The sequence below is a fragment of the Streptococcus porci DSM 23759 genome (assembly GCF_000423765.1).
Taxonomy (GTDB): Bacteria; Bacillota; Bacilli; order Lactobacillales; family Streptococcaceae; genus Streptococcus; species Streptococcus porci.
In genome coordinates this window covers 57,672-115,342 of sequence record NZ_AUIP01000007.1, presented here as the reverse complement: position 1 = coordinate 115,342, position 57,671 = coordinate 57,672, and the positions used below count along the sequence as shown (strand labels likewise).

Annotated in this window: 55 protein-coding genes (2 of these 55 cut by a window edge); 11 read left to right on the top strand and 44 right to left on the bottom strand. The window is 41.2% G+C overall.

Annotation, left to right across the window (positions count from 1 at the left end):
• The 11 genes from G576_RS0102940 to pynA all read right to left on the bottom strand — a co-directional run.
• Positions 1–703 carry the 5' portion of a 5-oxoprolinase subunit C family protein gene (locus tag G576_RS0102940; protein ID WP_027973313.1) on the bottom strand. 302 nt of this gene lie to the left of the window's left edge, so the window shows 703 of its 1,005 coding nt (coding positions 1–703); its start codon is at positions 701–703; its stop codon lies off the left edge, out of view.
• Positions 693–1,433 (bottom strand): 5-oxoprolinase subunit PxpB, encoded by a 741-nt coding sequence (gene pxpB, locus G576_RS0102935; protein ID WP_027973312.1) that lies wholly within the window; start codon positions 1,431–1,433, stop codon positions 693–695. Before pxpB ends, G576_RS0102940 begins: the two co-directional genes overlap by 11 nt.
• A gap of 21 nt (positions 1,434–1,454) precedes the next feature.
• Positions 1,455–2,651: an NRAMP family divalent metal transporter gene (locus tag G576_RS0102930; protein ID WP_027973311.1), complete on the bottom strand. Its 1,197-nt coding sequence runs from the start codon at positions 2,649–2,651 to the stop codon at positions 1,455–1,457.
• A gap of 261 nt (positions 2,652–2,912) precedes the next feature.
• Entirely contained in the window at positions 2,913–3,500 is a 588-nt protein-coding gene (locus tag G576_RS0102925) for a uracil-DNA glycosylase family protein (RefSeq protein ID WP_027973310.1), read from the bottom strand.
• Between the two features lie 35 nt (positions 3,501–3,535).
• Positions 3,536–4,942, bottom strand: a complete 1,407-nt coding sequence (pepV, locus tag G576_RS0102920) for a dipeptidase PepV (protein WP_027973309.1) — start codon at positions 4,940–4,942, stop codon at positions 3,536–3,538.
• Positions 4,926–5,360: an ACT domain-containing protein gene (locus G576_RS0102915; protein ID WP_027973308.1), complete on the bottom strand. Its 435-nt coding sequence runs from the start codon at positions 5,358–5,360 to the stop codon at positions 4,926–4,928. Before G576_RS0102915 ends, pepV begins: the two co-directional genes overlap by 17 nt.
• Entirely contained in the window at positions 5,360–5,962 is a 603-nt protein-coding gene (locus G576_RS0102910; protein WP_027973307.1) for a nitroreductase family protein, read from the bottom strand. The genes G576_RS0102915 and G576_RS0102910 overlap by 1 nt, the downstream gene beginning before the upstream one ends.
• 327 nt (positions 5,963–6,289) lie before the next feature.
• Positions 6,290–8,068: an excinuclease ABC subunit UvrC gene (gene uvrC, locus G576_RS0102905; RefSeq protein WP_027973306.1), complete on the bottom strand. Its 1,779-nt coding sequence runs from the start codon at positions 8,066–8,068 to the stop codon at positions 6,290–6,292.
• 39 nt (positions 8,069–8,107) lie between these two features.
• On the bottom strand, positions 8,108–8,848 hold the full coding sequence (locus tag G576_RS12955) for an alpha/beta fold hydrolase (RefSeq protein ID WP_051177966.1): 741 nt from the start codon (positions 8,846–8,848) through the stop codon (positions 8,108–8,110).
• Positions 8,849–8,909: 61 nt separating this feature from the next.
• Positions 8,910–9,935 (bottom strand): YeiH family protein, encoded by a 1,026-nt coding sequence (locus tag G576_RS0102895; RefSeq protein WP_027973305.1) that lies wholly within the window; start codon positions 9,933–9,935, stop codon positions 8,910–8,912.
• 45 nt (positions 9,936–9,980) lie between these two features.
• Positions 9,981–10,676 carry a pyrimidine 5'-nucleotidase PynA gene (gene pynA, locus G576_RS0102890; protein WP_027973304.1) on the bottom strand — a complete coding sequence of 232 codons (696 nt, stop codon included), beginning with the start codon at positions 10,674–10,676 and terminating at the stop codon, positions 9,981–9,983.
• A 217-nt stretch (positions 10,677–10,893) separates the two neighbouring features.
• On the opposite strand from pynA, the gene G576_RS0102885 reads away from it, so the two are divergent.
• From G576_RS0102885 to G576_RS0102875, 3 genes are all read left to right on the top strand, one after another.
• Positions 10,894–13,056 (top strand): ABC transporter substrate-binding protein/permease, encoded by a 2,163-nt coding sequence (locus tag G576_RS0102885; RefSeq protein ID WP_027973303.1) that lies wholly within the window; start codon positions 10,894–10,896, stop codon positions 13,054–13,056.
• Positions 13,056–13,796, top strand: a complete 741-nt coding sequence (locus G576_RS0102880; protein ID WP_027973302.1) for an amino acid ABC transporter ATP-binding protein — start codon at positions 13,056–13,058, stop codon at positions 13,794–13,796. The genes G576_RS0102885 and G576_RS0102880 overlap by 1 nt, the downstream gene beginning before the upstream one ends.
• Positions 13,797–13,949: 153 nt before the next feature.
• Positions 13,950–14,141, top strand: coding sequence for a hypothetical protein (locus G576_RS0102875; RefSeq protein ID WP_027973301.1), 192 nt, complete (start codon positions 13,950–13,952; stop codon positions 14,139–14,141).
• On the opposite strand, the gene recR is transcribed toward G576_RS0102875, so the two are convergent.
• The 4 genes from recR to G576_RS0102850 form a co-directional block, all read right to left on the bottom strand.
• Positions 14,136–14,732 carry a recombination mediator RecR gene (recR, locus tag G576_RS0102870; protein WP_027973300.1) on the bottom strand — a complete coding sequence of 199 codons (597 nt, stop codon included), beginning with the start codon at positions 14,730–14,732 and terminating at the stop codon, positions 14,136–14,138. The genes G576_RS0102875 and recR overlap by 6 nt on opposite strands.
• Positions 14,733–14,745: 13 nt before the next feature.
• Complete coding sequence (pbp2b, locus tag G576_RS0102865; protein ID WP_027973299.1) at positions 14,746–16,821, bottom strand: penicillin-binding protein PBP2B; 2,076 nt, start codon at positions 16,819–16,821, stop codon at positions 14,746–14,748.
• A gap of 79 nt (positions 16,822–16,900) precedes the next feature.
• Positions 16,901–17,674, bottom strand: a complete 774-nt coding sequence (locus tag G576_RS0102860) for a formate/nitrite transporter family protein (RefSeq protein ID WP_027973298.1) — start codon at positions 17,672–17,674, stop codon at positions 16,901–16,903.
• Between the two features lie 582 nt (positions 17,675–18,256).
• Entirely contained in the window at positions 18,257–18,949 is a 693-nt protein-coding gene (locus G576_RS0102850; protein ID WP_027973297.1) for a phosphoglycerate mutase, read from the bottom strand.
• A gap of 250 nt (positions 18,950–19,199) precedes the next feature.
• Here G576_RS0102850 and G576_RS0102845 point away from each other — a divergent pair, with 250 nt between their 5' ends.
• Positions 19,200–20,135 (top strand): dihydroorotate oxidase, encoded by a 936-nt coding sequence (locus G576_RS0102845; RefSeq protein ID WP_027973296.1) that lies wholly within the window; start codon positions 19,200–19,202, stop codon positions 20,133–20,135.
• A 192-nt stretch (positions 20,136–20,327) separates the two neighbouring features.
• Here the strand turns inward: G576_RS0102845 and G576_RS0102840 are convergent, their stop codons facing one another.
• The 25 genes from G576_RS0102840 to G576_RS0102710 form a co-directional block, all read right to left on the bottom strand.
• Positions 20,328–21,173, bottom strand: a complete 846-nt coding sequence (locus G576_RS0102840; protein WP_027973295.1) for a DNA/RNA non-specific endonuclease — start codon at positions 21,171–21,173, stop codon at positions 20,328–20,330.
• A gap of 39 nt (positions 21,174–21,212) precedes the next feature.
• Positions 21,213–21,401 carry a DNA-directed RNA polymerase subunit beta gene (locus G576_RS0102835; RefSeq protein ID WP_027973294.1) on the bottom strand — a complete coding sequence of 63 codons (189 nt, stop codon included), beginning with the start codon at positions 21,399–21,401 and terminating at the stop codon, positions 21,213–21,215.
• A gap of 1 nt (position 21,402) precedes the next feature.
• Positions 21,403–22,674, bottom strand: coding sequence for a UDP-N-acetylglucosamine 1-carboxyvinyltransferase (gene murA / locus G576_RS0102830; RefSeq protein ID WP_027973293.1), 1,272 nt, complete (start codon positions 22,672–22,674; stop codon positions 21,403–21,405).
• 197 nt (positions 22,675–22,871) lie between these two features.
• The gene (locus tag G576_RS0102825) at positions 22,872–24,410 is read right to left on the bottom strand and encodes an ABC-F family ATP-binding cassette domain-containing protein (protein WP_027973292.1); all 1,539 of its coding nucleotides are present in this window, start codon (positions 24,408–24,410) and stop codon (positions 22,872–22,874) included.
• Positions 24,411–24,579: 169 nt separating this feature from the next.
• Positions 24,580–25,836 (bottom strand): DUF2130 domain-containing protein, encoded by a 1,257-nt coding sequence (locus G576_RS0102820; protein ID WP_027973291.1) that lies wholly within the window; start codon positions 25,834–25,836, stop codon positions 24,580–24,582.
• Between the two features lie 62 nt (positions 25,837–25,898).
• A complete protein-coding gene (locus tag G576_RS0102815) occupies positions 25,899–26,855 on the bottom strand; it encodes an aromatic acid exporter family protein (RefSeq protein ID WP_027973290.1) in 957 nt (318 codons plus the stop codon).
• Positions 26,856–27,578: 723 nt separating this feature from the next.
• Positions 27,579–28,262 carry a DnaD domain-containing protein gene (locus tag G576_RS0102800; protein WP_027973289.1) on the bottom strand — a complete coding sequence of 228 codons (684 nt, stop codon included), beginning with the start codon at positions 28,260–28,262 and terminating at the stop codon, positions 27,579–27,581.
• Complete coding sequence (gene metA, locus G576_RS0102795; protein WP_027973288.1) at positions 28,259–29,206, bottom strand: homoserine O-acetyltransferase MetA; 948 nt, start codon at positions 29,204–29,206, stop codon at positions 28,259–28,261. Before metA ends, G576_RS0102800 begins: the two co-directional genes overlap by 4 nt.
• A 245-nt stretch (positions 29,207–29,451) precedes the next feature.
• Complete coding sequence (locus tag G576_RS0102790; RefSeq protein WP_027973287.1) at positions 29,452–29,970, bottom strand: adenine phosphoribosyltransferase; 519 nt, start codon at positions 29,968–29,970, stop codon at positions 29,452–29,454.
• A gap of 165 nt (positions 29,971–30,135) precedes the next feature.
• Complete coding sequence (ileS, locus tag G576_RS0102785; protein WP_027973286.1) at positions 30,136–32,934, bottom strand: isoleucine--tRNA ligase; 2,799 nt, start codon at positions 32,932–32,934, stop codon at positions 30,136–30,138.
• Positions 32,935–33,280: 346 nt separating this feature from the next.
• Complete coding sequence (locus G576_RS0102780; RefSeq protein WP_027973285.1) at positions 33,281–34,057, bottom strand: DivIVA domain-containing protein; 777 nt, start codon at positions 34,055–34,057, stop codon at positions 33,281–33,283.
• Positions 34,058–34,067: 10 nt separating this feature from the next.
• Positions 34,068–34,862: a YlmH family RNA-binding protein gene (locus G576_RS0102775; protein ID WP_027973284.1), complete on the bottom strand. Its 795-nt coding sequence runs from the start codon at positions 34,860–34,862 to the stop codon at positions 34,068–34,070.
• On the bottom strand, positions 34,856–35,134 hold the full coding sequence (locus tag G576_RS0102770; protein WP_027973283.1) for a YggT family protein: 279 nt from the start codon (positions 35,132–35,134) through the stop codon (positions 34,856–34,858). Before G576_RS0102770 ends, G576_RS0102775 begins: the two co-directional genes overlap by 7 nt.
• A 1-nt stretch (position 35,135) precedes the next feature.
• Complete coding sequence (locus tag G576_RS0102765) at positions 35,136–35,696, bottom strand: cell division protein SepF (protein WP_027973282.1); 561 nt, start codon at positions 35,694–35,696, stop codon at positions 35,136–35,138.
• A gap of 11 nt (positions 35,697–35,707) precedes the next feature.
• Positions 35,708–36,379: a YggS family pyridoxal phosphate-dependent enzyme gene (locus G576_RS0102760; protein ID WP_027973281.1), complete on the bottom strand. Its 672-nt coding sequence runs from the start codon at positions 36,377–36,379 to the stop codon at positions 35,708–35,710.
• A gap of 2 nt (positions 36,380–36,381) precedes the next feature.
• Complete coding sequence (gene ftsZ, locus G576_RS0102755) at positions 36,382–37,656, bottom strand: cell division protein FtsZ (RefSeq protein WP_027973280.1); 1,275 nt, start codon at positions 37,654–37,656, stop codon at positions 36,382–36,384.
• A gap of 20 nt (positions 37,657–37,676) precedes the next feature.
• Positions 37,677–39,038 (bottom strand): cell division protein FtsA, encoded by a 1,362-nt coding sequence (ftsA, locus tag G576_RS0102750; protein ID WP_027973279.1) that lies wholly within the window; start codon positions 39,036–39,038, stop codon positions 37,677–37,679.
• Between the two features lie 157 nt (positions 39,039–39,195).
• Positions 39,196–39,885 (bottom strand): 5'-methylthioadenosine/adenosylhomocysteine nucleosidase, encoded by a 690-nt coding sequence (locus G576_RS0102745; RefSeq protein ID WP_027973278.1) that lies wholly within the window; start codon positions 39,883–39,885, stop codon positions 39,196–39,198.
• Between the two features lie 22 nt (positions 39,886–39,907).
• Positions 39,908–40,162: a cell wall synthase accessory phosphoprotein MacP gene (macP, locus tag G576_RS0102740; RefSeq protein WP_027973277.1), complete on the bottom strand. Its 255-nt coding sequence runs from the start codon at positions 40,160–40,162 to the stop codon at positions 39,908–39,910.
• Positions 40,159–40,716 carry an NUDIX hydrolase gene (locus tag G576_RS0102735; RefSeq protein ID WP_027973276.1) on the bottom strand — a complete coding sequence of 186 codons (558 nt, stop codon included), beginning with the start codon at positions 40,714–40,716 and terminating at the stop codon, positions 40,159–40,161. Before G576_RS0102735 ends, macP begins: the two co-directional genes overlap by 4 nt.
• A 109-nt stretch (positions 40,717–40,825) precedes the next feature.
• Positions 40,826–42,205, bottom strand: a complete 1,380-nt coding sequence (gene glmU, locus G576_RS0102730) for a bifunctional UDP-N-acetylglucosamine diphosphorylase/glucosamine-1-phosphate N-acetyltransferase GlmU (RefSeq protein ID WP_027973275.1) — start codon at positions 42,203–42,205, stop codon at positions 40,826–40,828.
• Between the two features lie 503 nt (positions 42,206–42,708).
• Positions 42,709–43,677 carry a Gfo/Idh/MocA family protein gene (locus tag G576_RS0102725; protein ID WP_027973274.1) on the bottom strand — a complete coding sequence of 323 codons (969 nt, stop codon included), beginning with the start codon at positions 43,675–43,677 and terminating at the stop codon, positions 42,709–42,711.
• 16 nt (positions 43,678–43,693) lie between these two features.
• A complete protein-coding gene (locus G576_RS14025; RefSeq protein WP_083959915.1) occupies positions 43,694–44,263 on the bottom strand; it encodes an acyltransferase family protein in 570 nt (189 codons plus the stop codon).
• Complete coding sequence (locus G576_RS14020; protein ID WP_027973272.1) at positions 44,257–44,808, bottom strand: acyltransferase family protein; 552 nt, start codon at positions 44,806–44,808, stop codon at positions 44,257–44,259. The genes G576_RS14025 and G576_RS14020 overlap by 7 nt, the downstream gene beginning before the upstream one ends.
• 7 nt (positions 44,809–44,815) lie before the next feature.
• Positions 44,816–45,259 carry an ASCH domain-containing protein gene (locus G576_RS0102710; protein ID WP_027973271.1) on the bottom strand — a complete coding sequence of 148 codons (444 nt, stop codon included), beginning with the start codon at positions 45,257–45,259 and terminating at the stop codon, positions 44,816–44,818.
• Positions 45,260–45,574: 315 nt separating this feature from the next.
• Here G576_RS0102710 and G576_RS14015 point away from each other — a divergent pair, with 315 nt between their 5' ends.
• From G576_RS14015 to G576_RS0102690, 4 genes are read left to right on the top strand one after another with little or no spacing between them, the layout of a single operon-like run.
• Positions 45,575–45,703, top strand: coding sequence for an SPJ_0845 family protein (locus tag G576_RS14015; RefSeq protein ID WP_281168616.1), 129 nt, complete (start codon positions 45,575–45,577; stop codon positions 45,701–45,703).
• An 18-nt stretch (positions 45,704–45,721) separates the two neighbouring features.
• Positions 45,722–45,925, top strand: coding sequence for a glycine zipper domain-containing protein (locus tag G576_RS12175; RefSeq protein WP_037618326.1), 204 nt, complete (start codon positions 45,722–45,724; stop codon positions 45,923–45,925).
• A complete protein-coding gene (locus G576_RS0102695; protein WP_027973270.1) occupies positions 45,922–46,824 on the top strand; it encodes a permease in 903 nt (300 codons plus the stop codon). The genes G576_RS12175 and G576_RS0102695 overlap by 4 nt, the downstream gene beginning before the upstream one ends.
• The gene (locus G576_RS0102690) at positions 46,821–47,636 is read left to right on the top strand and encodes a TIGR03943 family putative permease subunit (protein WP_027973269.1); all 816 of its coding nucleotides are present in this window, start codon (positions 46,821–46,823) and stop codon (positions 47,634–47,636) included. The genes G576_RS0102695 and G576_RS0102690 overlap by 4 nt, the downstream gene beginning before the upstream one ends.
• Before the next feature lie 315 nt (positions 47,637–47,951).
• Here the strand turns inward: G576_RS0102690 and G576_RS12170 are convergent, their stop codons facing one another.
• The 3 genes from G576_RS12170 to G576_RS0102675 all read right to left on the bottom strand — a co-directional run bounded on the left by G576_RS12170 (position 47,952) and on the right by G576_RS0102675 (position 52,001).
• A complete protein-coding gene (locus G576_RS12170; protein WP_211218867.1) occupies positions 47,952–48,266 on the bottom strand; it encodes a GNAT family N-acetyltransferase in 315 nt (104 codons plus the stop codon).
• Between the two features lie 215 nt (positions 48,267–48,481).
• Positions 48,482–50,545, bottom strand: coding sequence for a methionine--tRNA ligase (gene metG, locus G576_RS0102680; RefSeq protein WP_027973268.1), 2,064 nt, complete (start codon positions 50,543–50,545; stop codon positions 48,482–48,484).
• Between the two features lie 118 nt (positions 50,546–50,663).
• Positions 50,664–52,001 carry a M20 family metallopeptidase gene (locus G576_RS0102675; protein ID WP_037618340.1) on the bottom strand — a complete coding sequence of 446 codons (1,338 nt, stop codon included), beginning with the start codon at positions 51,999–52,001 and terminating at the stop codon, positions 50,664–50,666.
• A gap of 116 nt (positions 52,002–52,117) precedes the next feature.
• On the opposite strand from G576_RS0102675, the gene tehB reads away from it, so the two are divergent.
• Complete coding sequence (tehB, locus tag G576_RS0102670) at positions 52,118–52,996, top strand: SAM-dependent methyltransferase TehB (RefSeq protein WP_037618324.1); 879 nt, start codon at positions 52,118–52,120, stop codon at positions 52,994–52,996.
• Positions 52,997–53,128: 132 nt separating this feature from the next.
• On the opposite strand, the gene G576_RS0102665 is transcribed toward tehB, so the two are convergent.
• The gene (locus tag G576_RS0102665; protein WP_027973265.1) at positions 53,129–54,793 is read right to left on the bottom strand and encodes a hypothetical protein; all 1,665 of its coding nucleotides are present in this window, start codon (positions 54,791–54,793) and stop codon (positions 53,129–53,131) included.
• Between the two features lie 198 nt (positions 54,794–54,991).
• On the opposite strand from G576_RS0102665, the gene G576_RS0102655 reads away from it, so the two are divergent.
• Entirely contained in the window at positions 54,992–55,819 is an 828-nt protein-coding gene (locus G576_RS0102655) for an exodeoxyribonuclease III (RefSeq protein ID WP_027973263.1), read from the top strand.
• 450 nt (positions 55,820–56,269) lie between these two features.
• Positions 56,270–57,671, top strand: partial view of a glycerol kinase GlpK gene (glpK, locus tag G576_RS0102650; protein ID WP_027973262.1) — the 5' portion only. It continues 95 nt past the right edge of the window; the window shows 1,402 of its 1,497 coding nt (coding positions 1–1,402); its start codon is at positions 56,270–56,272; its stop codon lies beyond the right edge, outside the window.

Genomic DNA, 57,671 nt, shown 5'->3' with positions numbered 1-57,671 from the left:
TTCCATCCGAAATAATATCTGCCTTATCCTTGTGGGCAATAAATGGTCCATCCAATCGACAACCCATACGATCAAAATCACTCGAAATTGTATAGGTTTCATTTAAAAATGTTTGAATCCCTTTTTTGCTAAAACGATGATCCTGAGGCCCTAGCACAACACGCAAAGTCACTTCTTCCTCGTCAAATTCATCAATATCCAAGGTACGTGACAGGAAGTAAGGAAGGTAGAGACGATTGATTCGAAAACCAATGAAATCACCTGCTTGTAGCTTCCTTCCTTTAAAACCACCCATACCGATTTTAATATTGGTCGAACGACTTCCCATAACAGAGGGCACCTGTAGGTAGCTTGAAAAGCTGATATAACCACGTGAACCCGTTCGCGCACCACCAAATGCTAAGACATCTCCCTTATGCATGTAAATTGCGGTGTACATAGGTGCAGGCTGACCATTAATTGTCGGCTGAAAGTCACCGCCAGTTATTGCAATAATCGTGGCACGAGTAAATTCTAGAGTTGGTCCGACTAGAGAAAATTCAAGCACAGCTTCGTTTTCAGGATTGTCAATTAGGAGATTTGCAATACGAAAAGATCTTACATCCATAACACCTGAAACCCCAAAGCCTTGACTTTGATAGCCATTACGCCCCATATCTTGAACCGTTGTCAAAATCCCTGGTTTTAAAATTCTAATTCCCATGCCTTACCTCCTCGCCCCTAATAACAGAAACTTCATAAGTTCCCTCTAGAACAGCCCTGTGAATTTCGGCATAACTTTCTTCATCGATTGCCTTAAAGCGAATATAATCTCCTGCTTCAAAAAGGATGGGTTGCTTGCGATTGGGGTCATATGTTTTAACGGGAGTTCGACCGATTAATTGCCACCCCCCCGGAGACGCTAGCGGGTAAATGCCTGTTTGGTTGCCACCGATACCAACACTACCTGCTTCAATTGACAATCTCGGTTCATCCAAACGTGGTGTATGAATGGCTTGATCAAGGCCACCTAGATAGGTAAACCCTGGTAAGAACCCTAACATGTAAATCAGATAATCACGTCCCGTATGTCGCTTGATAACCTCTTCCTCGCTAAGCCCAGCATTTTGAGCAACAAATGCTAAGTCTGGGCCATATGCTCCACCATAACAAACAGGTATTTCTAAAATACGTCGAAGTTCATCTTTGATAGAAACATCAATTGTTGCCAAAGCTTTTAGCCGCTTCCGCAATTTTTCATAAGTGATTACTCTAGGATCATAGGAAACCAAAAGCGAAGCAAAAGCTGGAATGACATCTAACACACCTTGTATCGGTTGCTCTTTTAAAAGTTGAAAAATGCCCTTAATCTGACGATTGATATCCTCACGAATGTCTTGCTCAAACTCAATCACAAGTGCCGAGTCACCCGCAATTCTAATCTCATAAGTCATATCAGACCTCCTTAGGTGTTATCAAGCAAATAATTGCCCAAGATTTTGCAACGATGAAATACCTAGGTAAGCTGTAATAAGAACAACTACGATACCCAAGATCAATAACCACTTAGGGTGCTTGTAATCAACTCCCATAATGCTTGTTTTTTGACTGGCGATGAGACAAATACCTAAAGTAAGTGGCAAAATCAACCCATTCAAGGCACCTGCAATTACCAAGAGATTTGCTGGCTGACCAACAAAGGCCATAATAACTGTCGAAATTAGGATAAATAGAATGGTTACTAACTTCTCATTTTTGGCTACTGTTGTACTTAAGGTTTTCAAAAATGTGACTGAAGTGTAAGCCGCTCCAACAATAGATGTTAATGCAGCTGATAAAAGCACTAATCCAAAGAAACGGTAGCCGATTTCACCCGCTCCTTGCTTGAAAGCATCAGCAGCTGGATTTGCAGCATCAAGAACAAGACCCGTTGATACTACACCTAAAACAGCTAAGAAAAGAAAGACACGAACAATTGTAGCGATAGAAATTCCCATAACAGAACTTTTTGTTACATGATCCAAATTCTCGCGACCAGTATATCCCGCATCAATAAGGCGATGCGCTCCGGCAAAAGTAATGTAACCACCCACGGTACCGCCGAGTAGAGTAAGAATGGCATTGAAGAGATTAGAAATTCCTGCAGACGGTATGATTGTTTCTTTTAGTGCTTCTCCATAAGGGGGATTGACTATTAAGATAACAATAAAGATGACAGCAATCATCAAACCACCTAATAGTTTAGTAAAGCGATCCATTGCCTGCATGGCATTTTTAAAAAGAAAAATCAAAATAGCTAGTCCGCCAGCAAGAAAATATCCAAGCCAAGTAGGAATTCCTAGAAGCGTATTAAAACCAAGTGCACCTCCTCCAACATTTCCAATGTTAAAGACCAAGCCTCCAAGGACAATCAAAATAGCCAGTACATAACCCAATCCAGGCAGAATTTTATTGGCGATGTCCTGTCCTCTAAGACCACTGACCGTTAATATGCGCCAAACATTTAATTGAACAATCAAAGCCAAAACGATGGAAGAAATAATGACAAAGCCAAAACTTCCACCAAAATCACCCGTAAACCGTGCCGTCTGGGTCAAAAAACCAGGTCCGATAGCAGATGTTGCCATGATAAACGCAGCTCCCAAAAGAGCACTTTTTTTGTTAGATGCCATAATATAATCCCCCTTTAAATTTGAGTGCTCTTATTATAGCGTAAAAAAATACATAAAGCAAGCGTTTTTATGTTTTAATGTTAGATTTTATGACATTATCATAGACTTTTATTTAGGCGTTTTATCAAAATTGAGATTTTTAGAGGACTTTTTATGATGTATGATTAGTCAATTTTCTAAATAATTTTTATGTTTTGCGAAGAATTGTATCATAACAAGAAAAGAAGGTCGCTAAGCTTGTATTAGGTCTGCTTCTTTCCGTCATATTTGACTTAAAATCTCACTAACCCTCTTTCGTAACTCTGGCAAAATTTCCTCCTTAAACCAAGGATTTTTAGCTTGCCAGATATTATTGCGGGGTGAGGGGTGCACAAGTGGAAAGTAGTCTGGTAAAAAATCTCGAAAATGCTTGACGTTGTCAGTCACTTTAACGGAAGATTTTTGCTTTAGGTAAAAATGCTGCGCATATGCTCCAATCAGGATAAAAAGCTCCGTTTTGGGCATCAGTCGTAAAATATCAGGGTGCCACTTTTGAGCAAAACCTGCCCGAGGTGGCAAGTCTCCATTCCTAGCTTTTCCCGGATAGTAAAAATCCATAGGAACAACTGCAATCAAGCCAGAATGATAAAAAGTCTCCCGATTTATGCCCAACCACTCCCTGAGATTGTCCCCTGATGGGTCATTGAAATAAATCCCTGTCTCCTGCGCGCGTACCCCCGGCGCCTGACCAATGATGACAATTCTTGCGGTCTCTGGTGCTGCAACGAGTGGCTTAATACCAACTTGGGTAAAGCCAACATTTTCGGAATCAGCCATTATGGCTGAGATAATCTCATCTAATGTTTTCATTTTTCTCAAAAAGACAGGTTGCCCTGCCTTAATTTTTATTTAATAAGTTCATAAATAGCTTCAGCATAGATTGCTGCTGCGCGGTAGAGGTCTTCCACATCTGCAAACTCATTGGCTTGGTGCATGGTGTCTGTATAACCTGGGAACATAGCGCCAAAGGCAACACCACGTTTGAGGAGACGACCAAAGGTTCCACCGCCGATGATTTGTTCAAAACCTTTAAGACCAGTTTGTTTTTCGTAAACAGATAAGAGGGTTGACACCAATTCATCTTCCATCGGTGTGTAATGTGGCACATGTCCATGAGCCGCAAGAGTCACTTCCTTAACTCCTTCAATAGTTTCAAGAACTGATTTGATGTTTTCTTTGTCAGTACCTTGTGGATAACGGAAGTTTAATGCAATGGTGTTATCGTCTGATTTTTCATCAAACTTGAAGACACCAGCATTCATAGTCAGTTGCCCCATCTTTTCATCCGTATAAGCTACACCAGTTTTTTCAGCATAATGGTCTGTATGAATGATGTTACCTGCGACGTGAAGATAATCCTTGGCAGCACCTTCAAAAGCAAATTGGCTCAAGAAATTTGCCAAGTAAGTCACACCATTGATACCAGCTTCTGGATGAGCACCGTGAGCAGATTTACCGATAAGAACAAGGGTGAAACGGCCTGCTTCTTCTGTAAGAGTAGCTGTCAGACCATTTTCTTTCGTAAAAGTGGTAACCTTTTCTTGCAATTCTTGTGAAGAAAGCGGTGCTGAAAAGACAGCCGTTCCAGATTCTGGAACCATGTTTTCACGAAGACCACCCGTCAGACTATGAAGAACATAGTCGCCTTGGTTTTGACCTGCAAAATGTAAGTACTCTGTGATATTACCCTTTTCGCCATTGATGATTGGAAATTCTGCATCTGGAGAAAATCCGAAGTCAGGATCTTTGAGACCATTGTGCTCAAAATAGTAATCCATGTCAGCCCAACCTGATTCTTCATCAGTACCAACAATAAAACGAACTTTTTTAGACACTGGCAAACCAAGTTCCTTGATAATCTTAAGACCATAGTAACAAGCCATAGTTGGACCTTTGTCATCCGATGACCCGCGCGCATAGAGTTTGCCATCTTTGATGACTGGCTCGTAAGGATTGGTATCCCAGCCACTACCTGCTGGCACAACGTCCAAGTGTGCAAAAATGCCCAGAACTTCATCTCCCTCACCGTATTCAAAATCACCAGCGTAGTTATCGATATTACGCGTCTTGTAGCCATCGCGCTCTGCTATTTCCAAAAACTTCTCAAGGGCTTTGACAGGACCAGGACCAAATGGATGCTCCTTATCAGCTTTTGAATCATCACGCTCTGAATTGATTTTCAAAAGGCTGAAAAGGTCAGCCATCATATCATCGCGACGTTTTTCCACTTCTGCTTTAAAATCTATAGTCATTTTTCTCTAAACTCTCTTTCTGTGCTACTTCTTGTAATCCTTTTAATGTTCTCATCGCCAAGTCCGCTTTATCATATGGCACTAAGATATGATCATGGTAATTTCCAGCTACCACATTGCAACTTAAACCAACTTCTCCTAATGCGCTTGCAAAAGCGGCTGTTAAACCCACCGCAGCCAAATCAGAGTGAACATTTAGCGTAATCCAAGCTGATCTAAACTGAGCCTCTAAGCCATAGGTGTGTGCAATTTTTTCCGTGACAAGAACTGACAAACCTTCCTCTTCCTTAATACTTGCCTCAATCAAGTCAAAAGGAAGTTGTGACGAGGTAGTCAAGGTCGCAAACACAAAAACCTCTTCTTTTAAAACAGGCTCCATGCTCGCCAAAAGCTGATTTAAATCTTTGATGGCTGCCATTACCTTACCTCCATAATGTCATCTACAGGTAAACGATAGCTTGGCTCTGGTTTTTCATCAGTATAACCAACCGTAATCAATAACTCTGGACGAAAACGGTCATCAATCCCAAGTACGGCATTAGCTTTGCTTTTATCAAACCCAAGAATAATATTGGCTCCAATTTTTTGATCGGTCAAAGCCATAACCAAATTGTGAGCCACAATTCCAGCATTGAGAGCTAGGTAGTCGGACTTCTGCTGGTCTGTAAATTGCGCAAATTGTGATGGCAGATTTTCTATATAGTAGCTGATCAGGTCATCCGATAGACTTTTTACACCAATACGGGCTATCTTTCGAGCTCGCTTAATCAAATCTGTATCCGTAAAAAGGGCAATGGTAAATTGTGATGATAAAACCTGATCTCTATTTCCACCGCGTGCAATCTCAGCCAGCTCAGCTTTTTTCTCCTTAACCACAACAAATTTCCAAGGCTGGATATTATGGGCAGATGGGGCTAAAGTCGCGATTTCAATAGCTGTGCGAACATCTTTCACATCAACCGGCTGAGTGTTGAAAGACTTAATCGCATGACGCTTTTTGTTCAATTCTAGAAATTTCATAAACTTTCTCTTTTCTATTGTTCTACCTGATATTTTACCACATTTCAGGCTATTGGGAAATGGCGGAGCGACAACTTTTCTCTGTTTACATCACAATAAAGAATAGCAAACCAGATAGGATGAGTGAGCAAATCACATATGTCCACCAACCTAAGCTATTCTCTAGATTAACTGTTAGACCCACGCCAACTTTTCGAGGAATAAATAGCGGCTCGGTCCAGCTTATCTTTGAAAGAGGGGTGAGTAAGATATTGCTAATCATAAAAATCACTAAAACAAGTAAAATAACAATCATGGCAAATTTATTCACAATAAAGCCTCGACTTTCTAATCTTTCTTATTTAACTTCTCAAGTACAGCCTCAGCCACTTTTTCCGGTATGCCCAGTTCACGTAAATCTTCCACCGTCGCCTTTTGGATAGCCGAAATAGACTTGAAGTGTTTGAGCAGAGCCTGCTTACGCTTTGGTCCAAGCCCTTCGATGCCGTCCAATTTTGATGAAAAACTATTTTTACTTCTGACTTGGCGGTGAAAGGTGATGGCAAAGCGGTGCACCTCATCTTGGATGCGGTGGAGGAGGAAAAATTCTTGAGAATTTCTTGGTAGGTCAATCACTTGCAAAGGCTCACCAAAAAGTAACTCATGGGTTTGGTGTCTGTCATTTTTTTGAAGCCCAGCTACTGGAACATCCAGATTAAGCTCATTTTTAAGAACATCCTTAGCAACATTGACCTGACCCTGCCCACCGTCAATAATGATAAGGTCAGGCAGTACAAGACCATCTCGTTTGACCCTGCCATAACGACGTCTAATGACCTCCCGCATGCTGGCATAGTCGTCAGGACCCTGAACAGTCTTAATCTTGTACTTACGGTATTCTTTTTTTGCAGGTTTCCCATTTTCAAAAACAACCATAGCAGAGACCGGACTGGTTCCCATGATATTGGAGTTGTCAAAAGCCTCGATGCGAACTGGACTTGAAATTCCCATAAGCTGCCCCAGATTTTCAACGGCTACTTTGGTTTTAATCAAATCCTTTTCCACTAGACTAAATTTTTGTTCAAGGCTGACGCGGGCATTCTTAGTCGCCAAATTAACCAACTGCTTCTTCTCACCTTTTTGCGGTTTTGTCACCTTAGCTGTCACGAGAGCTTCCACAGACTCTTGATCAATATCAGATGGGATAAAAATCTCACGTGGCATGAGGTGACTGCTGTCGCGATAAAATTGACCTAGGTAAGTTAAAAAATCTTCCTCAGGTTCGTTATAATATGGGAAAAGATTGACATCACGCTGAATCAGCTTACCTTGACGAACAAAGAAAACCTGAACACACATCCAGCCTTTATCCACATGGTATCCGAAAATATCCCTGTCCTGCATGTCCTGATTCATGACGCGCTGTTTGGTGCGGAGCGTCCCTACTGCTTCAATCAGGTCTCGGTATTCGGCTGCGCGTTCAAATTCCATCTGCTCTGCCATTGCCATCATTTTCGCCCTTAGATCATTGACTATCTTGTCATCTTGACCATTGAGAAAATTTTTGACATCATCAACTAAACCATCCCAGTATGCTTTATCGGTCTTGCAGATGGTATGGGCATGACATTGGCCGATGTGATAGTAAAAACAAACCTTATTAGCAGGATTTTTACACTTTTTAAAGGGAAAAATACGGTCCAGCAGTTTTTTAATCTCATTGGCAGCACCACTGTCAGGATAGGGGCCAAAGTAAAGGCCATCATTTTTTTTGACCTGACGCGTGATAAGTAGGCGCGGATACATCTCTTTTGTAATTTTGATAAAAGGATAGGATTTGTCATCCTTAAGTCTGATGTTATACTTGGGAAGATTTTCCTGAATCAGGTTAATCTCCAAAAGCAGAGCCTCAATGTTAGACTCCGTCACAATGAACTCAAAATCCTCAATCTCAGACACCAAGAGTTCGGTCTTGGTGTCGTGGCTTCCACGGAAATAACTGCGGACGCGATTTTTCAGATTTTTGGCCTTACCAACATAAATAATGGTGCCATTTTTATCCTTATGAAGGTAACAACCAGGGCTATCTGGCAACAACTCCAACTTGTATTTAATCGTATCATTCATGTTTTCATTATAACAAAAAAGGAGGGACTTGCCCTCATTCTAGTCACAAAATTGTGCAACTGCTGTCGCAATCTCACTGGCTTTTTCGAGATAAAATTGATGGTCGCTGTCAGAAATGACAATACTTCTGACAACTTTATTTTCAACCTTTTCAAATTGGGATTGTTTGAAGGTCAGAAAATCAGCTGGACTATCAGATAAAAGCACAAGTGTTGGCACAGCAAAATGTGGTTCCCTAATGACAAAAAGACAGTCTCGTCTAATCGCTAAAAGATTAAGAATGGTTTCTTCGGTCAATTTCAGATGGTAGGCGTCAGCCTTTTTCTCATAAGCATAACGAGTCGCTAACGCTAAGTCTTCATCCCAAAAAGATGTCATCTCAGCCTCTTGGCTCAGTTTTTTCTCCAAATCCTTAAGACTCTCAGATCTCAGGTAATTTTGAGCATCAGCCAACTCTTGCTCAAGCGAAAAGTCATCAAAAGTCATAAAACCTCCATCAAGAAGAATGAGACGGGTGACATAGCGAGATTGCTGAGACAAGTAAGCTGCGAAGTCTGCCCCCAGAGAAAAACCCATGAGGAGAAAATCTTCCTTAGGTGTATTGGCTTCGAACCAGATTTTTAAATCATCAAGACTTTCAATCTTCTGCGCCAGATTATCTGGATGACCTGGCAAGGGGAGGTAAATCAAACGGTATCCCTCTACTGCCAAAGCTGATGTTAAACGTTGTGCATAATAGCGATTACTTCCAAGTCCGTCTAAAAAGTAGATTGATTTCATTTTATTCTCCAAAAGATACTAAATGCGTTTACAAAAAAACACCTTCAATACCTTTTTCTCATCACCAAGTTCCCATCAAAGCCTGCATCATCAAGCTCATAACAGTAATAGAAAACCAACATGCCGCTCCAAGTCCTATCGCTTGCCCGCCAGTTTTTAACAATTTAACTGGATTGGTGTTCAGTCCAATAGCGCTCATGGCCATGACGATAAAAAATTTTGATAGCCATTTTAATTGATCAAAAATAATTGTATTATTTCCAAGATTGCTCATCAGAGTTGTCAAAAGCGAAGCAAGTAAAAAATAGAGTAAAAAAGTTGGAAAAGCGCGTTTCAAGCTAAATGCCGTCTGAACTGCTCTGCCATTTTTCGAATCCTTATACCCTTTATAAAGAGATAAACCAAGGGTGATAGGAATAATAGCTAGAGTTCTTGTGAGTTTGACGATTGTGGCGCCATCAAGAGTATTACTTTGATGAACCGCATCCCATGCCGTTGCTGTCGCAGTCACCGAGGAAGTATCATTGACTGCCGTCCCAGCAAAAAGGGCAAATCCTTGATTAGATAGACCAATCATGTCTCCCAATGTCGGAAAAATAAGGGCAGCCAAAATATTGAAAAGAAAAATAACCGAAATCGCCTTTGCTACTTCATCATCTCTGGCATCAATGACTGGTGCTGTAGCTGCAATGGCAGAGCCGCCACAAATGGATGAACCCACACCAACTAAAGTTGCTGTATGGGCATCTAATCGCAAATATTTTTGTAAAAAATAGGCGACTAGGAGAGAGGTGGTAATGGTGCTAAAAATAATAGGGAGAGATTTCAACCCTACCTGCATGACCTGAGAAAGATTGAGCCCAAACCCTAATAGCACCACTGCTATTTGAAGAATATATTTCGATGTGAAAGCAATTCCGTCCGCTGTGCGATCACGTTTCTGATGTACGAGAGCTAACAACATGCCTATAAAAATGGCAAAAACAGGTGCTCCAATCAAGGGCAACTGTTGTCCTAAAAACCAGGCTGGCACTGCAATGAGGAAACATAATGAGAAGCCAGGTATTTTTTTCTGAATAGATAACACGATAAATCCCTCTTTCTATCATAATCATAGATGCAAATAGTCACATTATAGTGCTTCTTCTAAAAGTTTCAAAAGTCCATCATAGCTATTAATTTCATAAGTCGGAATAGCAGAGCTGGTATTTTCTTTGCCAGCTGGATTGTACCAAACAGTGTCAAGCCCTGCATTATTGCCACCTTGTATATCAGCTGTCAAGCTATCTCCAATCATAAGCACCGCTTTTTTCTCAAAACCATCAATTTGGCTAGCCATCCAATCAAAGAAGGCTATATCTGGTTTTTGTGTTCCTGCCTGCTCCGAAATAAAAATTCTTTCAAAAAAATCTGCAAGATTCGAATGTGATAGACGTCCTTGCTGAATATAGGTGATACCATTTGTAGCACCAAAAAGACGATATCCCTGATTTTGTAACTCCTCAAGAAGTTCGCGCGCGCCCTCAAAAGTCTGCCCCTGTTGGCTGAGAAAGTCCTGGTAACGATTGGCAAAGAACTGTCCATCAACTTCTTGACCAAAGTGGGAAAAAAGCAGAGCAAAGCGACTCGAAACCAGCTCTTTCTTCGTCAACTTATTTTGCTCCAAGTCACGCCAAAGCTGGGCATTCATAGGAACATAGTAGTCCTTATAGCTTTGAACATCAGCGACATTAGCTTCCTGCAACAACTCAGTCAAAGCAAGGTCCTCAGCTTTATCAAAATCCAGAAGCGTATGGTCAAGGTCGAATAGTAGAAATTTGTAAGACACAGCAGAAAATTTTCCCTTCTATAACAAGAATTAAGCATCAATTACCGTTTCATTATACCATAAAAAGATGGGCTATATATCAACACTATATTATAAAAACCGGAGTAATCCCCTTTAGTTTATGTTACATTTTCTCACATAGTGCGCTCAAAAAATTTGCATTTCTCATTCCTTTTTGATACAATAGTAGCTAATTTTATAAAAAGGAGTTCTCTGTATGATAAAAAAAATCCAGTTGCTTGTGGCAACTTTTCTATCATCTTTCCTTATCTTAGGTGGCACACAGACTTTAGCTGACACTATCGATGTCGTCTCAGACACTGCTTACGCTCCCTTTGAATTTAAGGATTCTGACCAAATTTATAAAGGTATTGATGTTGATATTATCACTGAAGTTGCTAAACGATCCGGTTGGGATCTTAATATGACTTACCCTGGCTTCGATGCTGCTGTCAATGCCGTTCAAGCGGGACAAGCTGATGCCTTGATGGCAGGAACAACTATCACTGAAGCCCGTAAAAAAGTCTTTACCTTCTCAGACCCTTATTACGACACGAAAATCGTGGTGTACACTCGTTCTGACCAAAAGGTATCTTCTTATGAAGAACTTTCTGGAAAGGAAGTTGGCGTCAAAAATGGTACAGCAGCACAAACTTTTCTTGAAAAAAATAAAGACAAGTATGGCTTCACAATCAAAACTTTCGATACCAGCGACTTAATGAATAATAGCCTCGACACTGGCTCTATCTTTGCTGCCATGGACGACCAACCAGTGGTTGAGTATGCTATCAAGCAAGGCAAGAGCTACGCTATCAATATTGCTGGAGAATCTATTGGTTCTTTCGGTTTCTCGGTCAAAAAAGGCTCAGATTATGAATATCTAGTTGACGATTTCAACAAAACCTTAGCCGACATGAAAAAAGACGGCACTTACGATGCTATTATGGCAAAATGGTTGGGGATTGACTCCTCTAAATTATCCTCAACTGGCGATGCTTCTGCCAAAGCTACTCCTGTCAAAACAACCTACAAAATTGTAGCAGATTCGTCATTCGCCCCATTCGAGTTTCAAGATGATACTGGAAACTACGTCGGTATTGACATGGAGTTAATCAAGACAATCGCTGAGCAGCAAGGATTTTCTATCGATATTTCAAATCCTGGTTTCGATGCCGCTCTCAATGCCGTTCAGGCAGGACAAGCTGACGCTGTTATCGCTGGCATGTCCATAACAGATGCACGTAAAAAAATCTTTGATTTCTCAGACCCTTACTACACTTCTAACATCCTTCTGGCAGTCAAAAAAGGCTCAGCTATTAAAGATTATGCTGACCTAACAGGAAAAACCGTTGGAGCTAAAAATGGAACGGCTTCTTATAGCTTTTTGGAAGAACACGCTAACCAGTACGGTTATAGCCTAAAAGCCTTTGACGAAGCCTCAAGTATGTATGACAGTTTGAACTCAGGTTCTATCGACGCCCTTATGGACGACGAAGCTGTACTCAAATACGCTATCCAACAAGGCCGTAACTTTGAAACTCCAATTCCTGGTGAAAAATCTGGCGAATACGGATTTGCTGTAAAAGCTGGGACAAACCCAGAATTGATTGAAATGTTCAATAATGGACTTGCTGCCTTAAAAGCATCTGGTGACTACGACAAAATCATTGACAAATACCTCGGAACACCGGACTCTGCAAATACCGTTGATGAAACAACCATTTCAGGTCTTCTGTCAAATAACTATAAACAACTCTTATCTGGTCTTTGGACCACGCTTAGCTTGACCCTTATTTCCTTTGCTATCGCAACTCTTATCGGTATCCTCTTTGGTATGATGGCTGTTAGCCCAAGCAAAGCCCTCCGCACCATTGCTAGCATCTTTGTTGACGTGGTTCGTGGAATTCCACTCATGATAGTAGCAGCCTTTATTTTCTGGGGCATTCCAAATCTCATTCAAAATATCACTGGCCAGCAATCACCTATCAATGACTTTGTTGCGGCCACTATTGCGCTTTCGTTAAATGGCGGAGCTTATATTGCTGAAATCGTTCGTGGCGGTATTGAAGCTGTTGATATCGGACAAATGGAAGCCAGCCGAAGCCTTGGTGTTCCATACAAAACAACCATGCGCAAAGTTATCCTGCCTCAAGCAGTCAAACTCATGCTCCCTAACTTTATCAATCAGTTTGTTATCTCACTTAAAGATACAACCATCGTTTCAGCAATCGGGCTTATCGAACTCTTCCAAACAGGGAAGATTATCATTGCACGTAACTACCAATCTTTCCGTATGTATGCGATTTTAGCTGTGATGTATCTGGTGATTATCACCCTACTCACTCGCTTAGCAAAACGTCTAGAAAAGAGGACTAACTAATGGCTGAATTAAAAATTGATGTACAAGATTTGCACAAATACTATGGCAAAAATGAAGTTCTTAAAGGTATTGATGCCAAATTCTACGAAGGGGACGTGGTCTGCATCATCGGACCTTCTGGTTCAGGTAAATCAACCTTCCTTCGCACCCTCAATCTGCTTGAGACCATCACTTCAGGTAAGGTAGTAGTTGACGGCTTTGAACTTTCTGATCCAAAAACGAACCTAGACCGTGCCCGCGAAAACATCGGTATGGTATTCCAGCACTTCAACCTCTTCCCACACATGACTGTGCTTGAAAACATTACCTTTGCTCCTGTTGAGCTAGGCAAACAAACTAAGTCAGAAGCTGAAAAATTGGGAATGGAACTCTTGGAAAAAGTAGGGTTGGCCGATAAGGCTCATGCTATGCCAACTAGCTTATCTGGTGGACAAAAGCAACGTGTAGCAATCGCCCGCTCTCTAGCTATGAACCCAGACATCATGCTCTTTGACGAACCTACTTCTGCCCTTGACCCAGAGATGGTTGGAGATGTTCTAAACGTTATGAAAGATTTGGCAGAGCAAGGTATGACCATGCTGATTGTCACCCACGAGATGGGCTTTGCTCGCAAAGTAGCCAACCGTGTCATCTTTACTGATGGAGGGCAATTTCTTGAAGATGGCACACCCGAAGAAATTTTTGACCATCCCAAACACCCTCGTTTGATTGAGTTTTTGGACAAGGTTTTGAATGTTTAAAATACACAAAAAGGCTAGGACTTTTGTCTTAGCCTTTTAACATGATTGCAGATAGGCGCTTGGCACCGTAGCTGTTTTGATGTTCTCATTCCTTGCTAGGCAATGGATTGGTTCCTTCCTAATCAGCTGTGTGGAGGTGGGAGTTCAGAAGATATGGGAGAGCTTTTAAAGCAGTGGATGTATGCTGGCTACCGTCAACTCACATCATTCGACTTCTCTGGGGATAGACTGCTTCAAGTTGAACACCTGAAAATGGGAAAGTGGTACAAAATCGGCATTCGTGCCGATTTTGTACCACTTTCTTTTTATATCGCAAAAGCAAGAATTGTCCTGATTTCATTATAATTCAGTACGATTTTCAATTGCTCGTAAAAGAGTAACTTCGTCAGCATACTCAATGTCTGAGCCAACTGCTAAACCACGAGCCAAACGCGTAACTTTGATACCCGCTGGCTTGAGGACACGGGAAATATACATAGAAGTCGCCTCGCCATCAGCCGTAGCACTGGTCGCGATAATCACCTCTGTCACCTCGCCGTCCATCAATCGTGTAATCAAACTTTTCAGATTAATATCATCTGGACTAACTCCATTCATTGGAGAAATAAGACCATGTAAAACATGGTATTTCCCACGATACTCTTGAATTTTTTCCATCGCCGACACATCCTTTGATTCTTCAACAACAAGTAGTAGAGAAGAATCCCTAGTCTCATCACGGCAAATGCTACAAGGATTATCATCCGTCAAATTACCACAAATGCTACAATAAGTTAAATCACGCTTAGCAGATAATAAATTTTTTGCAAAGTCATTGACGTCTTCATCGCTCATGCCAATGGTGTAAAACGCAAGCCTTGTCGCTGTCTTAATACCGATACCAGGTAACTTTGAAAAACTATCAATCAGCTTTGCTATTGGTGTTGGATAAAGCACTAAAAAACCTCTCTTAATTCATAGGATATAAACTATGGTACAAATTGATGATATCTCGCGTCATCAAGTGGCTTGCCTTGCTATTGAAATTGGTTTCATGCGGTAACACAACTGCCACTGCAATTTGCGGGTTGTCGCTTGGCGCATAGGCAACAACATTCATATTAGTCGTATAGATAGACTGACCTGATTTATTGGTCACAAAAGACTCAGCAGTACCTGTCTTGGCAGAAATAGAAACAGCTGCGCCTTCACCAATCGTTCGTCCCGTTGCGTAACCTGAATCACTATTGACTACATCGTAAAAGCCTTGCTGGATAATACCCATCTCCTCAGATGAAATATTAACAGTGTTTAAGGTCTTAGTTGCCTTTTCATCAATCATTTGGCCTAGATTGCCAGACTCATCTGTATTATAGACACCTTGGACTAAATGTGGTGCGACACGTTTGCCACCGTTTGCCACCGTTGCAGCATACTGAGCTAGTTGCATAGTGGTGTAGTTATCAAACTGTCCAAAAGATTCCGTCAAAAGCGATGCAGAATCGAATTTTTTTGGGATAAAACCAGTTGATTCACCAGGAATATCAAGACCTGTGGCAGCCCCCAGACCAAATTCAGCATAGGTGGCACGCAATTTGGCCATAGCTGATTCCATACCATCTACCGCTAAAAACATTCCTGGACTGTATTCCTGCCCCATCAACTTCATAGCAATCTGAACCATGTAAGTATTTGAGGAATATTCTAAGGCTTGAGTTGCAGTGATTGGCAAACTTCCTTGTGTAAACCAAGATTTAATTGGGTTTGAACCTGCAAGCTGAATAGCTTGGTCATTCAGTACTTGGTTTCCCCAAATGACACCATTCTCATATCCAGAAGCAATCGTTGCCCCCTTAACTACAGATCCAGGAGTAAATACCATAGTCATGGTTCCTAAGGCATTTTTCTCAATCTCCCCAGTTTCTGTATCATGGGATAGCCCTGCCATAGCTAGAACAGCACCAGTATTTGGATTAAGAGCTACAGCATAAGCTCCTTCAGAAAGTTCTACATTACCCTCAGCCTTTTCAGCACTAAAATACTGATTGAGAATCTTCTCTACACCTTCTTGGAATCCCAAGTCAATCGTCAATTTGAGATTCTTTCCCTTGCTACCAGCTTGTGTTTCGTCATCAGCAATGACAGCGCCTTTTTTGTCAACAGTTATCTGACGAACCTGCGATTGCCCCCTCAGCACATCTTCATAGGCCTTTTCTAGGTAGCTGGTACCAACACGGTCGTTCAAAGAGTAACCTTTTGCAAGGTAGTCTTTGACTTCTTCAGCTGGAAGCCCTGCTTTTTCACTTGAAACTTTTCCGATAATTGGAGAAAGCGAGCTTGCAATAGTCTGCCGTTCCCAATCCGAACGGACTGAGATACCCGTTAAGTCCTTATTGGAGGAAATAAGAGCAATTTGCTCTGCGGTCAAATCTGCTGTCTTCAAAGAAGTTGTTCCAAAAGTTGGCGTAGCATTCATCTGACTGAAAATATAAGCTACTTTCAATTCCTCATCTGAGAAATCTATTTGTTTATCCGTTACTGCTGCGATGGCATTGGCATAAATATCGCTCTCTGCTAGACGATTGCCAAACTTGTCATATTTTTTGTCATCATCCAAGGCTTCGACGACCGCTTGATAATTAGTGCTGTCAGCTAGATAATAATCTTTTTTCTCTCTAGTCGTCACACTCGTTTCTGTATAAGAGACAATGGCCGACAACTCCCAAGCAATCTGCTTCATTTCCTCTGCTGTGGCAAAATTGCTACGTGTAAAGGAAACAACCTCCTTGATATTATTATCAACTAAAAGGGTCCCCTTGGCATCATAAATCTTACCACGGGGACTTGAATTTTTAACCGTGTAACTGGTTGTTGCCGTCAGTTTTTCCATGTAAAAATCCTTATCCAGCAACTGCATCTGTGCTAATCGTAGCAACAAGAGGACAAAGAGTAAGACAATAATAGCAAAAATTAAATTGATACGGCTAGACATTTGATACCCTAGCCGTTTTTGTCGCTGCAAATTCTTTCTATTTCTACTTGCCATTTGACCCTCTCTTTGAAAAACTATGTCTCTTATTTTATCATAAATAAATCAAAAAAACTTGCCAAAATAACAGCAAGTTTTAACTTTTTCTAATGTTTTTTTCATAGACCAAAAAATAGAAGAGAGAGACAAAAACTGCTCCACCAACAATATTTCCAGCATAAACAAAGACAAAGTTTTGAAGAAATTCAAGCCAAGTGGCTCCGCCCTCAAAGATTGCTGCTGGAATAACAAAGGCGTTTGCTACACTGTGCTGGAAACCAATGGCTACAAAGGTCATCACAGGAAACCAAGTTCCCATAATTTTTCCTGCTCCGTCCTTAGCACCATAGCAGAGCCATAATGACAAACCAACAAACCAGTTACAACCAATACCAGAGACAAAAGCTTGTGCAGGTGTGGCTACTAATTTAGCTTGCGCAACTGTCAAAGTTTCTTCAAGATAGTGACCTGAGCTAGTTAAACCGACAAAATGACCAAAGAAATAAGCTACAAAAATCGCACCGATGACATTAAAAAGAGTAACCACAGCCCAATTTTTAAGTAAATCAGTCAAAGTAATTTTCTTAGCAAAAAAACTAGCTGCTACTGCCATCATATTTCCCGTAATCAGCTCACCACCAGCCAGCAAAATCACAATCAATCCTATAGGAAAAGCTGCAGCACCAATTACCGAAGCAAAATGCCCTAACGTTTCCATTCCACTCGCAGTAATTCGTATGTATAAAAGATAACCAAGACTAATCATAGCTCCACCGATGAAGGCTAAAATAGCCTTTTGCATAAAGTTTTTTTCAATCTTATGCTCTCCAGTGTGAATAGCAATCTCTAAAATTTCATCTGGCGAATACATCAACTTCTCCTAATAGTAGGCTCAAGGGAATGCTTGGCTTTCCAAATTCTTTTTCAAAAATTTTTAAAAAGCATCCCATACCTGTTTTTATTATTTCTCCTCATTATTATAACAAGATACCTCGAGATTGCAAGCTTTTTCACAAAGAAAAAATGAGAAAAACGCAAAAAGAACCTGAGCAAAGTCTGCTAACATTAGATTAATCATCTAAAGTATCCGAAGGACTATTCACAGTTTAACTATCGGAGCCTAAGCTAAGATTATTTTTCTCTATTAAATAGCTGTTCGCCAATAAGGTTTTCTAATGTGAAAGCAGTGGCAAGTCTCCATAAAACATTTAAGCAAACATCAGAAAAGCAAGATTAAGCATTATAGGGCTCGTTAAAAAGTTTTTTAATCTAAGTGAATCGACAATATTATCAAATAGTAGATTCTTGACATTGTTTACCATCGTCATAATGACCTCTTTTCTCTTTCTTTGGCATAAAAAAGAACCTATTACTCAAATACGAATAGTAGGTCCTTTAGATTAATGATGTTAAAGCAAGGTCAAATGTTTTCACTAATTAACCTTGGTACTTCTTACGCTTCTAAGTAGTACTCTTTAACGATGTTCAATTTTTCATCAAGTTCGAAAACAAGTGGTGGGAAGTTTGGAATTTCCACGTCCATGATTTCATCATCTGACAATTGTTTGATGTGCTTTACAAGGGCACGGATTGAGTTACCATGTGCACCTACGAACACATTTTTACCGTCTTTCAATGCTGGAGCAATTTTATCTTCCCAGAATGGAAGGGCGCGCTCAAGCGTAACTTTTAAGTTTTCAGCATCTGGAATAACTGAATCATCAAGGTGAGCATAACGACGGTCAGTATGTGCTGAATGCTCGTGATCTTTAGCCATCATTGGTGGCAAAACGTCGTATGAACGGCGCCAGATGTGAACTTGATCATCACCAAACTCAGCAGCAGCTTCTGCCTTATTCAAGCCAGTCAAACCACCGTAGTGACGTTCGTTCAAACGCCATGATTTTTCAACTGGAACCCAAAGTTGGTCTGCAGCTTCAAGCGCAAGGTTAGTCGTTTTGATAGCACGTTTCAAAACTGATGTGAAAGCAAGGTCAAATTCGATACCAGCTTCTTTGATCAATTTACCAGCGTCGATTGCTTGTTGTGTTCCTTTATCTGACAAATCAACGTCAGCCCAACCAGTGAAAAGGTTAGCTTTGTTCCATTCTGACTCACCGTGGCGAGCGAAAACCAATTTTACCATTAGTGTTCTCCTTTTTAATTGTGGTTTAAAACCACTTACTCTTATTATTTTACCCAAAAAATATAAAAAAAGCTAGTCTAAGAACGTTTATTTGTGAAAAAATTACCAATAATTGATAAATAGCAATTTTTTAAGATGATCGTCCAGCTTTTTCAACCTAAAAGCGAACATTAACTCTTAATCCTTCTTAAAAACTTGCAAATCCTCTCATCCGATGATAAAATAGAAAAAATTTCTTGAGGAGACAGAGATGGTTTCAACTGCAACAAAAATCGGGAACTTTACTTTTGACAACTGCTTAATGAATGCTGCTGGCGTTTATTGCATGACAAGGGAAGAATTGGCGGAGGTTGAGGCTTCTGAGTCAGGTTCATTTGTCACAAAAACAGGAACTTTAGAAGCTCGACCTGGCAATCCTGAACCCCGCTATGTCGATGTTCCACTAGGCTCTATCAATTCCATGGGGCTACCAAATAATGGTTTGGAGTATTATCTTGATTATGTCATCGAACTGCAAAATCAACCCAATACAAAAAATCATTTTCTTTCCCTGGTCGGTCTATCGCCTGAAGAAACTCATATCATTCTCAAAAAAGTACAGGCATCTGATTACCAGGGCTTGGTTGAACTTAATCTGTCTTGTCCAAATGTTCCTGGAAAACCTCAGATTGCCTATGATTTTGAGACTACCACAGAAATTTTGACAGAAGTCTTCAGCTATTTTACCAAACCACTCGGGGTTAAACTTCCTCCTTACTTTGATATTGTTCACTTTGACCAAGCTGCCGCAGTTTTCAATCAATTTCCTCTGACTTTTGTCAACTGCGTTAATTCTATTGGAAATGGTCTTCTCATTGATGACGAGACCGTTCTCATCAAACCTAAAAATGGTTTTGGAGGCATTGGCGGTGACTACATTAAACCAACTGCTCTTGCCAACGTTCACGCTTTCTACCAGCGCCTTAAGCCAGAAATAAAAATTATCGGCACCGGTGGTGTAAAAAACGGTCGCGATGCCTTTGAACACATCCTCTGTGGTGCTTCTATGGTTCAGATTGGTACAGCACTTCAAAAAGAGGGCGTCAGCATTTTTGCCCGCATCACAAAAGAACTCAAAGATATTATGGCTGAGAAAGGCTATGAGACACTAGAAGATTTTCGTGGAAAATTAAAGTATATTGACTGATTAGAAAAAGCCCTTCTTATGAAAGGCTTTTTATGTTGTAGACAAACTCTATTTTGTCACTTCCTTAGGCATGCCAGAAGTCAGCAACTTATTGAAAGAATCCTATGGCTGAGTTTTGAGCCTAATCCCCCAAACTTCTGAAAGGTTGGGCAGTAACCTAGATTTAAACAAGATTGAGATAGCCACATGATTTTACCCATCCACGGAAATTTTTCCTGAATAATAATCAATGTGTAATCCTTCTTGAACGTTCGGGATAAAGACATTAAATTCCAATTCACCATCAGAAGACTTGGCTTCCAAATGAGTTCCTGAAGCTAGAATATTATTTCCATCATAAATCAAGGTCACACGATAGCGAACACGTTTGTTGTTGTCGAGTGCCTTACGAACCATTTTTTCGTAGTAGTTCTGACCTGTTGAATTCTCCAAATCAGCTTGATTTGACCAAGCTGTTTGAACAGCAATATTTTCAGGATTACTGGTTGAGGCATCAAAACCAGGTAAGCCTCCTACCAAAGCATAACCAATCAAATGTCCTCGGTCGATAGCATGATCATACTCACCAGGCAAATCATGAAGTTGATGCCAACCTGCAGGTCGATAGGAGCCCCCGCCAGAACCTGTCTGTTCACGGTTTTTGTATTGGCGAGTACTCTTAGCTAGTAGAGCATTACCATTGATAGGAACCAACTTTCCCTGCACTCGCTTGGTCTGATTAGTTGCATAAGGGAGACTGGACACATCTGCATTGAGATTTGTTTTATTATCATTGATGATAAAAGCTCCTGCTCCGTTCCATTCCAAAGTGCCTAGTTGCTTCTTCACCTCGCTTGATAAAACGGATTCAGCTAGAGCTTGAGATGGTGTTCCTTCTGCTGGAATAATTTGTCTGCTACTAGTCTGACTAGTCTGTTCTGAAAAGGCAGTTCCGAGCTGCTCGAAAAATCCTGAGGAATTTCCACCTGCGATTCCAATAACTATGGTCACCAACAGAGCTAATAATGAAATTCCCGCTTTTTGTTGTTTTTTATTCATATGTTAAAGAGAGCTTAGTCAGGTTACCCAACTAAGCTGTTAATTCCCCATAAATTTACTGATAATGCTCTGCCATTTTTCAGGAGAGAGAATCGAGAAAGGCTTGGCACCATCTCCAAAGAAACCGTAGCCTAAAACCAATCCCAATCCAAAGAAAATAGCACAAAGCAGAAGAATGATGGCGATGAGCAGAAATTGCTTACCAATGTATTTCCAACCAATATCCATCTTAAGCTCCTTTTACGCGTCTAATCTTTGCACCTAAGGCTGCTAATTTTTCATGGAACTGATAATAGCCTCGATCTAAGTGCGTTAGCTTTCCGACTGTCGTGGTACCTTCTGCTACCATTCCTGTCAAAATTAGTGCCGCGCTGGCACGAAGGTCCGTCGACATAACCTGAGCACCTTGAAGAGCCTCCCCACCATGAATGATGGCAGTGTCACGCATAATTTCAGAGTGAAGTCCCATGCGACGCATCTCCTCCAGATGCTGGAAACGATTTTCAAAGACAGTTTCAATCATCGTTGATTCGCCCTTAACTACTGCCATCAGAGCAGTCATTTGTGCCTGCATATCGGTTGGAAATCCAGGGTGAGGCATGGTTTTAATAGTCACTGGCTTGAGCTTAGTAACATCTGACTGGACACGAACACCGTCTGCTTCATCCGTTACTTGGACACCCATTTCTTTGAGTTTTGAGATGAGAGGTCGATTATGTTCCCAGACAGCATCTTTAATCAAGACATCACCAGAAGTCATGGCTGCTGCTACCATAAAGGTTCCAGCTTCAATACGATCCTGAACCACATCATGTTCAGCCCCATGCATTTTATCAACACCATCGATAGTTAGCGTCTCCGTCCCTGCTCCTTTGACTTTTGCCCCCATTTTATTCAATAGCAGGGCGAGGTCAACAATTTCAGGTTCACGCGCAGCATTTTCAATAACAGTGCGACCTTGGGCCAGGGTAGCGGCCATCATCAAGTTTTGAGTAGCCCCAACACTTGGGAAGTCCAGATAAATGTGAGCGCCTTGAAGTTTTTCGGCAACGGCTGTGATGTCACCGCCTGCTTGACGAATCTGGGCCCCCATTGCTTCCAAGCCTTTGAGATGAAGATCTATAGGACGGCTTCCGATGGTACAGCCGCCTGGCATGGACACCTTAGCATGACCACAGCGCGCCAAAATTGGTCCCAAGACAACGATGGAAGCACGCATTTGGCTGACATATTCATATGGAGCCGCATCCAAAATCCAACCTGTCGCATCAACTGTCACTCGGTTTGCTGCTTCTTCAAAATCAACATCAATGTCTAACCCACGAACGACATTATTCATGGTATAGACGTCTGATAGAATTGGCACATTGTTAAGGACGGTCTTACCCTCCTTAGCCAAAATTGTAGCGGCAAGAAGAGGCAAGACAGCATTCTTAGCTCCTTCAATCCTTACCTCACCTTGCAGGCGTGTCTTTCCGCCTTCGACAATAATTTTATCCATATTTTATGATTTTGAAGACTCCTTTCCTGATAAAAAGAGCCCTCTTACTCAGTTAATAACTTTAACTGAAATTTCCTTTCTTTTATAAAAGCTATCTTTGACTGATAGCTAAGTCAATATCTGCATTATACCATAAAATAGAGGCAGAGAAAACAAATCACTACCTGCCTCATTTCTGTAAAAAGCAAGGCTTTTTCCTAAATCATCTCATTGAAATCCCAAACCTGAGTCCAACCTTCGTAAAATTCTGGTTCATGGCAGACCATAAGAATGGTGCCTTTGTAGGCTTGGAGAGCACGTTTGAGTTCCTTTTTTGCATCAACATCTAAGTGGTTGGTTGGCTCATCAAGAACCAAGACATTGTTTTCACGATTCATCAAAAGGCAGAAGCGAACTTTAGCCTGCTCACCACCAGAAAGCACTTGGATTTGGCTTTCGATATGTTTGGATGTTAGTCCACAACGCGCCAATGCTGCGCGGACTTCAGCTTGGTTGAGAGCTGGAAAGGCATCCCAAACAGCCTCAAGAGGTGTTTGTCGTGACCCTACTACTTCTTGCTCAAAATAACCAATTTCAAGGAAATCACCACGTTCTACTTTACCTTCAAGAGCTTTGATTTCACCAAGCAAGCTTTTCAAAAGCGTGGTTTTACCGATACCATTGGCCCCTACAATAGCAACTTTTTGGTTACGTTCAAGTGTTAAATTTAAGGGAGCTTTAGTCAGTGGACGGTCATACCCGATTACTAAATCTGTCGTTTGGAAAATAAAGCGACCTGGCGTGCGCGACTCCTTAAAGTCAAAGGTTGGTTTTGGTTTTTCAGCCTGAAGCTCAATAATATCCATCTTATCCAGCTTTTTCTGACGAGACATAGCCATATTTCGAGTAGCAACTCGGGCTTTGTTGCGGTTCACAAAGTCTTGAAGATTTGCAATTTCTTTCTGCTGGCGTTCATATGCTGCCTCCAGCTGTGCTTTTTTCATAGCAAAAACAGACTGGAAATTATCGTAATCTCCAGCATAACGCACCAAATCAAGGTTTTCAACATGGTAAACGATGTTAATCACGTCATTAAGGAATGGAATATCATGAGAAATCAAAACAAAGGCATTCTCATATTCTTGTAGGTACCGTTTGAGCCAAGCAATATGCTCGGCATCTAAATGGTTGGTCGGCTCATCTAGCAGAAGAATATCTGGCTTCTCAAGAAGAAGCTTTGCCAGAAGAACCTTGGTACGCTGACCTCCAGAAAGCTCCGTCACATCAGAATCCATACCAAAATCCATAACTCCGAGTGCACGCGCTACTTCATCAATTTTTGCATCTAAAACATAGAAATCACGAGATTCCAGACGGTCTTGGAGTTCTCCCACTTCTTCCATCAAAGCATCAATATCTGCCCCATCTTCAGCCATAGACATATAGATGTCATTGATACGAGCTTCTGTCTTAAAGAGCTCGTCAAAAGCGGTGCGAAGAACATCACGAACCGTCATGCCTTTTTCAAGGACAGCATGCTGATCAAGATAACCTACAGTTACATATTTAGACCATTCTACCTTTCCTTCGTCAGGTTGTAAGGATCCTGTTACAATAGACATAAAAGTTGATTTTCCTTCACCATTGGCACCAACAAGACCAATATGCTCCCCTTTTAAAAGGCGAAAAGAGACATTTTCAAAAATTGCACGGTCACCAAATCCGTGACTGAGATTTTTAACTTCTAAAATTGACATAATTTAAAATATAAAGGGCTAAGTCAAGAAAGTAACTAGTCTGGTCTACGCGAATTTTCCACTTTTTAGACCTAATTCCTAGCCCGTTTTCATTTCCTTTCAAACATAGAGAAAAGCCGTTTTAACGGCTCTTCTATTACTTCTATTATGGCAAAAAGCCGTGCGAAAGTCAATTTTTCTCTTTTTCCAACGCTTCAAACTTTGCTTTCATGGTCGGATTTTTACGTGTCAATTTTTTTACCGAGACATCTTCAAGCTTATTATTAGCTAGACGGAGCTGATTTTCAGATGTTGTCAAGGCTTTTTTGACTGCTTCCATACGGGCAATGGATTTGTCGATTTCCTCAATTGCTTTTTTAAAATTGTTACTAGCTGAATGATAATTTTTTGCAAAGGCCCTTTTAAAGGTTTCCAAATCTTCTTCAAAGTGGGTGATGTCTAGATTCTGTTCCCTGACTAAAGCAAGTTCCTGCTTATACTGCAAGCTATTAAGCGCAGCATTTCTCAAAAGCGTGATAATGGGAATGAAAAACTGGGGACGAACTACATACATTTTAGGATAGTGATAGGAAACGTCCACAATGCCGTTATTGTATAGCTCATTATCTGACTCAAGCAGAGAAACTAAGATGGCGTATTCGCAACTTTTTTCACGACGATCCTTATCCAGCTCCTTGAAAAAATGTTCATTTTTCTTCTTGGTCGCTGTCTCATCACCTTCATTTTTCATTTCAAACATGATGGAGATGATCTCTAACCCATTTTCATCATACTCCCGGTAAATGTAATCGCCTTTGGAACCGCTCTTGGCATCATTGTCCTTGCCAAACTCAGCACGCGGAAAAGCTGTCATACGTAAACGATTAAACTCATATTCACAGTGCTGTTCCAAACTCTCCCCAATCATCTTGGTTGACTGCTTAGCCTTAAAATCCTTATAATAGGCAATCAGTTCATCCTTTTGTGCCAGCTCCTGCTGGAACTGAGCCACCAAAGCCTGCTGAGCCAGAACCTCCTTTTGCTCCTGCAAAGCCAGTTGATGCTGAATAGCATCCTTCTCCTTCTCTAGCTGCAAAAGAGCCTGAGCCTTTTCCTGCTCCTTGCTCATTTCCAACTGCTCCAAACGCGCCTTTAACTGGGCGATTTCTTGGTCTTTTGGAAAAAGAGCAGAGCGAACTTCCAGTTCCTGCTGGCTAGATTGATTGGCCAGTTGGCTTTTTAGCTGTTCTAACTCCAAGTCCTTCTGAGCCAGTGCCGATTGAAGCTGATTTTTTGACTGTTCTGAAAGAAGTGCCGTCTCACGCTCCAAACGCTCATGAATCTCACGTTCAAACTCAGACCCACGAACTTGTTCTAAAAGCTGGGCGTATTCACTCTCATTGATAGTGAAAACTGTCTGGCAATGCGGACATTTAATCTCGTTCATACATCTTCCTCTCATCTAAACTGTAAGAAAATTATAACACAAAACCAGTCAAAATTGACTGGTCAACTATTTTGATATTCTTCATAAAAATCAACTTTCAGTTGGATAAAACGCTCCATATCATTGAGTAACTGAAAAAGAACAGCGCGTGTTTCAAATTCATCACGACTTTGTGGCAGAGGTCGTTGCCTAAAAAGTTCACGGAAGTCAGAAATGTCATCAAGTAAGGTTTTAGCCGGATTTTCTTGGGATAATTGCTGAGCGGTCTCATGAAAAAGGTGAGCTAGGATAACGCTTTCTCGGCTTTCTAGATGACAGGAGTTGACATTGATAGCCATCTGTCTTAAAAGTTTCGACTGATCCATTCGCATGTCAAAATAGTGAACCTGATAGTTGGTCTGGTGGAATAGGTGATTATTATGATCAAGATACACTAGATTCTGCGCTTGACTTAGGACTTCATCCAACTCATCAATTAACACACCTTCGTTTGTGCCATCACCCTTGAGTAAAAATTCATGAAAGCGGAGTAAAATAGCCTTTAACTGTTCTTCAACCTTGGTGTGATAAGCGTCAATCTCTTTTTGCTTTGATGGCATATAAAGATTAAGAACAAGGGCCACTCCCGCTCCAATCAAAAAGAGGGCTAGCTCATTCCACAACCAACTCATCGCTATGCTTTTTTCCAAATAAAGATGAAGAACCAAAACGGTAATGGGCGGAATACCAGACTCTAAACCAAAACGATAGGCTAAGGGAACATAGAGAGCCATGTAGAGGGCAATGACTGGTAGCCCGAAGCCTAAAGTGGCAAAGAGGAAGCTAGCAATCGCCAGCGCCATAAGCGCCGATAAAAAGCGCTGACGAGCAATTTTAAAGGAAGACCTACGAGTATCAAGGACGCTCAAAATGGCAATGATTCCTGCCGAAGTCGTATATGCGAGCCCAGCCCAATCAGCCAATCCAATAGCCAAAACTGTTGCTAGAACCAACTTAACCGTTCGCTGTAAGAGAGACATCTTTACTTCCTTCCATAAACAATAGTATCTCTAATTGTACCATAAAATCGCTTGAGGCAAGGGACTAGCAACTCATTTAAGAGATAAGAAGATGATTCATATTAAAAAATATATTAAGATCACTTATCTTTTGAGCAAGGGCAGAGCTATCAGCAGGAATTTGTTCATCCGCATACCTTGCCAAAGGAGCATAATCTCCCATTTAAACGCTGTAAAGCGAAGCCCCAAACATCATCTTATCATTTTTAACATTACCAAATGCCACAAAGTCACTGACCAAGAATTCCATATTCGCCCTTGCCTTATTCGTCTCGTGTAGATAGATGTAAATACATTTTTTGTGGGCAAACTAACTGATAGCAACGCTACCAAGCAGGGGTAGTTCATGAAGCCTATCCTCAACAAGATTCTCGTGTTGACTCATTTCAATAACCCTTTAACTAGGGCTTTCAATTCTGACAAGTCCATCCTCTGTGCCAATCCCAGAGGGTCAATAGAGGAATAAAATGGCATTTTTCAATTTGTTGATTACCATAATAACAATCATTACTGATAGCTTTCATATTTCCATATGATACTTTCAGATTATTCAAAAAGAGGCTGAGACAAAAGTCCTAGCCTTTATAGATGATTGCAGATAGGTGCCTTGATTAGAAGTTCTCATCCTTTGCGACACAGTGGATAGCGACTTTCCAAACTAATCTGTTCGGAGCTAGGACAACCTTAATCACTCCAGATGCTCATAGCTGATAAAAAGTCGTCTGAAACAGTGATCTTGTCAGGATTAATACGCTCGCGCTCCAAGCGACGTTCTTCAACCTGACGCAATGTCGTCACACCTTCGTTGCGCCAATTTCTCAGGATAGCTTGAATATACTTCCAGTTGGTCTTATTGTTGAAAACAGCTTCTCTCAAAGCCTCTCGAATAAGCTCAGGATCGGTTTTATCTTCATAAACCAACTTTTGTACATCTTCCAAAATCATAGGATTAAGCATCCCCATAGCTTGCTCCAAATCGTCGGTAAGCGCCTTAATTGCTTCTCCCTGTCCGATGTACGGCAAATTTTTGTCATCCGCCTTAACCTTATTGAGCAAGTTGTCCAACTTGGACAAAGCAGGGCTAGCATCAAAAATAACTTCCACTTCCCCAGCCAGCTCAATGGTTTTAACATCCAGTAAACCGGCCTTTTCCAAGCCAGAAATAATGCGATTAATGTCTGTTACCGTTTTCCCCATAGCCTGAGCAATCTGGCTTGAAGCCACCTCATCTAACTTTGTCGTATTTTGCAGATAAAAAAACTGCCAAACCACAAACTCATCTGTATTTGCAAAAAGCTCTTTGATGTGAAAAATAAGAGCCGATGGTAGGACAAGATTGCCCGATTGAAAGTGTTCTAAATAAGTCATTCTTCTCTTTCTTCTTCTACGGTTTGAGATAACTCTTCCAAGCGATAGGGGGTTTCTTGATAAACAGCGTAGTTGATCCAATTACTGAAAAAGGTTGCCGCGGCTAGATTCCAACGCATAGTGGGCACATTATCAGAATTATCTTCTGGAAAATAATTATCAGGTACGGAAATTTCCTTGCCTACCAAAATATCGCGTTCATATTCCTTTGCCAGAGTGTCACGGTCATATTCCAAATGCCCAAAACTATAGACATTCCGCATATCCTTACTTGCTAGCAAGGATAAACCAACACTATCGCCCTTAGCCAAAATGTCCAAGTCACTAATTTTGGCAACATCTTCTTCTAAAACCTCAGTGTAACGCGAATGTGGCGCCATAAAACTATCATCAAAACCTCTCATAAGAGGGCTTGTTCTGGCAATGACATCTTGACTGAAAATGCCAGACAATTTCCCTTCCTTGCGAAGCCATTTTTCAATACCATAGCGGAAATAAAGACCTGCCTGAGCACCCCAACAAAGATGGAGGGTCGAATAGACGTGGCTCTCCTTCCACACAAAAATCTTAGTCAGCTCCTCCCAATAATCAACCTCCTCAAAAGGCAAGGTTTCCACAGGTGCCCCCGTGATAATGAGTCCATCATAACGCTTATCCTTGATATCATCAAATGTCTTGTAAAAAGTCTCAAGATGATTAGCATGAGTATTTTTTGACTTATGGCTTTTCATGTAGATAAAATCAACATTTAGCTGAAGTGGAGTATTAGATAAATGGCGGAGCAGCTGCGTTTCTGTCGCTTCCTTAGTTGGCATGAGGTTAAGAATCAGGACAGATAAAGGACGAATGTCCTGATGATTGGCACGATTGTCATCCATAATAAAAATATTTTCCGCCCGCAAAACATCAACGGCTGGCAATTTCTTATCGAGGGTAATTGGCATAAACAAAATCCTAAGAGCGATAAAATAGACCTAAAATTATTTTATTCTGGACATAGGGAAATCTAAATTTCCACTTTCTACCAAGTGAGTTGAAAAATCAACCTCGCTCTCCCTTTCTAAAATATCATACTTTCATTATAGAGAATGGCGATATAGGTTTCAAATATGATTTTACTAGACTTAGTCATAGTTTGAAACTATACCACGAGACAAAGCCAGCCTGTAAAGTACTGACTCTAATACTTTTATCCTGGAAAGTTCATCAAGACTTTCACATCATAATCCCCAATAGCTTCACGTCCATTCAAACCATCGAGTTCGATGATAAAGGCACAGCCAGCTACCACACCACCAAGTTTTTCAATCAGCTCAATCGTCGCTTTAACCGTTCCGCCTGTTGCTAAAAGGTCATCAACGATAAGTACGCGTTGACCTGGTTTAACCGCATCTGAGTGCATGGTCAAAGTATCAAGTCCGTATTCTTTTTCATAGTCAGCTGAAACGACTTCGCGCGGTAATTTGCCCGGCTTACGAACAGGAGCAAAGCCAATTCCGAGTTCAACAGCTACTGGACATCCAATGATAAATCCACGAGCCTCGGGACCTACAATCATGTCAATATCATGGTCACATGCATACTGTGCAATCTCACGAATAGCATAGCTATAAGCTTTGCCATCAGCCATAAGTGGAGAAATATCACGAAAAGTGATACCCTCTTTAGGATAATTGTCGATAGATGCAATATATTGTGTTAAATCCATTGTATTTACTAGCGGAAAGCATCCGCTATCCTTTCTGAAGGGGAAGACCCAAAATGTTTTACTCTTTATTATAGCAAAAAAAGAGCAACTGGTCTAATTCCAGTTGCTCAAACAAGAGGTTAAACTGCTTTTAAATTTTAGAAGATCCAAGCTAGCTTAGCAAGATTATTTGACGTTAGCTTCAAATCCTTCTGCAACTGCTTCTGCATAGGCTGTTTCAACAATGTAAGCACAATGGTCACAGATGTAAGCATTGTAGCTACGATCTTTTGTCGTCTCATCCACACGACGGCAACGGTCGCAGACCTCGCCTGATGCATGGACAACTGTAAATGCAACATCATCAAATCTAATCGCATCAGCTGGCGCAGCTTCTTCAGTTACTGTCAATTGTGAGACAATAAGAAGTTGGGCAATATCACTGTTAAGTTTTTCAAGCAGGGCTTTGGTTTCACCTGAGGCATAGACAGTCAAGTTAGCCTCCAATGATTTACCGATAACTTTTGCATTACGAGCTTCTTCAAGAGCTTTTTGAGCCTGTGCTCGGAAGGTCATAAAGTCTTCCCAATCAGCAAGCAAAGTATCCGCATTTTCAAAAACTTCTACTTGAGGCATATCTGATAACTGAACAAATTCTTCTGACTCATGCTCAAGATATGACCAGATTTCTTCAGCGGTGTGAGGAAGGATTGGTGTCAAGAGCTTGGTGATTTTAACCAAAATGTTGTAGAAGACGGTTTGCATCTGACGGCGAACTAAGCTGTCAGATGCTTCAATATAAACTACGTCTTTAGCAAAATCAAGATAGAAGGCAGACAAGTCAATGGTGATAAAGTTATTTACCGCCTTGTAGATAGCCATGAACTCGTAATTATTGTAGGCAGAAAGGACAGTATCGACCAATTTGTTAAATTTAACAGTCATGTACTGGTCAACTTGACGAAGATTGTCAAAAGAAACGCTATCAGTATCTGGATTGAAATCGGATGTGTTTGCAATCAAGAAGCGAAGGGTGTTACGGATTTTACGATAGGTTTCAGATACCTGTCCAAGAATCTCCATGGATACCCGCACATCGTTAGAAGTGTCCACAGAAGTCACCCACAAACGCAAGATTTCCGCACCAAACTGTTTCTCCACATCGCTTGGAAGGATGGTATTACCCAATGATTTAGACATCTTCATACCTTTACCGTCTAGGACAAAGCCCTGTGACAAGACAGCCTTATATGGCGCATGACCATTTACAGCAACAGAGGTAATCAAGGATGAGTTAAACCAACCACGGTATTGGTCTGAACCTTCAAGGTAGAGATCAGCTGGGTAGGCAAGGTTTTCACGGGCGTTCATGACACCATTCCAAGAAGAACCTGAGTCAAACCAAACATCCATGATATCCGTTTCTTTAGTAAATTCGCCATTTGGTGAACCTGGATGAGTGAAACCAGCTGGCAAAAGATCTTTTGCTTCAGATTTCCACCAGATGATAGAACCATGCTCTTCAAAAAGGGTAGCAACGTGGTCTGTCACTTCCTTGGTCATAATCGCTGTACCATCTTCTGCATAGAAGATTGGAAGTGGCACACCCCAAGCACGCTGACGAGAGATGACCCAGTCACCACGATCACGGATCATGTTGTAAAGACGTGTTTTACCCCATGATGGATGGAAAGTTGTTTTTTCAATTTCATCAAGAATATCTTGTCGGAAGTCAGAGACAGAAGCAAACCACTGAGGTACTGCACGCCAGATGATTGGCTTCTTAGTACGCCAGTCAAATGGGTATGAGTGGTTGATGACTTCGCTAGCAAGCAAGAGGTCACCCAATTTTTCCTTGACGGTTGGAAGGACTTTATCATAAAATTGCCCTTGGAAATCTGGACCAGCCAATTCATTCATAAGTCCGCGCTCGTCAACTGTCACGTAAACTTCCAAGCCGTATTTCATACCAACATTGTAGTCATCCTCACCAAATGATGGTGCTGTATGAACAACCCCTGTACCAGATTCAGTCGTGACATGGTCCCCAAGGATTACCAATTCATCAACTTCCGTATCCCAAGGATGCTCAGTAACGATGTACTCAAAGTCGCTACCAGGGCGAACCTCAAGAATTTCAAAAGACTCCCACTCAAATTTTTCTGCCAATCTATCAACAAGGGCCTCGGCAAGCACATATTTACGGTCAGTACCTGCAGGCTTCACCACAGCATAGTTAATGTCTGCCCCCATGGTCAAACCACGTGAAGCCGTGATAGTAAATGGTGTTGTAGTCCAAACTACAATGTAAGAATCGGCATCCAGAATACCTTTACCATCCTTAACTTTATTGGCATAGTAAAGAGAGGTTGAATCAATATCGTGATACTCAATCTCGGCTTCTGCAAGGGCAGACTCAGATGACCATGACCAATAAACAGGCTTAGCACCGCGGTAGATATAGCCCTTGTCTGCCATGGCACCAAAGACACGGATTTGAGCTGCTTCATAGTCTTTAGACAAAGTGATGTAAGGATTATCAAAATCGCCAGACATTCCTAAACGTTTAAAATCCTCCCGTTGCTTGTCAACCTGACTAAGCGCATAGTCACGACACATTTCAAGGTATTCGACCAAGTCCATTTCCTTGCGTTTGACACCTTGTTTTGCCAAGACCTGCTCAATCGGAAGACCGTGCGTATCCCAACCAGGTACATAAGGTGCTCGGAAGCCTGACATAGACTTAGAACGAACGATGATGTCTTTTGAAATATGATTCAAAGCATGTCCAACGTGGATATTTCCGTTTGCGTATGGAGGGCCATCGTGGAGGTGGAAGGCTGGCTTGCCTACGTTGAGTTCTTGACGACGGGCATACAAGTTTGCTTCATCCCAGGCCTTTTGCCATTCTGGCTCACGTGTTGGTAAGCCTGCACGCATTGGGAAGGCCGTTTTTCCAAGATTTAGGGTTTCTTTTAATTTCATTGTACTTCAATCTTTCTATATCATTTAATGAAAAAGGTACCACAATATATCATCCAAAGGACGATTGCTCGTGGTACCACCTTAATTCAGCCTGAGGTAGTCTTACTGCCTCAAGCTCTCTTTGGTCGATAAGGCAACCACGCCTCCTAGCTTAATAGCTCAGCTTTCAGCTAGAATACAGGAAGAGGATAATTTTATCGGAGAGATTGCAAGGCTCACACCACCCCTTACTCGCTTAACATATCACGATAAAACTGTGTTCTTCATTAATATTAGGGACAAACTTATCGTTACGTCCACTCATCTTCAATTTTCATATCCGGAGAAAACCGTTCAAAGAATACTATTATTCCTCAAATTTTACAGTAAACGTTTGTGTGTCTGTTGAAACTTCTTCATTTACTTCAGCTGGAACTTCTTCAAAAAGATGATCCTGCTGAGCTTGAGCATTTTCCAACTCCAAGTTTGCTTCCGCAACACGACGATAGATTTCTTCCATCTCTTCTGGAGTAAACTGGCGAGTGGCATCAAATGTCACAGGCTCATCGGTATCTGAAAAGTTCTCTTGAAGAACTTTTTCAACGACATCTTTGAAGGCAGCATCTGAATTTTGAAGGTAAACAGCTGTCGGTTGCAGGAGTTCTTGCCACTCTGGTGAATTTACCAGATTTACTTGGCTCTCCATAGCTGACAAAAGACGTTGATGGAAGTGACGACTTTGACGTTTTAATTCCTCTGTCTCAACAGCAACACGCTTAGCATTATCAGTCGCATCTCGTAGGATCTCATTAGCTTTCATTTTTGCTTCTTCAATTAAATGTTGAGAGTCATATGTAGCCTTATTGATGACATTAGTAGCTTCTGTTTGGGCAGACGCTTTCACTTTATCAGCTGTCTCTTGTGCCAATAAAACTGACTGCATCAATGATTCTTTCATGTCATTAAAATAAGCCAACTTTTCTTCCAAGTCGCGAATACGCAGTTCTTGCTCGCGGTTAGCACGTGTCAAAGCCTCGTAATCATCTGTAACGATATCCAAAAAGTCATTAACTTCATCTTCGCTGTACCCACGGAATTTTACTTTAAACGTTTTATCTTTAATATCAAGTGTCGTTAAAGCCATTAGTTTCTCCTCATAGTTCTGTTATTTTTTCTATTGTAAGTTTAATTTTTCCTGATTTACTATAACCCTTTTGCTGAGCAATCTGATAGCGCCCATAGCCACGAATACTCAGCAAATCCCCAACTTCAAGTTCTTGAGAACTTTTCCCTAAACTAGCATAGTTGAGTTTAACCCATTCCTTATCAAAAAGTTTCGTCACATTGCTGCGAGATAAGCTCAGAGTTTCTGAAACAATGGCATCCGCTCGCCAACTAGCCACCAAAATCTCCTGACTTTGACGATGGACAAGCAAAGGGAGCAAGTGATTAAGCTCTACTTCTTTCAGAGCAACTGTAACCTTACCAATTTTTGTGATATTTTGGACAAAGTAGGACGCCATAGATGATTCGACCAGAATCTGTGCCTTACCCTCTGCTAGCAAAATGTCACCAAAAATACTGCGCTTGACCCCCAGCTGATTTATCAAAGTTCCCATAATCTGACGATGAGTTAGATGGTTGAACTTAGGATTGTAAGATAATTCAAGCAGACTAATTCCAAAATCATTCAAATCCAAGGTATAGTAATCTGGCGCGACTAAGACTTTGGCATACTCTGTATCATAATAGTCTGTCGAAAAATAAGCACTCAGACCAGCCTGATTAATTAGACTTGATAAAATGGAAACCTGTCTTGGATTGAGAAATTCTGTCACCCGAAAAGCATAAGTGGCTTTAACTTGCTCTATTAAGTCAAAACTTTTCTCAATGAAAACCTGCTCATCAGGACGGAAATGCTGATAGATAGCTCTGCCATTATTTACCATAGGGTGAAAATCATAGCATAAAGCTGAAGTAATAAGTAACGGACAAAGTTCAAAGCGGCAAATACCACTAAGACTGTGATATCAACAACTCCAAATCGCAAGTTGAGTTTACGAAATGGTTTCAAGAGAGGCTCAACAAAGTAGCATATCCAGCCTCCAAGTGTCGTTTGATAGGCACCTGGAAACCACGACATGAGGGCATAAACACCCAGCAACAACATGTAGACCTCAATCACTTTGAATAAGATGCCAAAAACATAAGCAACTAGCATATTATCGTCTCTTCATATCGTAATCAAAACTCGAAGACTCGCCACGATGTCCGACTTCAGACAAGCCCAAGTCCTCAATATCAACCACAACATTAGCTGGTGTCAAAAGGTACATTGATGAGCTAACCTTTTGCAAATTTCCAAAAAGTACCGTACTGGCACCGCTTAAGAAATCTAGACACCGTCTCGCTGGGGCATCTAGCATATATTGAAAATCAATCAGGACACTCTCATTTTCAATCAAAAGATTAACGATTTCAGGTGCATCCTCGTATTGACGCGGGTATTTAATTGCAATTTTTGTCTTTTCTATGACTGGAGCATTCTGCATCATTTGTTCACGTTGCTGTGCTAGAGTTGATCCAGCTTCAACCACTGGTCGCAAATGCGATTGGTCTCTGGCTGGCACTCGCTGTGTTTCCTGACGACGAGGTGCAGGTTGAACGGGTGCAACTGGTCGGGCAGGCTCTTGATATTCTGAAGTTTCGAACTCTTCAATCTCAGATACTTCATCAGTATCAAAATATGAGATGAAATTATTTAGACGTTCCTTAAGTCCCATGTGTCCTCCATTTATTTAAAGAATGCCGTTCCAATACGCACGAAAGTGGCACCTTCTCGAATGGCAATTGGATAATCGCCAGACATTCCCATACTAAGTTCTGTCATTGGCATATTCTTTATTTGTTTTTCTTTTAACAGTTCCTGTAAAACTTTTGTTTTTTGAAAAATATCTACCAAGGTTTCTTCGTCTGCCTCAAATGGAGCCATTGTCATGAGACCAACGATTTCAAGGTTGTTTAAGTTTTCTAATTCAGGCAAAACGTCATCTAGTTCTTCAATTGAAAATCCATGTTTAGTATCTTCACCTGAAATATTAACTTGTAAAAAGCATTTTATGGTATGCTGAGCCCTTTTTTGGATTTCCTGAGCCAATTTTACTGAATCAAGCGCATGAAAATAATCAACTAAGTTAATGACTTCCTTAACTTTTCGTCTCTGCAGACTACCAATTAGATGCCATTTAAGATTTTCGCTTTTCAAAGCCTCATACTTTTCAAGAAACTTATCCACACGATTTTCACCGATATGGCGAACGCCAGCTTTTACAAGCTGGCTAGCCATGTTATGATCAACATATTTTGTCACTGCTATGACAGATACTGAATCAGTTGGACGTCCTGCTTGCTCGCAGGCATTTGCAACCGACTTAAACACTTTTTCAACTCGACTTTGTAATGTCATAATTAACGATTTTTAAAGAATGGAGGTGTTTCCAACTCATCGTCCCCTTCAAAGCTATCTTTAAAACTTGTTACAGAGAGTTGGCTATCCAATTCGCCTTCTGTTGGGCGCGCGATGGGTTCACGACGAAGGTTCCAATCGCCAAATGGACTCTGTGTTGGCGTTTGAGTTTGGGTAGTTCCTTGACTCGTTGGAACTTCTGAGCTTTCAGCCATGTCAAATTGAGCTGGTGCTTGACGATGATGCGGAGTACTCGCTTGTGTGAAGTTACGCTGTTGAGGTTGCGATTGTGCAAAACCACCAATAACACGTTGTGTCTTTTCCTGACCTACACCAGTTGCAACAACTGTTACACGAATTTCATCACGCATATCTGAGTCAATTGATGTTCCCAACCAGATATTGACATTGCTTCCAGCAGCTTGGCTAACAATCTCAGATGCTTCTTCAGCCTCAGTAAGGGTCATGTCGAGGCCACCAGTGACGTTGACAATAACATCTTGGGCACCATCAATAGTCGTTTCAAGAAGTGGAGAGTAAATTGCTTTACGCGCAGCTTCAACGATTCGTTCTTCACCTGAACCGATACCGATTCCCATGAGGGCGTTACCTTTATTCGCCATAACTGTTTTAACATCGGCAAAGTCAAGGTTGATAAGTCCTGGACTTGTGATAAGATCCGTAATACCTTGAACACCTTGGCGAAGAACATTGTCTGCTTCACTAAGTGCTTCCATAAGCGGAGTCTTTTTGTCAACAATTTCAAGGAGATTGTTATTTGAAATAATGAGGAGAGTATCCACGTGTTCACGCAACTCTTGAATTCCTTCAATCGCAAAGTTACCGCGTTTATTTCCCTCAAAACCAAATGGACGAGTGACAACAGCAACTGTTAAAGCACCTAGACCTTTAGCGATACGCGCAATAACTGGAGCAGCACCTGTGCCTGATCCTCCACCCATACCTGCAGTAATAAAGACCATATCTGCGCCAGCGAGTGCTTCTGTCAGAACTTCTTCACTTTCTTCAGCAGCCTTACGACCAACCTCAGGCTGTCCTCCAGCACCAAGCCCACGAGTTAATTTAGGGCCTAACTGAATCACCGTTTCAGCTTTTGAAGAACTTAGAGCTTGAATATCTGTATTAGCTGCGATAAATTCAACACCCGCTACACCTTCATCAATCATACGGTTGATAGCATTGCCACCACCACCACCGACACCGATTACTTTAATGATTGCGCCGGTTACAGACGCTGCATCAAATGAAAATACCATTTTTTTCCTCACTTTAATATTTAATCAAACATAGAACCGAAGATACTGCGAACACGGTCACCCAACTTAGGTTTGTCAGCAACTTTCTCAGTAGCTTGAGCAGATGGTTCAGCTGGGGGAACTGCTGGCACTGAACGAGTTGGCGGTGGGGTCACTGCCTGGATAGAACTCGTTGGATAAGTCGGGGTAACGTCAATTGGCTTACGACGAAGAAGCTCCTCATTATGAACTGCATTTTGCGCAATTGCTTCAACTTCGGTCATGTTACCAACGTACTCAACTAAACTGATGACATTAGCAAACATTGGGTTGCGAATTCCAACTTGATTTGGAATGTAAAGTTTAACATTGGTGCCAAAAACTTTTTCAGCTAGTTCAACAACACCTGGCAAGATTGCACCACCACCGGCAAGAACAATCCCACCTGGCATTTCAAGCACACGTCCACGATCCAAATCTTGTTTAACACGCTCTAGGATATGACGAATACGTGCAGAGATTATTTCCGCTAGGTAGCGCTCACTGACATCAATCGGGCTAGTTTCACCAACTACATCCACTTGAACAGTTTCTGTGGTGCTTGCTGCTTCAACATTGGCATTCCCAAAGTTAAATTTAAGTGCTTCTGCAATATCCCGTGACGTCTTAAGAACCTTAGAAATATCCTTAGTCACATAATCTCCACCTTCTGGATAAATATTGGTGTATTGTAATTCCTGATTTCTCATAGAAGCAACAGTCGTTTGACCACCACCCATGTCAATCACTGTAGCACCAAATTCACGTTCACCTTCGTTAAGCACTGTTTGTGCCATAGCAAGAGGTGAAATGACAATATTTTCAAGTGCAATTCCTGCTTTTTCAACTGATTTACGTAAATTGTGCAGAATAGTACTTGGACCAGTATAAAGAATACCACGCATTTCTAAGCGAATTCCCATCATGCCACGAGGGTCTTTGATGCCCTGGAAGCCATCAATGATAAATTCCTCAGGAATCAGGGTAATCACTTCGCGCTCAGGGGTAACGCTCTTTGTCAAAGCTGACTTCACGACGCTATCAACATCTTCATCACGAATTTCTTTTGTCTCACTTGGGACCGGAATCATCCCTTGAGTCCCTTCAATTTGCAAACTGTTTGCAGGCAGGCTGACATTGACTTTTTCAATGTTTACTCCTGCTTTTTCCTCAGCTTGCTCAATAGCAGTTTTAATAGCACCAGCTGCTGCGTCAATATCAACGATAATGCCATCTTTGACACCTGCACTTTTAACCTTGCTAACTCCGATAACATTCATTTCGCCACCGATAAATTCAGCGACCAACACCTTAATAGTGCTTGTTCCAATATCTAGACCTGTAAAAAAGCCACTTCTAGCCATTCACTTGACTCCCATTCTTGCTGTTCTTGTTGGTAATTTTTGCTATTTTACCACCTTACGCTATTATATCATAAAAAAACACAAATTGTCTGTAATTTCTGTTTTTTTCAAGATATTATAGTAAGTTTTTTGCTTCTGTTACACCAGAGTCATCTTTTTACAATAGTTGTAAAAATTCTAAAAGGGTTTGAGCAGACTTAGCTCCTGCTTGGACGACAAAATCATCAAAACTGATGTTTGCATCGTGGTTGGCTGTATCACTCATGGCACGGACAACCACAAATGGTTTTCCAATATTTTGTGCCGCTTGCGCAATAGCTGCGCCTTCCATCTCAACAGCTAAAACATCAGGAAACTGACTCTTGATTATATCGATTTTTTCCTGACTCGCAATAAAACTATCGCCCGTCGCAATGAGTCCGATGTGGCTTGGTAAGCCTTGCTTTTTCAAGGCTTGCTCAAAAATCGTCACCAAGTGACTATTGCTTTCAAAATACAGTGGTTGCCCTGCCATTTGCCCAAAAGTATAACCAAAAGCGGTCACATCAACATCATGGTAAGCAAGTTTACTAGCAACGACAACGTCTCCGATAGCCAGTCCCTCAGCTACTGCTCCAGCAGAACCCGTATTGATGAGGGCGTCAACCTCAAAGTGGTCTGCAAGTATGGCAACACTCATAGCTGACATGACTTTGCCAATACCAGATTGCACCAAAACCACCTCATGCTGGCCAAGTTTTCCCTTATAATAAGTTTTTCCGAGAACCTCTATCTCAGTCGCTTCTTGAAGATGAGGCAATAAGGTGCGCAATTCTTCTTCCATGGCAGCGATAATACCAATTTTCATCTGAAGACCTTTCTTAATGATGTTACCAATTAAAAATAGCGTACATGAGGAGAGCTAGAAGGAGCAATATCACAACTAAAATCAGGTTTAGTTTGCGACGAAATTGATTTTTCTTAGCATTTTCAATGCGACGACTTTTAATCATCCGGTCGATGTCAATTTCTTCAAGTCTTATGGTCTGACCTGTCTTTAGTTCATGTTCATGAAGTAAGTCTTCCAGAGTTTCTCCTCTGTTATATCGCTCAATAATCTCATCTGTCAAAAGCGGTTTGCTCACGACACATTTCCTCCAATTGTTAAGGCATAATACTGTAAAGCCATAATAGTCTTCGCATCGCAAATCCGACCTGTTTTAATCATGTCCATACACTCTTCCAGACTGAGTTCGAAAAGCTCAAGAACTTCATCGTGGTCTTTTGGTCTGGGATTTGGCACCTTAACTAGGTTGGTTGCTAGATAAAGCTTGATTTTTTCATTACAAAAACCAATAGCTGTGTAGAAATCATAAATGGGGCTTAAGTCGCCTTGGTAACCCGTTTCTTCTTCGAGTTCACGAGCTGCTGCTTCAAGTTCTGAGCCATTTTCTCCAACTTCAAGCTTGCCTGCTGGAATTTCATAGGAAATTTTTTCAATAGCTTTACGATACTGTTTGACAAGAATAATTTTATTTTCTGATGTCACTGCTAGAATAGCCACGGCTCCCTTGTGGAAAATCAGCTCACGCTTGGCTGTGCCTAGTCCATTTGGCAGTTCAACATCATCAACAGCAACTGTGAAAATATGGCCCTCAAACTTGATATCGCGCTTCAGCGTTTTTTCTTCAAATTCCATGATTTCACCCCTTAATCTCATTTATACTTTTCAATTCTACTATAATTTAAGCAGAATTGCTATTTTTAGCACAATTTAGACAAAAAACCTCCTTAATGGAGGCTTGATATTAGTGATTATTTGGGTGGTGAGGCAGGCGTTTAGCATAGTCGTCCTTATTGTCTTGGCGACTGCGACCAATAGCTACACTGTCTGCTGGTACATTTTTGGTGATGGTTGAACCTGCTGCTGTCAGTGAACGGTCACCGATTTCAAGCGGAGCAATGAGGGTAGAGTTTGAACCGATAAAGACATTATTACCGATAGTCGTTTTGTACTTATTTTTTCCATCGTAATTGACCGTGATGGTGCCAGCACCAAAATTAACGTCTGCCCCAACCTCAGCATTACCGATATAAGTCAGGTGGCCTGCTTTGCTATTTTCTCCAATAGAAGAACCTTTCACTTCAACAAAATTTCCAATATGGACGTTTTGTTGAAGGGTTGAGCCTGGACGAATGTGAGCGAAAGGTCCAATGGTGACCCCCTCTTCTACAGTTGATTCCTCGATCATAGAATTGGTGATGGTAGTCTTTTGACCAATGACAGAGTCAACAATGTAAGTACCGTTAGTTAGGAGACTTTCAGCTCCAATCTTAGTTTGCCCCTTGAGGGTAACATTTGCTTCAATGATAACGTCTGGCTCAACCTCAACATCAACCTCAATGTAAGTTGTCTCAGGATTTTGGAAAGAAACACCATTAATCATATGAGCTTTGTTGATGCGGCTACGCATTACTGTCTCAGCTGTTGCAAGGGCAAGGCGGTCATTGACTCCCAAGCTCTCATCAAAATCACGAAGAACATAGGCGCCAACCTTTTCTCCATTTTCACGGAAGATTGAAATAACGTCAGTCAGGTAATATTCGCCCTGAGCGTTGTCTGTATTGATGTTTTTCAGAGCTTCAAAGAGACGTTTATTGTCAAAGACGTAGGTTCCGGTATTGATTTCTTTAACCTGCTGTTCAAATTCTGTCGCATCTTTTTGCTCAACAATTTTAGTCACTTCACCATGTTGATTGCGGATAATACGTCCGTAGCCAAATGGTTCTTCTGCCGTCGCTGTCAAAATGGTTGCGACATTTTTATGGTTGACATGAAAATCAATCAGATTTTTCAGGCTATCGCCAGTGATTAATGGCGTGTCGCCAGCGATAACCAATGTTTGACCTTCTAAGTCAGCTAGCTCTGCTTCTGCCATCATAACAGCATGACCTGTTCCCAGTTGTTCCGTTTGGAGTGCGAAAGATGATTTGTCTGCAAGAACTTCGCGTACCAGCTCTGCCTTATGACCGATAACCGTCACATTTTTTTCAGGAGAAAGGACAGAGACAGCTCGAAAAACATGTTCAAGCATAGTAATTCCAGCAACTTTGTGCAAGACTTTTGGCAGGTCAGACTTCATGCGAGTCCCTTTACCTGCTGCCAATATAATAGCGTAATTAGACATAAGATTTCCTACTTCACATATTATTTTTTCCATTATATCATAAGTCCTTAAAAAAACTCAAAATAGTTTTAAAGCTATTCTTATTTAAAATCAAAACACTCCGATATGACGAAGTGCTTATCTTATTATTCACCCAACTGTACAGGACTTGTTCTTTTCTTTTTGAACGAGAAGGTCTTATCAAAAGTAGGGCTTTGGTATTTTTTATAAGGCTCATGCAAATAAGTTCCAAATAACTTTTTCACATCTGTCTAATCCATTAAAATCCTCTAAGCAGTCCGAGCTGGAACTGTGTCATTTATCTTTCGAAATCCCAAGTCTTAGCTGGTTTGCATCGTCTTTTCTGAAAATAGGAAAAACTATTTTTGATAGAGAAGTTTAGCAGGATTTTTTAACGGAGAGAGTATTATTCCTATGGCATGTGGATTGATAAGTACCAGAAATCTTTCATCTAATCTCTTTTTCTTAATGTGGCCATTCATGATAGACTGTCACTCATCATACTAGCTATCCATCCCTTGAATAGCTTCTTCTAAGACTTCCATAACAAGGCGACTATGGGCAAGTGCCTGGTCACGCGCAACCAAATCATTAGCTCTAATCAGATGCTCAAATGCGGTAAATTCAGCATGCATGCGGTGATGAGGTGTATTTTTATCATTGACTTGAGCTTCTTGTCCATTTAGACTGAGGCTAACTTGAGGCATGGTGTTGGTCGGTCCTAAAATCGCCATTGAACCCTTGTCTCCTTGAATGGTTGACTTGATTTCTGCTGAGCAATCCTTGGCAGCGATAGCCACAGCTTTAAAATTCTTGTAATCAAGAACCAAAACGCCAGAAGTATCCACTCCACGCTCCATATTTGGTAAATAGAAGACTTCTTCTGGTTTCCCAAAAAGGCCAACTAGAAGGTGAATATTGTAAATGTTTAGGTCACGAAGCGCCCCTCCTCCCATGTCTGGGTTAAAAGCTGGCGCTATCTCGCCTCGTTTAAAAGCATCATAGCGTGAACTGTATTGAGAGTAGTTACATTCCACGATTTTTATCTCTCCCAGCTGAGATAAATGATCCTTGATATAGTGAAAATTTCCCAAATACTGATTGGTAATAGCTTCCAACAGCATAAGATTTTTCTGCTCTGCTATTGCCACCAAATCCTCAAACTCAGAAAGCGTTAACGTAAAAGGTTTCTCACAAATCACATGCTTGCCTGCCAAAAGCGCCTCTCTTGCATAAGCATAGTGGGTGTGGTTGGGCGTCCCAATATAAATCGTGTCAATGGCAGAGCTGGCCAAGATGTCAGCGTAATCGCTGGTCGCAAGTCCAATCTGGTACTTGCCTGCAAGCTCCTTTGCCCTTTCAAGGCTGCGCGGTGTCGACAAAATTCCTGCCAACTCAATTCCATCAATTTCCGTCAAAACAGGCAAGACTTCCTTGACAATCATGCCTGTACCTAATAAAGCTAGTTTCATTTATATTCTCCAAATCTTATTTTACTAATTTTCCAGTAAATAGTTTATCAAGTATTTTAACACTCTTGATTATTTTTACAGAAAATAGACTAAGTAACATTGCTCCAAGAAATAGCGCTACCAATATCAAAAAAGTTGATGTGATAGACAGTTTTTTCAACAAAATGGCTATTACTGCCAAAAAATAGGTGTGTAGTAAGTAAATATAAAGCGAGTTTTGTCCTAAGTCTCTAACTCTCTTATTCCCGTATTCAATAAGATGCTTAGTAAACTCAAATAAAACAATGGTCATTGCAAAAGCATTTACATACCGCAAAAAAGTAGCGATGGATATGTCTTTTGTCACACCTCCAGTCAATCCCTCATTCAAGTAAAAAGCATAATAAATAATATAACTTAATAAAATTATTATGGCAGTCATTCTCGATTTACGAGTAAAAATACTTATTTCTTCATATTTTGAGAGGCAATATCCCAGATAATAGAACATTGGCAAAGAGGTTAGATGTTGTATGCTCAGTGGTAACTGTGACAAATGCAGTGGGCCACCAAAGAAAATGGCTAGAATGATAAATCCTGCTAACAAAACTGTACGGTATCTTTGACTGACTGACTGACTGACTGACTGACTGACTGACTGACTGACTGACTGACTGACTGACTGACTGACTGACTGACTGACTGACTGACTGACTGACTAGTATATCTTTTCCATACTAAGAATACAAGTGTCATAATGATTAAAAACCAAATATACCAAAGAGTGGTATCAGGAATTAGAATATTAACCAAAAGAGAGGTTGAGGTTACCTTATCAATAGTGAATTGTGAAAAAAGGTATTTGACGAATACGACACTCGTTCCAAATACTAAATAAATCTGAACAAGACGATATAAATAAGCCATTATTCTATCAGTATCAATACCATTTTTCACGTATATTTGATAAAAAGAATAACCATTGATAAAAACAAAGAATGGCATTAGAAAACTGTGCAGCCAATTTTCACTGAACCAAAACAGTGCGTCCGGTAATGGTAACACATGACGAGTATAACCGAGGCTATGCACCAAGACCACCAAAATGATGCCAAATCCACGTAAATCATCAATCAGCGTATTTCGTTTCATAAATTCACTACTCCTTTGGATAAACCACTTCAAATTCTTCTAAGACAATTTTACTTTCTTTTGTAAAAGGTAGGCCTACTTCTTCAAAATAAGGTTTAAAAAACGCCTCATGAACCTTGCGCCAATAGTCCAAGGTTCTATCCCCCTCACCTTCTTTATAGGCGTGCTCTGCTGAAACTTCATTGAAGGGACAAATTGAAACATCTGTGATTTTGATAATACAGACAGCATTATCTTGACTGTCTAAGATGACATCATAAGTCCCCCTTTGGGGCAATGACTCACCATCTAGCTGATAAAGATCGAAAGCTGAGGCTGTAGCAGTTTTGGTACCATCCAAAACCAGCTGCGCCAAGACATCAGGTTCGGCACCAAATGCCCATGCTTCAAATTCCTCTCCGATTGAGGGGGTGATTTTCTTGTATTCATTCCATAATTGACTGGCTTTCATCATAGCTCCTTTTCCCTTTTATTATAGCACAAAGCCCCGAGGTTGCGGGGCTTGACGGTGTTTATAATATTCTTGGCTATTGTATTTGTAACTGCTGAGCCACAGAGGGACAAGAAGAATGGCAATTAAGCCTAGTTGACACCTTTCAAGAACAGCCTCTATGAGAAAATGAAGCAATTTTGCTCCGCATTTTTCTAATGTTGAGTCATTAGTTGATGACGTGCCAAAACTTCTGCCAACACTAACCCAGTTTTTCAAAAGGACACTTTCACTGATTGTGATATAATAGTAGAAAATAAGAAATGAGGATTAGCTATGGCAATTACTTATAAAAAACAAGATGATTTGGAAAAAGTTTTAGAGGCCTTTGCAAAACTCCCTGACCTTGAAAAAGTCACCTTTCCAGATCCGCTGTCTAAGGAAAAATCTGATGAGAAGAAATAAAGGAATAGGGGGCCAGAGATGAGAAAAATAGAAAAAATCAACTCTAAAGAAGGTAATCGTTTAGCTGTAGGTATTGCACTGGGCATGAGTCTAGGAGCTGGGCTAGGTATCATCGTTGGTTCATTTTTTGATAACATGTCGCTAGGTCTCTCTTTGGGTTCTTCTATCGGATTGGGTAGCGGAATCATCTTCTCTTTACTAACTCAAGAAACAGGTGAATGATGTTTAACTTTCTTCCTAACCATGTTTTGCAGTGGCTGGCTGTCTTTCTCTCCATAATCATTGAAGCTCTGCCCTTTGTCCTTATCGGAGCTATTTTATCAGGTATTATCGAGGTCTTTGTGACTCACTCGGTCGTGGAGCGTTTACTGCCTAAAAACAGAATTTTGCGTATCCTTTTTGGCACCTTGATTGGCTTTGTCTTTCCCTCTTGTGAGTGCGGCATTGTTCCTATTGTTAACCGCTTTTTAGAAAAAAAGGTTCCCAGCTACACTGCTGTTCCCTTCCTCGCTACTGCTCCTATCATCAACCCTGTCGTGCTTTTTGCAACCTATTCAGCTTTTGGAAATAGCTGGCGCTTTGTGGCTTTACGACTTATAGGAGCTATTGCGGTTGCTCTTATCTTGGGACTGTTGCTAGGTTTTGTCCTTGATGACAATATCCTGAAAGAAAGTGCCAAGTCTGCCCATATCCATGACTATTCCAACAAAACTTTTGGTCAGAAAATCTTCTATGCTTTAGCACATGCCATTGATGAATTTTTCGACGTGGGACGCTATTTAATTTTTGGGACTTTGGTGGCTTCTGCTATGCAGATTTACCTGCCAACGCGGATTTTAACCTCAATCAACACAAGTCCTGTCTTTGGTATTTTAATTCTCATGCTTATGGCATTTATCTTGTCTCTTTGCAGTGAAGCAGACGCTTTTATCGGAGCTTCCTTACTTTCAAGTTTTGGACTTGCGCCAGTTATGGCCTTTCTCCTTATCGGACCAATGGTCGACATCAAAAATCTGCTGATGATGGCTAAGTCTTTCAAGACTTCCTTTATTGTCTTTTTTGTTGGAACCTCTAGTCTCATGGTTATCATATACTGCTTACTTTTGGGGGTGATGGGATGATACGATTTCTCATTTTGGCGGGCTATTTTGAGATGTCCATGTACCTGTATTTATCGGGAAAACTGGATCAGTACATCAATACCCACTACACTTATCTGGCTTACATTTCGATGGTGCTTTCGCTGATTCTTGCTATCGTTCAGCTGCTTATCTGGATGAAAAATCTTAAGATGCACAGCCACTTATCTGGAAAAATAGCGGTGCTAACTAGTCCTATGATTTTGGCTTTTCCTGTCTTCGTTGCTCTGTTTGTTCCTACCGTAACGCTGGACGCAAAAACGGTTTCTGCTAAGGGTTACAACTTTCCTATGGCAGCTGGATTTGATGCCGATGTGGCCGCTCAGGAAGGATCAGACGTACAGTACCTAAGACCTGATACCAGTCTCTATTTCACCGCTAACGGTTATCAGAAAGAGATGCAAAAGTCCCTATCAAAATATGTTGATGCTGAAAAAATAGACATCACAACTGACAACTATATGGAGGTCATGGAGTTAATTTACCTCTATCCTGAGTCGTTTTTGGGAAAAAGCATCTGCTTCACAGGCTTTGTCTACAAGGAGCCAGGACATGTGGGCTATCAATTTCTTTTTCGTTTTGGGATTATCCACTGTATCGCAGATTCTGGCGTCTATGGGCTTCTGACTACTGGTGGTCAAGCAAACTACGACGACAACAGTTGGGTCACCGTGACTGGTAAACTCAAACTAGAGTACAATCAAAAACTTGAACAAACCTTACCAGTCCTTTACATAGAGGATGAAAAACAAGTCAACCAACCTGAGAATCCTTATGTTTACAGAACCTTTTGAAGTGACAGTCTAGCAAATACGATTTTTCTAAAAAGTCTTTAAATATTTCGCTTTGATAACCTATTAATGGCAACCTATGACGTTAGCCATTTACATCGTATTTTTAGTCTACATAGAAAAACTAACCTACCACAAATGTGATAGGTTAGTTTTGTTAATAATGAGCATTGGATAATATCCTGCCTCTTATCACAGAGACTAAACTGGGTGACCATCATTCTACGCTCGAAGACCTAAAGTCTCTGGTATCAAGTACGATGTCCTTGCAGACTCGATCCTATGACAAGACGAAGTAAAGATTCTGTTTCACGTATTCTACAATTTATAGTGCATAAAGTTCTCGTGTTTCACGAATCCGGAATCTGTATACAAGAGTGTCCCCATGTCAGATGTCGTCATTTGAACTGTTCCACAACCATGCATTCTTGCTTCATTAACTACTCTTGTCAGCAGTTCTTTTGCAATACCTAGTCGGCGATAATTCGGGTCAGTAAACATACTTGATAATAATCCAACCCGTCCGTTTGGACAGCCAAAGTGAGGTGGCTTCTCAACACAGGACATCCCACTCATACCAATAGTTTTATCCTTGTCCAAACCCAACCAAGAAACGAAAGTCCCGTCAGCCATGTGGCGATTGTAATAATCTTTCAGAGCAGGAACAAGGTCGATATCTTCCTTTGCACCCTCCTCTCGGAGTTGCTAGACACGAATGTTAATAAAGATGCCCAGCTCATTTTCTGTCAGCTTTTTATAATGTATTGTCATTTTTTCTGATGAATGAATATTGGACTAAATTCTTTAACTTAATGACATGAAGAGAAAACCTGACTTATTTTGGTTTCTTATCCGATTACAGAACCATTTGGTACTGATGGGTCAACTGTAAGAACAGTCAATTTACCATCATGTTCGGCTGATAGAATCATACCTTGGCTAACGTATTTTTTCATCATTTTTCGTGGTTTGAGGTTAGCTACGATTTGAAGTTTTTTGCCCACTAATTCTTGCTCATTTGGATAGAATTTGGCGATACCAGATAAGATTTGGCGATCTTCCCCATCACCAGCATCAAGTCGGAAGTTGAGCAATTTGTCTGAACCTTCAACTTTTGAGACTGCTTTTACCTCAGCAACGCGGATTTCAACGGCGTCAAATGTCTCAAATTTGATTTCCTCTTTAGAAGATTTGAGTTCGACTTCTTCAGGGGTCCATTCTTTTTCTACAACTGGTTTGCCAGCATTCATTTGGCCTTGGATGTAGGCAATTTCTTCCTCCATATCCAGACGTGGGAAAATTGGTGTCCCTTTAGCCACAACTTTAAGACCAGACGGAAGACCAGACAATTCTAAGTTTTCAAGATCAAAGCTGTCGCCTAGACCAAGTTGCTCCATGATAGCGTTAGAAGTTGTCATCATGAATGGTTGAATGAGGTGAGCAACCACCCTCAAGCTTGCCACAAGGTGAGCCATAGCGGCTGCCAAAGCTTCTTTATCACCACCTTCTTTTGCCAAGACCCAAGGAGCTGTCTCATCAATATATTTGTTAGTACGTGAAATAATGTTCCAAACCGCTTCAAGGGCGCGTGGGTAGTCAACCGCATCCATGTTCTTGTGGTAGGCTATAAGATTGTCAGCTACGACTGCTGCTAAATCAGCATCAAAGTCGGTCACATTTTCAACATAAGCTGGAATGTCTCCACCGAAGTACTTGTTAATCATGGCAACTGTACGGTTAAGCAGATTTCCAAGGTCATTAGCCAACTCATAGTTGATACGAGCTACATAGTCTTCTGGTGTGAAGGTACCGTCTGAACCAACTGGAAGACTACGCATGAGGTAATAACGGAGAGGATCAAGACCAAAACGTTCTACCAACATTTCTGGGTAAATGACGTTACCCTTAGACTTAGACATTTTACCATCTTTCATGACAAACCAACCGTGAGCAATGAGGCGGTTTGGCAATGGCAAGTCAAGCGCCATAAGAATGATTGGCCAGTAGATAGAGTGAAAACGGAGGATATCCTTACCAACCATGTGATTAACTTCAGGATTGACAGTAAAATCCCAAGTCTTTCCATTTTCATCAGTCCAAGATTTAGTCACAGTCTGACCCAACCAAAATTTTTCAAAGTTTTCTGAATCTGCTTGACCATAACCAAGAGCTGTTGCATAGTTAAGCAAAGCATCAATCCAGACGTAAACAACATGCTTTGGGTTTGACTTGACTGACACACCCCAAGTAAAGGTTGTACGAGATACGGCTAAATCTTCAAGACCAGGTTCGATGAAGTTTTTCAACATTTCATTCATACGACCATTAGGGCTGATAAAGTCAGGATTGGCTTTAAAGAAGGCTTCCAAATGTTTTTGGTACTTGCTGAGTTTGAAGAAGTATGATTCTTCTGAAACCAACTCAACTTCGTGACCAGATGGAGCCACACCGCCAATAACATTCCCCGCTTCATCGCGGAAGACTTCTGCTAATTGACTTTCTGTGAAAAATTCCTCATCTGATACAGAGTACCAGCCTTGGTATTCACCCAAGTAGATATCACCCTGCGCCAGCAATTTTTCAAAAACGTCAGAAACGACCGTTTCATGGTAATCATCCGTCGTGCGGATAAACTTGTCATAGCTGATGTCCAGCAATTTCCAAAGCTCTTTAACACCCACCGCCATCTCGTCAACATAGGATTGTGGTGTAATACCAGCTTCTTCAGCCTTGGTCTGAATTTTTTGGCCGTGCTCATCAAGTCCAGTCAGGTAGAAAACATCCTTATTCATCAGGCGTTTGTAGCGCGCCAAAACATCACAGGCAATGGTCGTGTAGGCAGAACCGATGTGGAGTTTACCAGATGGGTAGTAAATCGGTGTGGTAATGTAAAATGAATTATTTAAAGTCATAATAGTTCCTTTCAAGGCAAATGAGACCTTTTATTTGGATTAGCTGACCTAAGTCAGTTCAATCTTCATTATTATATCATTTTTGCTCAGTAAAAAAAACTCCAAAATCAGAGTTTTCTTATCGCTCGCAAGCTAAGCGGTAGATGGCTTCAGCATAGATATCCATGGCCTTGAAAATATCGGTTAAAGTTAGATATTCATTTTCTTGATGTTCGGTTTTCTTTGATTCTGGGAAACAGGCTCCGAAGGCGACACAGTTGGGCATGGTTCTGGCAAAAGTGGCTCCACCAGACGCTTTGGCAGGGACAATGTCACCTGTCTTATCCTGATAGACTGACATTAGCGTTTTGACCAGCTCGCTATCTCTTGGAACATAGAGCGGAGCTAGATAGTCGTGTTCCTCATAGACTAACCCATAAGCGCTAGCCTTTTCTTTTAAATCAGTCACTAATTTCTCCACATCAGCTAAAACGGGAATCCGTAAATCTAGTCGGATTTCTGAGCTTTCTTCTGTGATAGTTAGACCAGCAATGTTAAAAGAAAGATCCCCAGATTCCTGGTCTGATATTCTACCCAAAAGGTGACTCCCTGTGGCGTCCTCGCCAACAGCGTTGGCTATAAACTCCAGGGCAGGATGACTGATTAAAGGAACTAAGCCTTTGGCGAGTCTGACGAGTGCATTGGTTGCTAGCGCAGCATCTTTTGTATGCCTTGCATGACCAAGTACCGTCACAGCGCCTGCTTCTTCCTCAAAATCAAAGTCTAGATCTTTCAACTCTTGGATTAAGTCAGTTAATAAAGCCCCTTGATAGGTCGCTTTGGCAGGCACGACATTGTAAGCTTCTCCAATGTCAAGAGTTAGCTCTTTACTACCAATTCCGACCACTTTTGCCTGTAAGAGCCCTTTTTCGGCATAGGTTACAGGAAAGGTGGCATCTGGCGCAAATCCAATAGTCGCCGCTTCCTCTTTTTCAGTATAACGGCGAAGGCAACGCCAAAGCGTCTCCTCATCAGTCCCAAATATGAAACGCACGCGCTTATTGAATGTCACACCACTATCCACCAGAGCCTTAACCGCAAAAAGAGCAGACATTGATGGCCCTTTATCATCTTGCACGCCACGGCCAAAGAGTTTTCCATCTTTCAAGACTCCTTCAAAAGGGTTAGTCTCCCACTTACTCAAATCGCCAGCTGGAACCACATCCAAATGGCAGAGAATAGCTAATAATTCCTGACCTTCACCGACTTCAGCATAGCCATAATAGCCGTCCGACTCCATAAAAGTTCTAAAACCCAGCTTTTGGCATAGAGACAAGGTTTCCTTTAGAACCGCTAAAATTGCCTGACCAAAAGGTGTTCCCTTTTCACCTTCATTTAAGACGGACGGAAAACTAACTAAACGTTGAATAGCTGAGACTGCTTCAAGTTGATGTTTTTCATGAATAAATTTTTTCATCATATACCACTCCTTTCCTATTATTTTACCATACTTTGCATATTGTTCCTATTTTCAGATAATATTTATAAGAGTTTTCTGATATAATAAAGTAAAAAACAAGATTGAGGACTCATATGCACGTTACACCTGACCAACTCTTACTGTATAAAAGCAATCCTGTCTGGACTGCCTATACCATGCCCGAAGTCATCACAAAACGCCATAATACCAAAATCGGAACTTATGGCAAAATTACCGTCATCAAGGGGGCGCTCACTTTTTATGAGATGACTGAGGACGATAGAATGATAACGGAACACCTTTTTACTCCCGATAGCCAAACACCTTTTGTTGAGCCTCAGGTTTGGCACAAGGTAGCAGCCGCCTCTAACGATTTAGAGTTTCGTTTGGATTTTTATTGTAAGCCAGAGGATTATTTGTCTAAAAAATATGGTTGGACTAGGACACATTCAGAAGTTATTGAAGCTGCTCCGCTATTTTCTCCAAAGTCAAAAATCCTAGATTTAGGTTCGGGTCAGGGGCGCAATTCCCTCTATCTCAGCATGTTGGGTCATGAGGTAACTTCAGTTGATAGCAATGGTCAGAGCCTGATAATGCTAGAAAATATGGCTATTAAGGAAGACATCCCAGCCAAAATCGACTGGTATGACATCAATTCTGCTAATATTGACGACCTCTATGATGTTATCATCTCAACCGTGGTCTTCATGTTCCTTGACCCTATAGCTGTGCCCGAGATTATCGCTGATATGCAAGTTCACACCAAGATTGGCGGTTACAATCTCATCGTCTGCGCCATGGACACATCAAACTACCCATGTCCTATGCCCTTCTCTTTTACTTTTAAGGAAAATGAGCTGCGCAACTACTATGACGGCTGGGAAATTATCAAATACAACGAGAATCTCGGTGAACTTCATAAAATTGATGAAAAGGGCAATCGCCTCAACATGCAATTTGCAACCCTGCTGGCTAAAAAGATAAAGCAATAAAGCCAGGAAAAGCTCTGTTTTGAGGCAGGCTAAAAAAAGTATGTAAAGAAAAACGCATGAAATCGACGTTTCTAGTACAATCATTCATGCGTTTTTACTTTTAGAGTTAGACAATTTTAACCAGTCTCTATTTTATTGAGCCTGTGTCAATGTGACATTTGTCAGATAATTCTCCTTACCAAGCTCACCCGTGAAATGATCTCCCACTTTAATAAATGGTAAATTGTCCGGTGTGCTGGTGCTGGCCTTAATCTTGTAGATGGTGTCGTCAGACTCAACATAGTAAATCGTCGTTCCGTTAATAGTCTGAATAGCCAAGGCTTCGACGGTTCCAGAAACTGATTCTTTTGCCTTGCCGCTTGTATTCACTCCCGATAGAGCAGTCGTGTCTGCATCAGTAAACTGGGCAATTAGGCTTGCTATATCATTGTTGATTGTAACTTGCTGGTAGTCTTCTGCATCAACAAGGGCATATGATTTAACAAGTCCTGCGTCATCTTTTAGAGAAACTAAGTAAAAAGCTTTGCCATTTAACTTCACCAGAGAAGGAGCTGTCGCGCTGTATTTCTTTTCTTGAACTTCACCTTCTGCTGATTCTTGGGCAGCTGACTCAGTCGCTGAAGCCAACCTGTAGTTGACCACTTCACGCGTTCTCATATTGACCAAAATAAAACCAAGATTTGAAGAATCGGCTGTAGCCGAGGTAATTCCTGTATAGAGGTAAATATCGCTACCAATACTGATATAGTTATAAATATCTGTGGTCTTTTTTACACCAGTTTGGCTAAAGACGGTATTCCAAAAACCTTTTTGATAAGTGTAATAGTCATCGATGCGGGTAATCACATTATTAGCGGAGAAAACTCGATCAACCCAATCAGGAATATCACCTAGACTATACTCCTTAGTGTCTCCTGTAACAGCATTAAGTAGGACAACACCTTTAGGATCATTTGAACTGAGCATAAATTTAGGTTCATAAATGGTTGCCACATAGTAAGGATTGCCTTCATCATCTACTTCAAAAGATGGATCCCCAAAAATGGTGAATGGATAACGTAGGCGCAAATGGCGCATGGTATCGTTGAAGAAATATTCCGAATCAGAGTATTTCATCCCCTTCTCCAATTTTGCTAGCTCTGCTTTACCAGTAGTCTGATTGACTTTGACATAGTAGCCAATCCCTTCCTGATGATTGCTCAGCCATTTCCAAAAATTTTTATACTCCAAAGGAGAAACGCGATAAGGTTGCTCTCCAATGGTAATCTGACGGTAATCGTCTGAAATACCAAACTGAGACACCTTATCAATGGTTCCTAAATAGGTATCACCTATCTTTTCCGCTGACGCTCTATCAAGCAGAGCAAGCTTGGTAATGTCCGTTTCTGGGAAGTCTTCTACAAAGTCTTTTTCAGTAACTGTGATGACATTTGCGTAGCTTTTTGCCCGAAAAATTCGAGAATTAAAGAAACCAAGAACAGTCATCAGCAGAAAAATAGCTACCGCTGTTGTCAAACTAAGTCCTAGAGGCTTAAGATGACGCTTGAAATCAATAGTCACATCACGTACCACACCATGACGACCAAGACGGTTATTTTTGATGACCTTATGTCCAGCTGATACGGTATCTACGATACTAAGTAGAAGAAAGGCTCCTGCTAGCAAGAGTAATCCCCAGATGGTGAAAAACCAAAATTGATTACTCATTAGATTAAGGGGTGGCAGGTAAATCCAATAGCTAACCATTAAAATCAGTAGCCAAAGAATCCAAATGATAGATTGCAATACTTTTCTCATAAGAACACCTCCTATTACTTTTCGTCTTTATTATATCATATCTCTAGTACAAGTAAAGCGTTTACCGTGAAATCGTTACACTCGCCCAAAACTGTTTTTTTTGCTAAACTAGATAAGACTATCAATAGTTTAATATCACTTGAAAGGAATCGAAACCGCTCAACTATATGATTCCCTGAGCGGACTTGGACACTTATTTTGAAACTCATTTCTTGGAACATTGATTCCCTTAATGCTGCACTAACTGGCACTTCTCCTCGTAGTGAGCTATCACGCGCTGTTATTCAAACATTAATCGCTGAAAATGCTGATATTATTGCCATTCAGGAGACCAAACTCTCTGCTACTGGACCGACTAAAAAACACCTCGAAATCTTGGCAGACTATTTCCCTGATTACGCTAACACCTGGCGTTCATCTGTAGAGCCTGCACGAAAAGGCTACGCTGGTACCATGTTTCTCTATAAAAAAGAGCTCCGCCCTACTATTACTTTCCCAGAAATCGGTGCCCCGACCACAATGGATAAGGAGGGACGTATCATTACTCTGGAATTTGACAACTTCTTCGTAACCCAGGTTTATACACCAAACGCTGGCGACGGACTCAAACGTTTAGAAGAACGTCAAATCTGGGATGAAAAATACGCAGACTATCTTGCAGAGCTTGATAAAGAAAAACCAGTCCTAGCTACTGGCGACTATAACGTTGCTCACAAGGAAATTGATCTTGCAAATCCTGCTAGCAACCGTCAATCTGCAGGTTTTACCGATGAGGAACGTGAAGGCTTCACCACCCTGCTTGCTAAAGGCTTTACAGACAGCTTTCGACATATCCATGGTAATGTTACAGACGCTTATACCTGGTGGGCGCAACGCAGCAAGACAAGCAAGATTAACAACACAGGTTGGCGTATCGACTACTGGTTGACCTCTGACAGGGTTGCCGATAAAATCACTAAATCTGATATGATTGACTCAGGTACCCGTCAAGACCACACGCCAATTGTGATGGAGATAGACTTATAATTTTGATTGGCTGTAAAGACTAAGATTTTAGTCACCGACTTTCTGAGATAGATTAGGTTTAGGCCTTTTTATCACAGCTAAAAGCCGTTGCTCTGTGTGTTTTCGCTAAAAAAAGAGACGAGCTTCCTTTTTCTAGCGAAGCTTTGTGACTGATTCACTACGTAACCATAACTTACCTTCAATCTGAAAAACAAAATACCTGCTTCTCATTTGCCGAAAGTCTCTGCCAAATAAGACAATCGGACTTGAGCCCAAAACTTATCGCTGACTTTCTGTTTAAAAGTTACTGGTGTCCGACACCAATAAAAAGAAATGGAGAAATAGGGTTCTCCTACACCCTCTAGAGTTCGCGAGAACTCTTTTCATTTTGTCAAAACGAGGGTTTTAGTTTATAACAAAGAAAACGATTACAATTATATGCAGTCTTCTGCACTTATATAAGGAGGAGCTATGTCATCTTATATTCTTGCCATTGATGAAGGTACAACTAGCACGCGCGCCATTATTTTTGATCGCCAAGGTCAAAAGCTTGGTGAGGCACAGAGTGAGTTCACCCAATATTTCCCTGAACCCGGCTGGGTCGAGCATGATGCGATTGAAATTTGGGAGGCTGTTTTATCAACAATCGCTGATGCTCTGATTTCTTCAAATATCTCTCCAGCCGAGATTGCCAGCATAGGTATAACCAACCAACGCGAGACTACCGTCATCTGGGATAAAATAACTGGAGAACCCATTCATAGAGCTATTGTTTGGCAGTCTAGACAAACAAGTGAACTGGCTGACCAACTCATTTCTAATGGTTACGCTAATTTTTTCCATCAAAAGACAGGATTAATCATCGATGCCTACTTCTCAGCGACAAAGATTCGCTGGTTATTAGACCATGTCCCACGTGCCCAAGAGCGAGCAGAGGCTGGCGAACTCCTCTTTGGAACGATTGACACCTGGCTGCTCTGGAAATTAACTGGTGGAAAAGTTCATGTAACGGATTATACAAACGCTAGTCGTACCATGCTTTTCAATATCCATGACTTGACTTGGGATCAGGAGATTTTAGAACTCCTTAATATACCCGCACAGCTTTTACCAGAAACTAAGGGAAATTCAGAAATCTACGGCTATGCAGAACATTTTATCTTTGCTGACCACAAAATTCCTATCTCTGGAATGGCCGGCGATCAGCAAGCTGCTCTTTTTGGGCAACTTGCTCTTGATGAGGGGATGGTTAAAAATACATATGGTACCGGTTCGTTTATCGTCATGAATACGGGTACAAAGCCCATCCTTTCCAAACATAATTTGCTGACAACTATCGGCTATGCACTGAATGGACAGGTAACCTACGCTTTAGAAGGTTCTGTCTTTGTCTCTGGCTCTGCTCTCCAATGGCTACGCGACCAACTTAAAATTTTACCTTCAGCGCCAGAATCAGAAGGTGCCGCTCATCGCTCGACGAGTCATAATGAGGTTTATGTGGTTCCTGCCTTTACAGGACTGGGTGCTCCTTATTGGGACAGCAAGGCCAGAGGCGCAATATTTGGGCTGACCCGCGGTACCACCGCAGATGATCTTATTAAAGCCACTTTGCAATCTCTTGCCTATCAGACAAGAGATGTCGTGGATACCATGATTTTGGACACTGGCATCTCCATCCCAACTTTACGTGTTGATGGCGGTGCAGCGAAAAATGACTACCTGCTACAATTTCAATCTGATATTCTCCAAACTCATATTGAACGTGCTCAAAATCTTGAGACGACAGCTTTGGGCGCAGCTTTCTTAGCAGGTTTATCGGTTGGATTTTGGAAAGATACTGACGAATTAAAAGCTCTCTTTGCCCAAGGCAAGG

What these genes read in the sequence shown, in the direction of transcription:
- pxpB (WP_027973312.1), bottom strand. Translation starts at nt 1,433, where the DNA reads ATGACTTATGAGATTAGAATTGCGGGTGACTCGGCACTTGTGATTGAG.
- G576_RS0102930 (WP_027973311.1), bottom strand. Translation starts at nt 2,651, where the DNA reads ATGGCATCTAACAAAAAAAGTGCTCTTTTGGGAGCTGCGTTTATCATG.
- G576_RS0102925 (WP_027973310.1), bottom strand. Translation starts at nt 3,500, where the DNA reads ATGAAAACATTAGATGAGATTATCTCAGCCATAATGGCTGATTCCGAA.
- pepV (WP_027973309.1), bottom strand. Translation starts at nt 4,942, where the DNA reads ATGACTATAGATTTTAAAGCAGAAGTGGAAAAACGTCGCGATGATATG.
- G576_RS0102915 (WP_027973308.1), bottom strand. Translation starts at nt 5,360, where the DNA reads ATGGCAGCCATCAAAGATTTAAATCAGCTTTTGGCGAGCATGGAGCCT.
- G576_RS0102910 (WP_027973307.1), bottom strand. Translation starts at nt 5,962, where the DNA reads ATGAAATTTCTAGAATTGAACAAAAAGCGTCATGCGATTAAGTCTTTC.
- uvrC (WP_027973306.1), bottom strand. Translation starts at nt 8,068, where the DNA reads ATGAATGATACGATTAAATACAAGTTGGAGTTGTTGCCAGATAGCCCT.
- G576_RS12955 (WP_051177966.1), bottom strand. Translation starts at nt 8,848, where the DNA reads ATGAAATCAATCTACTTTTTAGACGGACTTGGAAGTAATCGCTATTAT.
- G576_RS0102885 (WP_027973303.1), top strand. Translation starts at nt 10,894, where the DNA reads ATGATAAAAAAAATCCAGTTGCTTGTGGCAACTTTTCTATCATCTTTC.
- G576_RS0102880 (WP_027973302.1), top strand. Translation starts at nt 13,056, where the DNA reads ATGGCTGAATTAAAAATTGATGTACAAGATTTGCACAAATACTATGGC.
- G576_RS0102875 (WP_027973301.1), top strand. Translation starts at nt 13,950, where the DNA reads ATGGGAGAGCTTTTAAAGCAGTGGATGTATGCTGGCTACCGTCAACTC.
- pbp2b (WP_027973299.1), bottom strand. Translation starts at nt 16,821, where the DNA reads ATGGCAAGTAGAAATAGAAAGAATTTGCAGCGACAAAAACGGCTAGGG.
- G576_RS0102860 (WP_027973298.1), bottom strand. Translation starts at nt 17,674, where the DNA reads ATGTATTCGCCAGATGAAATTTTAGAGATTGCTATTCACACTGGAGAG.
- G576_RS0102850 (WP_027973297.1), bottom strand. Translation starts at nt 18,949, where the DNA reads ATGGTAAAATTGGTTTTCGCTCGCCACGGTGAGTCAGAATGGAACAAA.
- G576_RS0102845 (WP_027973296.1), top strand. Translation starts at nt 19,200, where the DNA reads ATGGTTTCAACTGCAACAAAAATCGGGAACTTTACTTTTGACAACTGC.
- G576_RS0102840 (WP_027973295.1), bottom strand. Translation starts at nt 21,173, where the DNA reads ATGAATAAAAAACAACAAAAAGCGGGAATTTCATTATTAGCTCTGTTG.
- G576_RS0102835 (WP_027973294.1), bottom strand. Translation starts at nt 21,401, where the DNA reads ATGGATATTGGTTGGAAATACATTGGTAAGCAATTTCTGCTCATCGCC.
- murA (WP_027973293.1), bottom strand. Translation starts at nt 22,674, where the DNA reads ATGGATAAAATTATTGTCGAAGGCGGAAAGACACGCCTGCAAGGTGAG.
- G576_RS0102825 (WP_027973292.1), bottom strand. Translation starts at nt 24,410, where the DNA reads ATGTCAATTTTAGAAGTTAAAAATCTCAGTCACGGATTTGGTGACCGT.
- G576_RS0102820 (WP_027973291.1), bottom strand. Translation starts at nt 25,836, where the DNA reads ATGAACGAGATTAAATGTCCGCATTGCCAGACAGTTTTCACTATCAAT.
- G576_RS0102815 (WP_027973290.1), bottom strand. Translation starts at nt 26,855, where the DNA reads ATGTCTCTCTTACAGCGAACGGTTAAGTTGGTTCTAGCAACAGTTTTG.
- G576_RS0102800 (WP_027973289.1), bottom strand. Translation starts at nt 28,262, where the DNA reads ATGACTTATTTAGAACACTTTCAATCGGGCAATCTTGTCCTACCATCG.
- metA (WP_027973288.1), bottom strand. Translation starts at nt 29,206, where the DNA reads ATGCCAATTACCCTCGATAAGAAATTGCCAGCCGTTGATGTTTTGCGG.
- G576_RS0102790 (WP_027973287.1), bottom strand. Translation starts at nt 29,970, where the DNA reads ATGGATTTAACACAATATATTGCATCTATCGACAATTATCCTAAAGAG.
- ileS (WP_027973286.1), bottom strand. Translation starts at nt 32,934, where the DNA reads ATGAAATTAAAAGAAACCCTAAATCTTGGAAAAACGGCCTTCCCAATG.
- G576_RS0102780 (WP_027973285.1), bottom strand. Translation starts at nt 34,057, where the DNA reads ATGGCTTTAACGACACTTGATATTAAAGATAAAACGTTTAAAGTAAAA.
- G576_RS0102775 (WP_027973284.1), bottom strand. Translation starts at nt 34,862, where the DNA reads ATGGTAAATAATGGCAGAGCTATCTATCAGCATTTCCGTCCTGATGAG.
- G576_RS0102770 (WP_027973283.1), bottom strand. Translation starts at nt 35,134, where the DNA reads ATGCTAGTTGCTTATGTTTTTGGCATCTTATTCAAAGTGATTGAGGTC.
- G576_RS0102765 (WP_027973282.1), bottom strand. Translation starts at nt 35,696, where the DNA reads ATGGGACTTAAGGAACGTCTAAATAATTTCATCTCATATTTTGATACT.
- G576_RS0102760 (WP_027973281.1), bottom strand. Translation starts at nt 36,379, where the DNA reads ATGACATTACAAAGTCGAGTTGAAAAAGTGTTTAAGTCGGTTGCAAAT.
- ftsZ (WP_027973280.1), bottom strand. Translation starts at nt 37,656, where the DNA reads ATGGTATTTTCATTTGATGCAGCGTCTGTAACCGGCGCAATCATTAAA.
- ftsA (WP_027973279.1), bottom strand. Translation starts at nt 39,038, where the DNA reads ATGGCTAGAAGTGGCTTTTTTACAGGTCTAGATATTGGAACAAGCACT.
- G576_RS0102745 (WP_027973278.1), bottom strand. Translation starts at nt 39,885, where the DNA reads ATGAAAATTGGTATTATCGCTGCCATGGAAGAAGAATTGCGCACCTTA.
- G576_RS0102735 (WP_027973276.1), bottom strand. Translation starts at nt 40,716, where the DNA reads ATGGAATTTGAAGAAAAAACGCTGAAGCGCGATATCAAGTTTGAGGGC.
- glmU (WP_027973275.1), bottom strand. Translation starts at nt 42,205, where the DNA reads ATGTCTAATTACGCTATTATATTGGCAGCAGGTAAAGGGACTCGCATG.
- G576_RS0102725 (WP_027973274.1), bottom strand. Translation starts at nt 43,677, where the DNA reads ATGAAACTAGCTTTATTAGGTACAGGCATGATTGTCAAGGAAGTCTTG.
- G576_RS14020 (WP_027973272.1), bottom strand. Translation starts at nt 44,808, where the DNA reads ATGAAACGAAATACGCTGATTGATGATTTACGTGGATTTGGCATCATT.
- G576_RS0102710 (WP_027973271.1), bottom strand. Translation starts at nt 45,259, where the DNA reads ATGAAAGCCAGTCAATTATGGAATGAATACAAGAAAATCACCCCCTCA.
- G576_RS14015 (WP_281168616.1), top strand. Translation starts at nt 45,575, where the DNA reads ATGGCAATTACTTATAAAAAACAAGATGATTTGGAAAAAGTTTTAGAG.
- G576_RS12175 (WP_037618326.1), top strand. Translation starts at nt 45,722, where the DNA reads ATGAGAAAAATAGAAAAAATCAACTCTAAAGAAGGTAATCGTTTAGCT.
- G576_RS0102695 (WP_027973270.1), top strand. Translation starts at nt 45,922, where the DNA reads ATGATGTTTAACTTTCTTCCTAACCATGTTTTGCAGTGGCTGGCTGTC.
- G576_RS0102690 (WP_027973269.1), top strand. Translation starts at nt 46,821, where the DNA reads ATGATACGATTTCTCATTTTGGCGGGCTATTTTGAGATGTCCATGTAC.
- G576_RS12170 (WP_211218867.1), bottom strand. Translation starts at nt 48,266, where the DNA reads ATGGCTGACGGGACTTTCGTTTCTTGGTTGGGTTTGGACAAGGATAAA.
- metG (WP_027973268.1), bottom strand. Translation starts at nt 50,545, where the DNA reads ATGACTTTAAATAATTCATTTTACATTACCACACCGATTTACTACCCA.
- G576_RS0102675 (WP_037618340.1), bottom strand. Translation starts at nt 52,001, where the DNA reads ATGAAAAAATTTATTCATGAAAAACATCAACTTGAAGCAGTCTCAGCT.
- tehB (WP_037618324.1), top strand. Translation starts at nt 52,118, where the DNA reads ATGCACGTTACACCTGACCAACTCTTACTGTATAAAAGCAATCCTGTC.
- G576_RS0102665 (WP_027973265.1), bottom strand. Translation starts at nt 54,793, where the DNA reads ATGAGAAAAGTATTGCAATCTATCATTTGGATTCTTTGGCTACTGATT.